The organism is Bacillus sp. AR4-2 (genome assembly GCF_008274865.1).
In the GTDB taxonomy this organism is placed as follows: domain Bacteria; phylum Bacillota; class Bacilli; order Bacillales; family Bacillaceae_G; genus Bacillus_A; species Bacillus_A cereus.
In genome coordinates, this window is the sequence record NZ_CP031062.1 from 4,588,833 (window position 1) to 4,642,500 (window position 53,668).

Genomic DNA, 53,668 nt, shown 5'->3' on the forward strand with positions numbered 1-53,668 from the left:
TTTTTGAGGAGGAATATACATATGTATAAAATTTTAATCGTTGAAGACGATCCAAATATTTCATCATTACTGCAATCTCACATTCAGAAGTACGGTTATGAGGCTGTGGTAGCGGAGAATTTCGATGATATTATGGAATCGTTTAACGCAGTGAAACCACATCTTGTTTTACTTGATGTAAACTTACCGAAATTCGATGGTTTCTACTGGTGCCGTCAAATTCGTCATGAATCTACTTGTCCAATTATTTTCATTTCAGCGCGTGCTGGTGAGATGGAACAAATTATGGCAATTGAAAGCGGTGCGGATGATTACATTACAAAACCATTCCACTACGACGTTGTAATGGCAAAAATTAAAGGACAATTACGCCGTATTTACGGTGATTATGCACCAAATATTTCTGAACGTATCGTTGAAGTAGAAGGTTTAAAACTATTCCCTGAACGTCCAGAAATTCATTTTGGATCTGAACAAGTTCTTTTAACGAAGAAAGAGGCAATTTTAGCAGAAATGTTATTATCTAAATTCCCTCGTACAGCGAGCCGTGAAGATTTATTAGCTGCGCTTTGGGATGACGAAAGTTTCGTTGAGGAAAATACATTAAACGTAAACATTACACGTCTTCGTAAAAAGTTTAATGAGCTTGGCATTGAGAACTCTATTGAAACAGTACGTGGACTTGGATATCGCTTTAACGCAACTTGGAGTGAATAAGCATGAAGCTATTTTTACGTGATCATTTTGCATTTTTTCTACTGTACGTATTAAACTTCGGTATCATTTTCGTTCTTTATGATGCAGTAGACGGATTTCAAAATAATAAATTTTACTTCGTCGTTTTAAGCCTATACTTATTTATTTGTTTCCTCGCTTATCGTTACGTTCGCAATCGTAGAATGTACCATAGATTAAGTGAGCAACCAGAAAAAATGGAAGATGCGTTTATTGAAAGAGCAACTGCTCCGATGCCTCACGGTGTCAATGAACTCGTACGTACGCAGTACCGTCTATTCCAAAAAGAACTACAATCGTATGAAGTAAAACAACAAGAACATCAATTATTCATTAACCATTGGGTACATCAAATGAAGACACCTGTTTCTGTTATGCAGCTTATGGTGCTAGAAATGGAAGACGAGCATTTAATTCCAAAGTTTAAAAAAGAATTAGAGCGTCTAAACCAAGGGCTTGATATGGCTTTATACATGGCTAGGTTAAATAACTTCCATGAAGATTTCCATGTCGAGACGATTTCATTAAAAGATACGGTAACAAAAAATATTAACGGATTAAAAGAACTATTCATTCGTAATGGTGTCTTCCCTGTTTTAGAAGTCCATTCTGATTTAAAAGTTGCTTCTGATGCGAAATGGCTAAAATTTATCATCTATCAGTTAATGACAAATGCTGTTCGTTACTCTGGGGAACGTGGAAAGAAAGTATTCTTATCTGCTTACCGAAACGGAAAAGATATTATTTTAGAAGTTCGCGATGAAGGTGTTGGTATTCCGCAAGAAGATATTCGAAGAGTATTTGAACCATTTTACACTGGAAAAAACGGTCGCGCATTCGGAGAATCTACTGGTATGGGACTTTATATTGTAAGTAAAATTTGTGATTATTTAGGTCACTCTGTCAAACTAGATTCTGAAGTTGGTAAAGGAACGACGATTAAAGTCATCTTCCACAACGCTGCAAATAATCAAGCAGAACATACAGAGAAGGTGACCGAAGCATGATCGTAACATATGCAAGCAAAATGTATGAGAACTCACTCTCATACATTTTTTGCAATACAACTACTTCTATATCTTCTAGCCGGAGGTATAATCTATGACATTTTGGCAATTTGCATTTAAAAACGTCACGCGCAACTCAAGAGCTTATTTTGCTTACTTTGTAAGTAGCTCCTTTTCCATTGCTGTGTTCTTTTCGTTTGCTGTTTACTTATTCCATCCGAAATTACAAAACTTTGACATGACCTCTGAAATTTCAGGATTAATGATATTTTCAGAAGTTATCATTGTCTTGTTCTCGTTCTTCTTTCTACTTTATTCAATCGGATCGTTTTTAAAAGTTCGGAAAAAGCAATTTGGTGTGTTAACCGTTTTAGGTATATCAAAAAAGCAATTACATCGGCTCATTTTCACTGAAAATATGTTAATTGGTATTTTATCTATCTTTTTCGGCATGCAGTTTGGACTTGTCTTCTCGCAGTTTTTCTTATTAGTAACAGCGAAAATTACACATCTACCAGGGATATATTTATATATCCCTACGAATGCTTTCATTTTAACAATGATTGTGTTTCTTGGTCTCTTTATCGTTGTATCTTCATTTACACCCATGCTAATTCGTACGAAAAAGACAGTAAACCTTTTAAAAACTAATGGTAGGAAACAAAAGGAAAGAAAACCATCCATATTTATCTCTCTATTTGGTGCTATCTGTTTATTAGGTGGTTATATTTTAGCTGGAAACCCTAAATATTTCTTCTCAATAAACTCGCAAGTAGGCGTTATATATATGGTTTCAAGTATTTTCGTCATTCCAACGCTCGTTACAATCGGAACATATTTTTTCTTTTCTCAAATTAGTTTCTTACTTATTTATATTTTAAAGAAAAGAAGAAAGTTTTATATGAAACGGATTAATATGCTGTGGATTTCGGATTTAGCAAGCCGCATCCGAACGAATATTAATATGCTGTTTATTGTAGCGATGCTATCTACAATTGCTTTCACAATGATTACGTTTCTATATGGAGTCGGAAAGTTTACAAAGCTAGAGGTTACGCGAAGTTCACCTTTTCCATTCTCTTATTTTTCTTATGACGCAAATCCTTTTGTGAATGATCATTTAAATTGGCTTGAACAACAATTACGAAAAGAGAATTTCTCTTATAAAAAAATAAAAGCTGATTTATATGAAACACCACTGAAAGAAGATGAAGGCATAACAGCTTATAATGACATATACGCAATAAAACAAAGTGACTATAATAAACTCGCAGCTTCCCTGCAAATGAAACAACTATTCATGAAAGATAATGAAGCATATGTCTTAACAGGTAGCGCTTATGTAACCTTATTCAGCGAGTTTGAGCCAAGCTACAATAGAAAGTCTATTACACTTTCTAGTACAAATACGCAATTACAAGTAAAGGGCTATGAACAAGTAGGGGCCATTCCATCTAACTTTTCATACCAAACTTTAATTTTACCTGACGCTGTTGTAAACAACTTACCAAATACAACAAAACACGTAACAGCGTACAATTATAACGTACAAAATTGGGAAAAGACTTATGAAATTGCTGATGATTTTATGAAAAAAATACAAAGAGATCGACAGAAATTCCAATACGAAGGCCCTCTTATTCGCTCCTATGAATCAGCAGGTTCATTATACAGAATCACATCTGGTAGTGCCGCGTACTTCCTAATCGGGACATTCTTAGGTGTCATTTTCTTTATTGGAGCAGGGAGCGTTCTTTACTTCCGAATGTATACAGATTTAACGAACGAACAAGAAAAGTATGTAGCAATTTCAAAAATTGGGGTAACAGGTGCAGAGATGAAAAGATCTGCAACCATTCAACTTAGCATTTTATTTTTCGTTCCGTACGTTATGGCGTCCATTCATACAATGTTCGCAACAAAAATGCTTCAAGACGTAATTGCCTTATCACTATTCAAAGAAATTTCAGCTGTTCTTATTATTTTTGGCGTAGTTGAAATCGTCTTTTTCTTATTCATTCGTTCCTTTTACATGCAAAAGTTATCAGAGTATACAAATGGTTAAATTTTATGAATGTATTTAGTAGGGGGAAAGGGTATTTCTTATATCCTTTTCCTCTTCATCCTACTAGGAGGCTAGGCAAATGACATTTTGGCAGTTTGCATTTAAAAACGTGACGCGGAACGCCAGAGCTTATTTCGCCTATTTTGTAAGCAGTGCGTTCTCCATTGCAATCTTTTTCTCATTTGCAGTTTATTTATTTCATCCGAAATTGCATATGACAGACGTTAATTATTATCTGAACATATTAATGACAATTTCAGAGGTTGTCATTGTGTTCTTTTCATTTTTCTTTTTACTGTATTCAATCGGGACGTTTTTAAAAGTACGAAAAAAACAGTTCGGGATTTTAACAGTACTTGGCATATCTCAAAAACAATTAAAACGACTCATATTTATAGAAAATATGTTAATTGGTGTTCTTTCTATATTTTTTGGCATTCAACTTGGAGTTGTCTTTTCACAGTTCTTTTTGTTAGTTACCGCCAAAATTACACACGTACCTGGTTTATATTTATATGGGCCTACAAGTGCTATCGTTTTAACTATCATCATCTTTCTTGGGCTCTTCATTCTCGTATCATCTTTTACACCTATGCTCATTCGTACGAGAAAAGCCGTACGTCTTTTAAAAGAAGGAAAGCAACAAAAAGAAAGAAAAGCATCCGTTCTCATCTCTCTATTTGGTGCGATGTGTTTAATATGTGGATATGCGTTAGCCGCAAATCCGCTGTATTTTATGTCGCTAGGTGACATCATTGGGCTTTTATACGCCGTCTCTAGTATATTTGTCATCCCATCGCTTATTGCAGCTGGAACATACTTTTTCTTTTCACAAATTAGTTTTTTACTTATTCGTATTTTAAAAACGCGAAGAAAGTTTTATATGAAACGAATTAATATGCTTTGGATTTCCGATTTAGCATCACGTATTCGGACAAACATCAACATGCTCTTTATTGTAGCGATGCTATCGACGCTCGCTTTTACAATGATTACATTCTTATATGGATTCGGGAAGTTTACAAAGTTTGATGCGATTAGACAAAACCCTTTCCCGTTTACGTATTTATCGCATACTGAAAATACGTTAGCTGATGAACATTTAAACTGGTTAGAGCAGAAATTTAATGAAGAACACTTTACTTACACAAAATTTAAAACGGATATATATGAAGTATCTTCGGCTGAAGATAACACGCAGCTCTATTATGCCATTAAACAAAGTGACTATAATGTACTTGCTAAGGCTTTAAATTGGGAAACGCTCACAGTAAATAAGAATGAATCTTATATTCTTATGAAAGACTTAGATGATCAAGTTATTGGAACACTTCATAATAAAGAACAGAAAAATACTCTTACACTTACTCAAAACAATTTACAACTACAAGTGAAAGAATATAAAAGTTATAGCCCATTCCCAAACAGCTTAATATACAAATTACTCATACTATCTGATGAAAATGTAGAAGCCTTATCCACCGTTTCCAAACAAATGAGTGTATATAACTTCAAAGTTACGGATTGGGAAAAAGCACATAATATCGGTTCATCGTTTATAACAAAAATCGATAACGATAATGCAGCAATTCAAGCAGAGCACCCACCTTTCCATGCAAGTGAAGCGAGCGATTCTCTATATAAGAAAAAACTAAATGTTGCCTCATTCTTCTTAATTGGTACTTTCTTAGGTGTTATTTTCTTTATCGGTGCTGGTAGTGTTCTTTACTTCCGAATGTATACAGATTTAACAAATGAGCAAGAAAAATATATAACGATTACGAAAATTGGCTTAACTGAGACTGAAATGAAACGTTCAGCGACAATTCAGCTTGCGATTCTTTTCTTCGTGCCTTACATTATGGCATCAATCCATACGATGTTTGCGACAAAGATGCTACAAGAAATATTACATCTCTCGTTCTTCGCTGAAATTACAGTCGTACTTATGATTTTTGGAACAGTTGAAATTTTATTTTTCCTTTTAATTCGTTCCTTTTATATGCAAAAATTATCACAACACATTAAGTTTTAAAAAGTAGAAAGGTGATTACTATGGAAGAAGTATTACACATAAAAAACGTCTCAAAAGTATATGAGGGAAAAGTCCCTCATACTGCTTTAAAAAATATAAATTTACACGTGGATAAAGGTGAATTCGTTGCCATTATGGGACCATCTGGTAGCGGGAAATCTACATTTTTAAACGTTATCTCTACAATCGATTCTCCGACTTCTGGTGATGTCGTGATTAACGGAAAAAAACCGCACACATTTCGTAGAGAGAAGTTAGCTATTTTCCGCCGCCAAGAGTTAGGATTTGTTTTCCAAAACTTTAACCTACTAGATACACTAACAATCGGTGAAAATATCGTACTACCTTTAACATTAGATAATGTTCCATTAAAAGAAATGGATGAAAAGCTTGATAACATTTCAAAAAAGCTTGGAATTGATCATATTTTGGACAAGCGTATTTTTGAAGTTTCCGGAGGACAAGCACAGCGTACCGCAGTAGCACGTGCTGTTATTCATCATCCTTCACTTCTACTTGCCGATGAACCGACAGGAAACTTAGATTCAAAAGCGGCAATTGACGTAATGGAGCTATTTACGAAATTAAATAAAGAAGAAGATGCAACGATTTTAATGGTTACGCACGATCCGTTTGCAGCAAGTTATTGTAACCGTGTTATTTTCATTAAAGATGGAGAGCTTTACAATGAACTACACCGCGGATTGTATCGCGAGAAATTTTATCAAGAAATATTAGATGTTTTAGCATTATTAGGAGGAAGACGTGGATGACATTTTGGCAATTCGCATTTAAAAATGTCTCACGTAATTCGAAAGCATATTTCGCCTACTTTGTAAGTAGTGCGTTTTCTATCATGGTTTTCTTTTCATTTACTGTATACGCGTATCACCCGCGCTTACAGAGTGTACAAAGCTTTCAAGATCGGGATCCTCTAATGAATTTAGCTAGTACAGCGCAGCTTGTGATTGTTATGTTCTCGTTCTTCTTTCTCTTATATTCAATTGGAACATTTTTAAATGTACGGAAGCAGCAATTCGGGATACTCACCATTCTCGGTATCTCACAGAGACAATTAAAGAGACTGTTATTTACTGAAAATATGATAATCGGGATATTATCTATCTTTATCGGCATTCAAGGTGGACTTGTATTTTCTAACTTTTTCTTATTAGTCACTTCGAAATTAACAAGTGCGAAAGGTCTCTATTTATATTGGCCAACAGAAGCGATTATCGTTACAACCGTAACGTTTATCATTTTATTTTTAATCGTTTCTACGTTTACACCAATGTTTATTCGTACTCGAAAAACAACGAAGCTTATTAAGGGCGTTAACAAAGAAAAGAGCGAAAAGAAACCATCTATACTCATTTCACTATTTGCTTTAACTTGTTTAGGACTATGTTATTATATTGCCGGTTATCCGCAAGGCTATATAACGGAAAAAAATGCACAAAATGGATCTGTATTCTTAATTATGCTATCTATTTTACCGCTTGTAGTGATTGGGACGTATTTATTTTTTTCACAAACATTTCTTCTCTTTATCTATATTTTAAAGAAACGAAGAAAGTTTTATTTAAAACAAATAAATATGTTATGGATTTCAGATTTAGTTTCTCGTACACGCAGTAATATTAATGTGCTATTTATTGTTTCTATGCTATCTGCACTTGCATTTACAATTATTATCGGGTTATTTGCTGCAAACAATAATACGAAAGCCCCTATACTAGAACGATATCCAATACCATTCACCTATACATCAGAAGGTGTTAATGCATTTGAACAAAAGCATATTACTACGATTGAAACTGAACTTACAAATGCCAATTTTCAATATGACAAATATAAGTTTACCGTTTTAAAAGATACAGCTTCAAAAGAATCAATTGCCATTATGAAAATGAGTGATTATAACGCAATAGCACAGCAATTAAACAGACCAGAAATCACTCTCGATTCTTCACAAGTTTATAATATTTCTCGCTATTCACCAGTGTTATTAAATCTCGTGTCTAACCCATTTGCGAAGCAGAACACGATTACACTTGGCTCTAATAAAAAGGAATTTCAAATTAAAGGTTTTATTAATAGAGGAATTGAGCCTCCCTTTGCATTACCTCACTTAATTGTGATGCAAGATGAAGTAATTGAAAATATGATTCCTCATATTGAAACAATTACAGTCTATAACTACTTCGTGGAAAATTGGGAAAATGCAATTGTCCCAACAAAAAATATATTAAAAAGCTTAAATCATGATGCAGAAACCTTGTATGAAGCACATAAAAATGAAGAAGATTTCATTAAACCATTTTATATTTATACAGCTACGGATGAACTCGTTCATAGTAAAGGAAATGCAGTCGCTCAATTCTTTATTTGGGCATTTCTCGGCTTTATTTTCTTTATCGGAGCAGCTAGTGTTTTATATTTCCGTATGTATAATGACTTAACAACTGAAAGACAAAAGTATATTACGATTACAAAGCTTGGCTTAACTGAATCAGAAATGTTTCGCTCTGCAACGATTCAATTAGGAATTTTATTTTTCGTTCCTTATATCGTTGCTGGTGTTCACACATTATTTGCGGTTAAGTTTTTACAAAGCATGTTTTCTTTCTCCTTATTAAAAGAGACATGTATCGTACTCACCTTTTTCGGGATTATCGAGATCATTTTCTTCTTCTTAATCCGTTCTCTGTACATTAATAAATTATCACAGCATATAAAAATATGAATAAAATGGCCTTGTGCGTATTGCACAAGGCCATTTTCAATAGTTTTTAATAATTAGCAGCAATATCCGCCGTAGCCGCCAGCATAACCGCCATAACCACCATAGCCACAACCGCCGCCTCCGCCGAAGCAGCTAGCACCGATGATAATTAATAAAATAAACAATACGATTAGAAGCGCAAAACCGCCTCCGCAACCATGTCTGCGGTTACAATCATCATGTCTGTGTTCACACTTTTCGCTCATTACCCTATTCCTCCTTTAGTATCATTCATAACAAGTTCACCTTGCTCTAAATGAGGGGATTCCATTTATATTATGTTTTCAGGGCGAATAGGAAGCTTGGCTTACCTAAAAACGGGCTTGTTTCAGAAAATGAGCCTTATCAAGATGTAGGTATAAAACATTTGACATACTAATAATTTCTTACTAATATTTAATTGAACGATCAATCAATTTTTTGATTATACATTCAAATTATATAAATCAGGAGTTGAATAGCGTGACTGATTCTTTTATTGCAGAGGCTAGACGTGAACAAATTATTCTTGCATGTATTGATACATTAGAAGAGGTTGGATATAACAACTTGAGCTTAACGAAGGTGGCAAAAAAGGCTAAGATTAGTACCGGACTTATTTCTTATCATTTTAATGATAAGCTTTACCTTATGAATCGCACATTACAATTTTTAGTTGCCAAGCAACATGAATTTATTAGTAATCGAGTGCTATTAGCTCAATCTGAAATAAATAAACTAGAGGCTTTTATTGAAGCGCATTTGGCTTATCAAGAAACTCATTACAAAAATAATATTGCCTTAATTGAGATTGTCTTTAATGCAAGAAATGAAGAGAACGTTCCTTATTACAGAATCGAAGACGACGAAGAGGAGGATGCTCTTAGAACGATGTTATTAGATATTTTGAAGACTGGTCAACAAAATGGCGTGTTTTCCGATTCTTTCCAAACCGACACATTAGCTTCATTTATTTTAGGAGCAATCGAAGAAAGAATGCTGAAGGCAAATTCATCTATATCCATAGAAAATTACTCAGATGAGCTCATAAAAATGGTGAAGAAACTCACTGTTTAAAACATGCCTTGATTAAAAAAATATATATGAAAGGATGAACTACACATGAAAAAGGCATCTGTCATCGGATTAGGTTTTTTAGAAAAATTACTTGCTATAGTAAGTCCAATCCTTTTAGGCGTTATTGGATATTTTTCACCTAAATTAATAGAGATTATAAAAAGGATTCCTCTCTTTTCTGATTCAAAAATTATAGAACTTTTAAATTTTATTAATCCCTTCTGGCTTCCTATTATCCTCATGCTAATTGGTGTTATTGCAGGAATTTTATTTTCTTTAATTATTTATAGTGAAGCTTTAAAAATGAACATTACTTCGGAAAGCATTCACGTGAATAAGGACGATCAAAAGAAACAAATCACCAGATCAAATGTAAAAGCCGTTTTTGTAGATAAGCGTCAAGTGGTTATCATTGATCAAGAAGACCGAGAATGGTTACGTGAAACATCTGACATTACCCCAAGCAAAATTAAAGATACTTTCTTAATGCACGGCTTCCCCTGGGTGGAACAAGATCCTTATAAACATGAGTATAGCTTATGGAAATTAGAGGATGAGCGATTTAATAAAAGCATAAATACTATTTTGTATGAAAGACGCAATGCCCTTCGAGAAGGAAACTCGAAAAAAAAGAAGCATTTACGCAAAGATTTGAATGAGCTAGGAGTCTTTGTCAAAGACGATGGAGAAGATCAGTATGTCCGTTCTATTAACTAATAGGACAATAGAAAAAAGATATAAAAAGCACCTTGCCCTGTATATTTGTAAGTAACTACGATCAAAAAATAGCAAAGCCCACAGAGAAATTGAATTTCTCCTGTGGGTTTTATTAATTAAAATGGGCTTTTCTCCCTAAAGAAACATATTCAACACAAGCGCAAAACCAAATGCAATAAATGATAACAATGTCTCGAGTACCGTCCACGTTTTAAAAGTTTCCTTCACCGTCAAACCTAAATACTCTTTTACAAGCCAGAACCCTGCATCATTTACGTGAGAAAACATTAATGATCCTGCACCGGTTGCAATAACAAGCAACTCTAAATTCACACCAGACATGTGCTGAATAACTGGTGAAACAATCCCTGCTGCTGTCGTTAATGCTACTGTCGCTGAACCTGTTGCAATTCGAATTAATCCAGCTACCATGAAAGCTAATACAATTGGTGATAACGATATATGTTCTGCCATTTGCGCAATGGCCGTTCCAACGCCACTTTCAATTAATATTTGTTTAAATCCACCGCCTGCACCGATAATTAAAATAATGGAACCGACCGGTAATAAACTTTCGTCTGTTAATTTTTTAATCATCTTTTTATTAATTCCTTGTTTGATACCAAGTAAATAAAATGCTGCGAAACATGAAATAAGTAAGGCGATTACTGGACTTCCTATGAAAACAAAAAATTCAGTCAACTTTTTCGATAATGAAATATATGGTGCAACGACCGATAAAATCATCAATACAACTGGTAATAAAATAATAAAGAATGAAACTTTACGACTCGGTAAATCAGTTGATACAGTCGTAACTCGAATAAGCTCTGGTTCATTTTCAGGTATAACCCTTTTATGTACCCACTTTGCAAATATCGGTCCTGCGATAATGGCTGTTGGTAACGCGATAATTAATGAATATAAAAGTACCTTTCCTAAGTTCGCGTTATAAATACCGATTGCTGTCATCGCCCCTGGATGTGGTGGCACGAGCCCGTGAACAATAGATAATCCTGCAATGACAGGTAACGCAATTAATAATATATTTTGCTTCGTCGTTTTTCGAATGGAAATTACAAGTGGTAATAAAATAACGATCCCCACTTCAAAAAATACTGGAATCCCTATAACAAATCCTGCAAATAACATAGCCCACGGTAGTTTCTTTACACCGAAAAATCGAATAAAGAAATCTGCCACTTGCATGCCGGCCCCTGAATCGGACATCATTTTCCCTAAAATTGTTCCGAGAGCTAAAATACCAACTAAATGCCCTAGTACACTACCAACACCAGTTTCATAGGCAGTCACTATTTTCGTTACATTCAGTCCAGACATGATAGCTAAAAACAAACTCGCAACTGTTAAACTAATAAATGCATGCCATTTCCACCATGATACCCCTAAAATAACAATCGCAATTGCAAGTAACGTGACGATTAATAAGTATATATCCATCTCTCATTCCCCTTACTTTATAAAAAAAGAGGGAAAATCCCCTCTTTTTTATACGTCATAATTCACTACATAATGCTGCATTTCTGTATTGTAGTAGCCTTCGCTATATTCAATTACTTCGCCAACTTCATCGTAAGAATAACGCATGCGTTTTAATAGCGCTGTCCCCTCTTTTTCACCTAGCGCTTCTGCAACGAAACTAGTCGCCAGTCCAACAGCGAATTCATCTCTGAAGTTTTCTAAATGAATACCTCGGTCTTCAACTAAATCATAAAGCGATTGCAAGTCAAAATCCGATAAATCTGAACTTGCCATTCCTGCTGAGAAATAGTGCGTATAATGAATGTACGGTGCATCATTTAACGTATATAAACGTTCAATACGAAAACTCTCCTTACCGAATAATCGAAATGGCACTGTTCCTTCTTCATTCTGCACAATTTCTGCTTTTAGCAATTTCTTCTGTACTTTATATCCTTCTTCCACTAACACTTCAGTAAATTTCTTACCCTTTGACAGTTTTGTCGCAGAAGTATTGCGGATGACTTTCGTTCCTTTACCGCTTTTCTTTTCCAAATATCCTTCTTGAGCGAGTTCTTTAATCGCATTTCGCACTGTAATTTTACTCACTTTGAACTCTTCTTCTAACTGCGGTTCGGAAGGAATATTCGTATGAATCGCATATACACCATGCAATATTCGATCACGAATAATATTTTTTATTTGCAAATATAATGGTCCTTTTTTTCTCGTTACGTTCACCGTTACACCCACTACCTTTCTACATCACCTACTGATGCCGTCATTGCCCGAAGTATATCCTTCTCTGATGACATTGGCGTATCACCGACGATTGTATGTGCTAGCATTCCAGCTGCTGACGCAAATGAAACAGCTTTCTCTGGTGCGAACTCCTTTATCTCGCCATGAATAATTCCGCTCGTATAAGCATCTCCAGCACCTATTCTATCATATACAGAAAACGTAAGTGTTTTTGCAAAAGTGAACGTTCCATCTTTACATATAAACCCGCGAAGCGAATGTGTATTATCACTGTTAATAGAGCGATGAGTACCAGCGATTGTAGCGATATGATACGTTTCAGCTACCCTTGGAATAAGATCAACAAGTTGCGCCTCTCGCTCCGTTTCTTCGGTTTTTATTCCTAAAACAAACATTGCATCTTTTTCGTTCATCATAACGATATCAGCAAGTCCCAGCATTTCTTCATAATGCGGTTTTGCCTGTTCATATCCGTCTTCTCCCCAAAGTGATGGACGATAATTACAATCAAAAACGACGGTTCCTCCGTTTTCTTTAACTGCTCTCGCTAAAGACTTCATATGATGGCGTACCGTATCATTCATCGCAAGTGTAATACCGCAAAAATGAACGATATCAATTTCCTTAGCAATTTCTTCAAATTGGTACATCTCTTCAGACGCCGTATTGAAGCTACTTTCTATTCGATTCGAATACGTAACGCGGCTTGCACGTGCACCGAATCCATTTTCTAAAAAATACATACCTACATATTTACCGCCTCTTGAAACAAGAGAAGTTTGAATCCCTAACTTTTGAATGTAAGATACAGCTGCATCTCCAACCGAATTTTCCGGTAAAGTTGAAATAAGAAGCCCTTCATGCCCTAAGTGAGAAAGTGCCGCTGCAACATTCACACCTGTACCTGAAAATGAGTAATTTAACGTGTTAGCTTGCGACAACAATTCATATCCAGGTACTTGCAGGCGCATCATTACTTCTCCAAACGCTGCAATTTTCTTACGCATATTGATCAACTAGCTTCTTCACGACTGCTAATAATTCGCGAACATCTTCTACTTTCGTATTACCAGTTTCTTTATCAATAATAGAAGAGTACACGTGCGGGATAACTTGCTCTACGTTTGCTTCAAGCGCAATACGTACAATTGTTTCGAAGTTTTCTTTATCAATTCCGCCTGTTGGCTCTAATGCGAATCCTTCTTCCGCACAAGCTTTCGCAACTGCACGATATTCTTCTTCATGAGCTAGCCCTTTCATCGGGAAGTACTTCAATGAATTTCCGCCCATATCACGTACAAGTGCGATCGCTGTTTTAATTGGAACGATTGCTTTTTCTTCTCCAGCCGCACTAATTGGTCCAGTAGAAATATTTACGTAACCTACTTTTCCTGTTGGCGATACTAAACTATTAATCCAGCTATCTTTTTCGCCAAGATTTGCACGTGTCGCTCCAACTGAAGGGAACACTTGGTTAATATGACTGCCAGGATAATGCTTCGCAATTTCAGCGACAACTGCCGCTTGGCGATTATCTCCTGCACCTAGTCCGATTGATACAGCGTCATCAATTTCTTTTCCGTATGCTTTCATCGCTGTAACAGCTTCTTCTACAGTTGCATAATCTTTTGATAAAACACCTACTACTACATATCCTTCTGCTGCTTCAAAAATATCTTTCGCATTTTCTATATTGTTTGCCAATACATTTAATGCTACGCGGCCTTTATAAAAACGTTTTTGAATGTTTGTCATTTTAGTTTCCCCCTACAATTTCTCTCAATTTTTCTTCAATCACATGTATGTCATCACCTTGAAGTGGACGTGGATCAATATCAAAGAATCCTTGTCTTACTCCGTAATCACGTGTATAAATGGCAATTTCCCCTTCGCGTAATGCAGTCACAACATCTTTTGCTGATTTATTTAATTCTTTCTCGTTAATATGAATACGAGCTCGAAAGATTGCTCTTCCAGCTTCATCCTGAACGATCGTTACATTTACACCATTTAATTCTTTTAGCGGCATAAGTACTTGTAGCAATTCTTTTTCTTGCTCGCTCTTATCTTCTTTTACTCCGTACTCATCAAGTGCTTGAAGTAAACCAAAAGTTGTTTCTTTCCCAACTTTCATGCTTCTTCCGATACAATGTAATTGCACTTTCAGCCATTCAATATACTTTCTTTTACCGCCCACAATACCAGAAGTAGGTCCTTCAATTGCCTTTGAACCGCTATAAATAGCAAGATCTGAATACTTCACATATTTTTGAATGTCTTCTTCAGCTGCTGCATCCACGATAAGCGGTACTTTATTTCGCTGCGCAACTTCCCATGCTTCTTCAACAGAAATCATATTTTTTTGCACTGCATGATGTGATTTCACATACAGAATCGCTGCTGTATTTTCACCAATTGCATCTTCAATATGCTCTGCTTTCCCTTCATTTGCATAGCCAACTTCTACAAGTTTACCGCCGCCTAAGTAAATCATCGTTTCAACAGGAGCACCGTATTGAACGTTATGACCTTTTAACATAATCACTTCGTTTTTCGCGATTACTTCTTGATGAAGTCTTTCACTTTTACGGCGATTTCCTTCTGTAACGATACCAGCGATAGAAAGCGCAATTCCGCTCGATGCTGAATTCACAACGACCGCTGCCTCTGAATCTAGAATTCTCGCAATATGGTCTCCTGCTTTATCTACTAAATCAGCAATTTCCACATAATTTTGTCCACCATGTTTCATCGCATCCATTACTGTATCTGTAGGAGCAGATACACCTAAAATACTCATTCTACCGCTCGCATTAATTACTCTTTTTAATCCGTACTTAGCATTCAATGAATGACCCATTAATTACAACCCCTTTCGTATCAATCCTTCTTTCAGCAATGCGCTGATCCCCTTCTGAATCAATTAACGTAACCTTCTCATCTTTAACCGTAAATAAAGTTAAGTTTGCAATATCTCCTTCTTGAATACGGCCAAGCTCTGGTTTCTTAAGCCACTCTGCCGCATTTTTCGTAACCGCATCAATCACTTCTTCTAGCGGATAACCTAAGTAAAGGAATTTCGAAAGAACGTGAGCCATACTATACACTGGACCGTGTATACGGTTCTTTCGGTAAATATCTGTACTAATTGTATGAAAGGCAATACCGTGACGCTTCGCTGCTTCTGCTACTTTAAAAGAAAAACTAGCATTACCGTGACCAACATCTAAATGTACGCCGCGATTCACTGCATCTAGTAACACAGGTAGCGGTTTGCCTTCTTTATCAAATAAATTATTTTCTTTCCCGTTTAAGTAATGTGTAATAACATCATCTTTTTCTAAAAGAGGTACAACTTCCTCAATGCGAGGAGGCGCTGAACCGATATGTACCATAATCGGTAATGATGTTTCACGGGATAAAGAGCGCGCTACATGCAGCGGTTCAATTCCACTATCACAAACGACGCTTTTACTCATTCTCGCCTTTAACCCAACGATTACATCTTTATACTTTTCTACTGCTTCTATCACTTTCTCTTTATCTATCCATTCCATATTGGATAATTCATCAATTCGTTTCAAACCGATGCGAGAAATATTTAAAAAGGCAAATAAATTTGTCTTTGCCTGCTCTCTACTTTGTACTAAATCTGCAATGCGATCAGCACCGCAACTACCCGCATCAACAATTGTCGTTACCCCTTGCTTAACGCCAATTTCATCCACCTCATCGCCATACGGATCAAACTCTGGAAAAGCATGAACGTGTAAATCAATCCAACCACTCGATACGTAAGTACCAGAGTAATCAAGAACCTTTCCACCCTCGCCAGCACCAGCTTTCGTCACCTGTGCGATTTTATTATTTTCAATTACAATGTCAATCTCTTCCCCGTTCACACGTTTCACATTACGTAGTACGAATCGTTCTGTCATTGTATTTCCACCCTTTTCTATAAGAAGCCATAAGAATACGCTTACATTAAAGTTTCATTTTATATCTCTTTCACACGTTTAGCGTAACACAAAAAAAGGGAGAAGTAAATATAACGTTATAATGTTTAAAAGCAAATAAAAAGATGCTCCTACAAAATGCTAATAGTATAGGAAATTATATCAACGATTTTTTGAATATATCTATCATAACTTACAATATATCAACGATTTTTCAATTATATCTATCATAACTTATAATATATTAACGATTCGACAAGGAATATCGATTTACCGACAAAAAACGTCACTTCCTTTCTTATATCAGAAAAGGCTGTCCCAAATGACACAGCCTTTTTCTCTATTCCTGAACCGTCACAATAACCCCATCCATATTGTTCCCGGAAATTTCATACTGCTTGTTTGCTGGAACGTTCACTTTCATATTCTCAGAAACTTTATAATAAGAAACAGTATATTTCTTACCTTCTACTTCAGTTGAAATCTCTTTTTCCTCTTTTAAAAACTCTAAATATTCCTCTAGTGTGAAATTCTTTTTTTGCATAATTGCGCTATGAGGTAAGCCTACATAACGTATATGCCATGGCTCATATTGAATGCCAGTAATGTTACTTTTATTTTTCGGATAACGTAATACAAAGCCATGCTTCCATACGTTCTCTTCAATCCATTTTCCTTCAGGCGCTTTCTCCATTTTCTTTTGAGTAGACCCAATGTCCAGTGATAATCCTAAATTATGTTCACTGTATCCTGCTGGAAGTGCATAATCAGATCCCATTTTTTCATATAGCTGTTTTTGCTCTTGGAAATCTCTATAACCACTACTAATCAAAAAATGGTTAACACTTTCTTTTCCAGCCGCATCGACAACGTTCAAAAACTTTTTCACAACATCCTTTGATAAACGAAGATTTCTATCAAATATTACATAGCCTCTTACTAATTCACTATTATGATTTACATTTATAATATCAGACCTAATACTATCTTTTTTTACTGGATAATCCCTGTTAACTAATAATAAATCGCCCTTATAAATTTGTTCCTTCGTAATCTCTCTCCCCTCGGTGTTTGCCGCCTTTACTAGCTCATCTTTCCCGACAATTTTAACATCGATTTCCTTTTGAAATAACGGTGATATATAAACGCCTACACATACTGTGCATGCTATAAAAAAAGAAATAAATACCCACTTTTTCATTTCTAGTTCCTCCTTAACGTAACTTACGTATAGAATAGAAAAAACTATTAAAATAAAAAGTGGGGTAAAGTTTAAATTTTTATTAAATTGTTACATTCTCGTCTTTTGGCAATCGTACTTCAAATAGCGTTCTAACTACATTGCTCTCAGCAGAAATCGTACCGTTATGTTGCTCGACAATATTTTTCGCAATAAATAGTCCAAGGCCTGTCCCGCCACGGTTCTCTGTTCTCGCTTTATCACCTGTATAAAACATATCAAAAAGATAAGGTAAATCTTCTTCTGGAATGCTATCTCCGTAATTCATAATTTGTACGACAACTTCTCCATTATCAACATACCCATTCATATCAACAAATTGTCCATCATAGCCGTAACGAACGGCATTTGTTAACAAGTTTTCAAATACTCTAGCTAACAATTTTCCATCACCGTGCATCGGTAAATGAGGAGCCACATTCAATCTAGCTTCTAAATGATGTTTTTCTAATAACGGATACAATTCCTCCTCTAACTGTATAAGCAACTCACTTATATCAATCGGCTTTTTATCCAGCTTTAGCATGCCATAATTCATACGTGTAATTTCAAATAGCTCATCAATTAAACTTTCCAGTCTTTGCGATTTCGTATATGCAATTGTGGAGAAATGTTTAATTTGTGCTTTTGTTAAATTTTCATCTTTAAGAATTAAATCTAAATATCCTAACACGGATGTTAATGGTGTTCTTAAATCATGAGCTAAATTCACAACGAGCTGACTTTTACTACTTTCAGCAAAATCTCCTCTTTCAACAGCTTCTTTTAACTTTTCACTTGCAACATTTATTTCACGCGCGATATTTCCAAACTCATCATTTGATGAAACTTGAACTTTATTCGTAAAGTTACCGTTCGCAAGATGATGAATCCCATTAGAAATTTCATCAAAGTATTTTAAATACGGTTTTGTCAAAAAGAAGAAAAAGATAATAGATAACGGAATAAAGAAAATTAAAAAGAAATTAATGTCTCCAAATTCCCTTACCATTGACCTAAATTGTGCTAAAGGCTCTTCGTAGCGAACCATCGTTTTATAATACAGCTGCAATCCTTTATAAATTATATAAGTTACAGTTGCTGCAAGCACCATACTTAACGCAAATAAGGCAATCATTTTAAATCGAAAACTTTTCATCATATTAGCCATTAAAAGTATAACCTACTCCCCACACTGTTTTTATTAATTTATCCTTTCTTTTATCTTCTCCAAGTTTCTTCCGCAACGTACGAATATGTACCATTACTGTATTTCCACCTTCATAATAATCGTCTGCCCATACGTGCTGAAAAATATTTTCCACATTGTACACTTTCTTCGGATGACTCGCTAATAAATATAAAATATCAAACTCTTTCGGCGTTAATTCAATTTGCTCACCATATACATCAACCGTCCTACGCTCGGGATTAATTACGACTCCGCCTATTTCTAAAGCAGATTTACTCTCCGCTACTTTCGGTTGATTTAACGTAAAAAACCTACGCAGTTGTGCATTTACACGTGCAACTAATTCAATCGGTGTGAAAGGCTTCGTCATATAATCATCCGCGCCTAGTACAAGACCTGTCACCTTATCAAAGTCCGAAGTTTTCGCGCTTAAAAAAATAATCGGCATATGATGTTTCGTGCGAATTTGACGCGTCACCTCATACCCATCCATTTTCGGCATCATAATATCTAAAATTACCAAGTCGATTGGCTGCGTTTCAATAATATGAACCGCCTCTTCCCCATCCGCTGCCTTCACAACATGGTACCCTTCTTTTTCTAAATGTATCTCAATTAAATCAGCAATTTCTGCCTCGTCATCCGCTATTAAAATTGAAATGCGCTTCATTTTACTCCCCCTTTTTCATTCCATTTTTATACGCTCGATTGTAAACTAGTCTATCCAATTTGTACAATACAAAAAGGCTACTCGTTAGAGTAACCTTGGTAAATAAAATTATATCAGCGATTTTCTAATTATATCGAACACAACTTGAATTATATCAGCGATTTTCCAATTATATCGACCGTAACTCAAATTATATCAGTAATTATTGAAATATATCGACTTACCGACAATGAACGACAAAATCCTCTCGCTATTTGCGGGCATCCTAATGAAACTTCCATTTACCGCTCAAACACAATCCGCTGCTTCGTAATTTCTTCCAATCTTCCGCGATCTACTTCATACTCAGCATCAACGCTTTGCGGCACCATCACTTTCCCGCCCTCAAGCGTCACTTCCGGCCAAATAATATCCTGCTCCCAATGTCTACTAGAAGCAGATATATCTCCTGGAATCGTAAAGTTAGGCAATGACGCAAGAGCAACATTTTGCGCTCGTGAAATCCCCATTTCTACCATACCACCGCACCAAACGGGTACGTTATGCTCCATACAATAATTATGGATCTGAACCGATTCTGTTAATCCGCCCACTCGCCCTGGTTTAATGTTCACAATTTGGCAGCTACCAAGCGTAATCGCAACGCGTGCATCTTCTAAACTATGAATACTTTCATCTAAACAAATCGGCGTTTCAATTTTCTTTTGCAATTCCGCGTGATCAAGAAAATCGTAATCCGCTAACGGTTGTTCAATCATCATTAATTGGAATTCATCTAGTCGTTTCAGCCTCTCCGTATCCCCTAATGTATATGCTGAATTTGCATCAGCCATTAACGGGATATGCGGAAACTCTTTACGAATTTCTTTCAATAACTCATAATCATGCCCCGGTTTTATTTTTACTTTAAAACGCTCGTATCCTTCTTCCGCGTACTTCTCGATTTGTTTTAACATAACTGGAATCGTATTAAGGCCAATTACAACGCCGACTTCAATTTCAGACTTCGTTCCGCCAAGCAATGTCGCTAACGACTTCTTTTGACGCTTCGCATATAAATCCCAAACAGCCCCCTCTATTCCGGCTTTTGCCATTCGGTTTCTTTTTATATGTTGAAATAGACCCGGTACCTCATTCGGATGAGAAATTTCAGCCTTTAATAAATCAGGTATTAAAAAGTCTTGCAGTATATGCAGCGCTGTCTTCACCGTTTCTTCCGTATACCACGGTTCAGAGAATGCAACGACTTCCCCAAATCCAATGTACCCGTCCGTATCCTCTAATTCAATAACGATACTCTCACGCTTTTCGTAAGTCCCGTAGCTTGCAGCAAACGGGATTACGAGTGGCATTTCCGTTATATACAGTGTCGCTTTTTTTATTTCCACCTACATCTCCTCCACTAATTGTCTTAACTCTCGTCTTAACAATTTTTTCGAAGCGTTACGTGGTAATTCCTCTAAGAAACATGCTTTCTTCGGCACTTTATATTTCGCTAATTTCTCCTCGCAAAAATGAAGAATTTCTTCTTCTGTTACCGCCCCGCTTTTCACAACAAAAGCAGCTGGTACTTGTCCCCATTTATCGTCAGCCATGCCGACAACACCAGCTTCCGCTACTGCCGGATGAGAAAGCAACACTTCTTCAATTTGAGCTGGATATATGTTCTCTCCGCCAGAAATAATTAAATCACTGCGGCGATCTAATACGTATAAAAACCCTTCTTCGTCTAAATAACCGAGGTCGCCAGTATGAAGCCATCCGTTTTGAATAGTCTCTCGCGTCGCATCTTCACGATTAAAGTAACCGCCTGTTACGTTCGGCCCTTTTACTACAATCTCACCTTCCGCAAATGGTGGCACTACTACGCCATCTTTTTCAATACGAAGTTGGCACTGAAATAGTGGTTTTCCAGCTGATCCTACTTTCGTTAACATGTAATCTGCTGATAACGTGCAAATTTGCGAAGACGTTTCTGTCATACCGTACGTTTGATACACAGGGATTCCTTTTTCTACACATGTTTCTAATAACGGTTTCGGCGCTGGTCCTCCGCCAAGTAACATGCATCGTAAAGAAGCTGGGTATGTCCCTTCTCCAAGTCTCTCTAATAAATCTGTTAACATTTTGGATACAACAGAAATAATCGTAACACCTCTCGTTTGAAGTGCTTTATGAATAAAATCAGCATCATATTTCGGAACAAGTAAAATGCGCATGCCGTACATAATGTTTTTCATTAAAAGAGATAGCCCGCCAACATGGAACATCGGCATACAAGCTAACCAGCAATCATCATCACGAAGCCCTAAGTTAAGCGAAGAGCCAACCGCACTTGCCCAATGATTACCGTACGTTAAAATAACGCCTTTCGGTTTTCCTGTCGTCCCAGACGTATAAATGATTGTCATCGCTTCTTCTAAAGAAAACTCTTCTTGTATAGAGGCTTCCTCTTTTGGTCCATTCATCACTTCGGCGAATGAATAAACAGGAACATCTTTAGCATCAAAATCTTGATCCGTTACTAAACAAACAACTTCAGCATCATCCATTTGCCAAAGTAGCTCTTCTCTTGAAAGACGCGTATTTAAAAGCACAGCTACTGCACCTACATAAGATAGGGCGTGAATAACTGTAATCATCTCCATACCATTTTTCATCAGAACAGCCACCTTTTGCCCTCGCTCCACTCCAACATGCGTGAGGTGTTCACAAACAGATACTACTTTTTCATGCAGCTCCATAAAAGTAACTTTCTCTTCCTCTATTTCAATTGCAGTGCGATCTGGTGTTAAAAATGCACGTTGCATTAACCAATTTGGCATCGTCTCCATCATTCATTCTCCTTTCATGAAAGAAAGAGACTTGATATGATATCAAGTCTCTTAGTTGTTTTGTTTCCGGTTTGGTCTTATCCAGCTACAGCAGCTAGAATGCTCGGTGGCTTCACTTCTTCCTACGAGGCAAAAAGCGCCTCTACGTCAGAAGCTCCATCCCCCTCACATTCTGAACGAGCTGCTTTCGCTTTTGGTTTCATCCAGCTACAGCGGCTAGAACAGTCGGTCGTTTCACGCCTTCCTACGAGGCAAAAAGCGCCTCTACGTCAGGAGTTCCAACGCCCTCTTGTTCTAAGCAAGCCGCTTCCGCTTTTGGTTTGATCACGGGAAACGAGGGAATTGACCGAAGTCCGGACTGCGTTTTTCTTTGAATGCGTCGCGGCCTTCTTTTGCTTCGTCAGTTGTGTAGTACAATAACGTTGCATCTCCAGCTAGTTGTTGAATACCAGCTAGACCGTCTGTGTCTGCGTTGAATGCAGCTTTTAGGAAACGAAGTGCCATTGGGCTGTTTGCTAAAATTTCTTGTGCCCATTGTACTGTTTCTGCTTCAAGCTCTTCTAATGGTACTACAGTGTTTACTAAGCCCATATCAAGCGCTTCTTGAGCACTATATTGACGGCATAGGTACCAAATTTCGCGAGCTTTCTTGTGGCCTACCATACGAGCTAAGTAACCAGCTCCGTATCCACCGTCAAAGCTTCCTACTTTAGGACCTGTTTGTCCGAATACAGCGTTGTCTGCAGCGATTGTTAAGTCACATACGATATGAAGTACGTGTCCACCACCGATTGCATAACCTGCTACCATTGCGATAACTGGTTTAGGAATTGCGCGAATTAGACGTTGTAAGTCTAATACGTTTAAACGAGGGATTTGGTCGTCACCTACATATCCACCATGACCGCGAACTTTTTGGTCGCCGCCAGAACAGAATGCACGTCCACCTTCACCTGTTAAAATGATAACGCCAACATTTGCATCATCACGAGCTTGTGCAAAAGCGTCGATTAACTCCATTACCGTTTTAGGACGGAATGCGTTATGTACTTCAGGGCGGTTAATCGAAATCTTTGCGATACCATTGTATGTTGAATAAATAATATCTTCGTAATTGCCTTCTTTTACCCATTCAATAGCCATTACAACTACCTCCTTGTATATTTCTGATCTCCTCTATAAGTGTAACTTCATTCTTAACTGAAAAAAGCATCACTGCATAGTTTTTAGAAATCCCTTTACTATTGTATCAAACTTTTCCGGTTGTTCCACATGAATTGCATGGCCAGCACCATCAATTTTGACAAATTTCGCGTCAGAGATGCATTTTTCAATATTTTTTAATATACGAAAGAACTTTTCATCATACTCTCCGTTCATTAAAAGAACAGGTATTTTTAAGTTTTTCAGCTCATCCCACCATGAAGGCTGAGCCCCCGTTCCCATGCCGCGCAAGCTATTTGCAAGTCCTTTCGGATTGTTAGCAAGTCGTTCTTTTCGCACCGCTTCTTGTACGTTTTTTGCTAAACGTTTTTGCGTTGCAAAAAGCGGAATATTTTCCCACATCGATACAAAACTTTCTATGCCTTCTCGCTCAATTTTATCGGCAAGTCGATCATCTTTTTCACGACGTTCTTTTCTATGTGCTTCGTCTTCGAGCCCAGCTGTACAATTTTCTAATAAAAGAGAGTGTACATAATCTGGATATAGACATGCCATCGTAATCGCCAGTCTTCCTCCCATTGAGTAGCCAAGTATATGTACTTTTTCAATATGAAGGTAATCTAGTAGTTCTTTCATTTGCAATGCCACATTTCGGATATCATAATGCGCAACATCTTCAGGACTCTCCGTCTTTCCGTGTCCAACAAGATCCACTACAATAACTTGAAACTGCTCACTCCATGAAGAGATAAAAGAACGCCACGTTTCCATGCTTCCCGTAAAACCATGAAGAAGTAGAAGTGGTTCCCCGCTTCCGACTACTTCATATTCATACGATACACCTTGCAGCGTTACTTTCATTTTGATTCACCTTGTAAAGATGTAGTAATTACGTCCATCGTTTTTGCCCATAATGTACGGTGCAATGTTAAGTTTTCATCACGATTCGTACAAATTTCCACAACGTGTAAACCTTCTGTCGTCGTTCCTTTTCGAACTTCTTCTCGGAATTGCTCCCAACCATTTACACGGCTAAATGAACCGCCGTACATTTTGACAACATGCTCATAATCAAGTCCAATTGGTGTTCCAAATAATGATTCAAAATGTTCCTTTTTCTCATACTGTGGTAAGAATGAGAAAATACCCCCACCATCATTATTTACAACGACAATTGTTATGTTTAATTCATGTAATTTCGCTGCTAACAGCCCGTTTAAATCGTGATAAAATGATAAATCACCAATTACTAATACAAGTGGATCGCAAATAACGCTTGCTCCTAGAGCTGTCGAAATGATTCCATCAATACCATTTACACCACGGTTTGCCATCACATGGATGTTTTTATCCGATGTGAAGAAGAATGAGTCTGTATCACGAATTGGCATACTATTGCTCGCAAATAACGTTGCGTCTTCTGGTAATACGCGCACAATATCTGTAATAACCTTTCCTTCAAATGCAGTTTCATATGTTTCCATTTCACGAAGCGTTTCCTTCGTTTTTTCGTTTATATGTTGCCACATTAGGGACCAATCATTCTTTTTCATAACTGGCATTTTTTCTATTAATGCCTTGCAGAATTCAATGTCACTTGCTTGCACAACTTCTGTCGCAACAAGAGCTGGATCTCTCCATTGTCCTGATTCATCGACAACGATATGAACTGCTTTTGTTTGTTTTTTTATGAACTGCGTTAATGATTTAGAAACAGGCATACCACCAAAGCGAATTAAAACGTCCGGTTTCCATGTTTCTTTTAACTTTTCATTTCGTAAAAATGTATCATAACAGTCAATTACCATCGTTTTATCGTGGTGTCCGCTACGAATATTAGAAAGTGGGTCTGCTAATATAGGATAGCCAGTTTTTTCAGCTAGTTGCGTTGCAAATATTGCGATTTCTGCATGACTATCATCTCCACAAATAATAAGCCCCTTTTCCATATGTGAAAGGCGCCCTACAAGAGAATCTACATATTCACTCGGCATCACCGCGTTTCCTTGCTGAACTACTCCTGTATATTCACTACGTCCTTTATCCCATAAGCTTTCTAGTGAGAAATCAGGGATAAGTGGCTCGCGAACTGGAAAATTAAGATGAACAGGACCCTGCGGTGCTAAACAAGCATTTGCTACTATACGCTGCGTCGTCATACGAGCGTAATGATACATCGCTTCACTTGCTTCTGGCAGTGCCATCTCTGTAAATTGTTTCACAAAAGTACCGTATAAATTAAATTGATTCATTGCTTGTGGTGCACCCACATCTCTTAATTCATGCGGTCTATCCGCTGTTAAGACGATAAGTGGGACCCTTGAATGAAAAGCTTCACATACAGCTGGATAATAGTTCGCTGCTGCTGTTCCTGACGTACATAATAATGCTACTGGGCGTTTTTTTGCTTTCGCAATACCGAGCGCGAAAAATCCTGCTGATCTTTCATCCACATGTAAATATGTGTTCATTCCTTCGTGTTGTTCCATTAGTAAAGCAATCGGCGTTGACCGTGAGCCTGGACTAATGACAACATCACATACATCTAGACGCGTCAGTTCATCCACGAACGCGCCTAAATAATATGATAATGCTTCTATATGATTGTTCATTTCATTAATTCCTCCAAAGCACCAAGCATCGGTCTAAACTTCAAACTTGTTTCTTCATATTCAAGCTGCGGGATTGAATCAATTACAATACCACAACCGGCAAATAAGGATGCTTTCTCGCCGTTTAATAATCCGCAGCGCAGCGCAACCGCAAATTCACCATTTCCTTCATCATCTATCCAGCCAATCGGTGCACCATACAACCCTCTGTCTAACAATTCAACATCACGGATCAGTTTCATCGCTTCCAAACGAGGTGTCCCGCCAAGAGCTGGTGTTGGATGTAATTCTTCTACCATTGTTAAAAGACTCGCATCGCCTTTTGCTTCTACAGGCGTATATAAGTGAATTAAGTTTTTCGTTGTTAATAAACCTGGGCTTTCCGGAATATTAACGTATTCGCAATGTTCATTTAGTACCGAGCGGATCATGTTAACAACATACCCATGTTCAGCTAAATTCTTTTCATCATGAAGAAGCGCATTACTATTTCGCTTACTTTCTTCTATAGAATGACCATGACCGATTGAACCCGCAAGACACATCGATGTAAATTTCTCATCTTCTTTGCGAATTAATCTCTCAGGCGTCGCTCCTAAGAAGCATGCTCCTTTATAATCAAAAGAAAATACGTAACAATCCGGTTGACCAATGCGAAGTGCTTCTAAAACAAGAGCAGAATCAATCGAATGATTCATCTCTACTTTTAGTTCCCTCGCCAATACAACCTTCTGCACGTTACCCTGCTTCATCTCATCTTGTACTTTTTCAATTGCTTTCATCCAGCCTTTCGGATCCACTTCTACTTTAGAAATAACAGTCAATTTCGATCCGTTTAGCGCACATTTACTCTCTCTCAAAATTTTCTCTTCTAAAGAAATCATTTCGTTATAAAGATTTTCTGCACAATCTGTTGCTGAAACAAATGTATTCATCGTTAACCATGCTTTTTCATTTTTTACAGTTAATAAAAATGCTGGTAGTGAAAATGTCGTATCTTTAAACTCTTTCCATAGGTCCGTTTTCTCTTTTTCTGGATCAAAGGAAAAACCACCAAATAAAAGCGGACCCGTTCCAAATTCATATTCATCTCTTTGGACAAATGCATTCTCTTTTACTTTCTCCCACTCGTCGCGAGCGGTTTGAAAGCGCTTATGAGAAGAATTTGCTATAGTGAAAACAGAGCCAATTCCTGCAAATATTACATGCTGAGCCGGGTCTGCAAAATAACATCTATTTTCGAATGAAATCCTTTTTCCTGCTGCATAGAACAGAAGCGGATCCACCCAGTCTATTTGTTTTACAAAACTAACCAATGTTTTTTCGTTAGTTGCACGCTTGATAGCTGCAATAAGAACTTCTTGCAAGCCTTTTTGTTTCGTTTGAATCACAATTGTCTCCCCCCTATGGGCGAAAAATAGTCATAATTACGCTTGATTTTAAGATACACCTCAAACGAAAGGCCTGTCAACGTTTAGCATTTCTGAGAAATTCACCTTCTCTTCCTAGAAAATAAACGTTGACACTAAATGATGCTTTTTCTACACTTAGTTGTGTACAATATGTGACCAAAGGAGGATTCAACATGGAAATGAACGTCAAAACGAATTCCTCTCCTACGGCGCCAAAGCCAAGTAAGCAAACAGGCTGGCGCATCTGGTGGAGTTTACTACGTCCCCATACATTAACAGCCGCTTTCGTACCTGTTTTCATCGGAACAGCATATTCGATGCAGGTCGGAGGTATAAATCAAATACATCTTCCTCTTTTCCTTATGATGCTTCTTGCTTGTCTTCTCATTCAAGCAGCAACAAACATGTTTAATGAATACTTTGATTATAAAAGAGGACTCGATCACGAAGGTTCAGTTGGTATCGGCGGCGCTATCGTTCGCGATGGCATTCAGCCAAAAACAGTGCTTAACTTAGCATTTGGATTTTTCGGCATCGCAATACTACTAGGTGTTTATATTTGTATGAATTCTAGCTGGTGGCTTGCTGCAATCGGTCTTGTTTGTATGGCCGTTGCTTACCTTTATACAGGTGGCCCACTTCCAATTGCATATACACCATTTGGAGAGTTGACAGCCGGATTATTTATGGGTGTCATTATTATTGGGATTTCATTCTTTATTCAAACTGGAACTGTAACATCAGAAGTCATTTTACTATCTATCCCAAGCTCCATTTTAATTGGCGCCATTTTACTAGCTAATAATATTCGTGACTTGGATGGCGATAAAGAAAACGGTCGTAAAACGTTAGCAATTCTCGTTGGGCGCGAGCGAGCGGTTGGTGTACTTGCTTCGATGTTCATCGTTTCCTACATTTGGACAATTGCTTTAATTATCGTGGGCATCGTATCACCATGGATGCTTATCGTATTTTTAAGTGCACCGAAAGCATTTAAAGCGACGAAAGGCTTTATCGGCAAAAGCATTCCAATAGAAATGGTACCTGCGATGATTGCAACAGCAAAAACAAATACAATCTTCGGTTTCCTAATGGGAATCGGATTATTACTTGGATACTTTCTATAAAAGGAGCTGCTTATGCGGCTCCTTTTTCATATCTGAAATTCATCTCATAATTCCTACTCTCAACGCCCATACTATGTAAAGAAACTGAATTGTAGGAAGGTGGACGACTATGTTAACTCCACAACAAGTAGGTCAATTTAAATCCATTTTAGAAAAACAAAAACAAGAACTAGAGCAAACGATACAAACTCATGAAAATACAGATCGTGCTTCTGAACGTGATTCCGTTGGAGAATTATCTAGCTATGATAACCATCCAGCTGATATGGCTACAGAGCTATATGAACGGGAAAAAGACTTCGGACTTATTGAACTTTGGCATAAACAGCTTGAAGACACGAAACATGCCTTGCAAAAAATAGAAGCGGGTACGTACGGCATTTGCGAAGTGTCTGGCGAAGAAATTCCATTTGAAAGATTGGAAGCAATGCCAACCGCTACAACATGCATCCAGCACGCGACAAATAAGTTAAATATGAATACACGACCAGTTGAAGAAGAAGTGTTGTCTCCTTCTTTCCACAAGCATGATGAGGACCATTCTGTTGAGTACGATGCGGAAGATGCGTGGCAAGATGTCGCAAATTACGGAACATCTGAAACGCCGTCTGATTTAGAAAGACAAGATTCAAAAAACTATAATGGCATGTATGTAAATAGTGAAGAAAACGTAGGCTACGTGGAGGATTTTGAAAACTTTATCGGTACGGATATGTACGGGAAAAACCCACAAGTTTTCGCTACAGAAGAGCATGAAGAATATGAACAAATGCTTGATGATTTTGAAGAACGTACCTTCAAAGGTGAATTATCTTCAAATGAATCTAGTTCCAAAGAATAAAAAAAAGCATTCCGAAAATCGGAATGCTTTTTATCGCTAGCTAATTAGTTTTTTGTAACGTTAGCAGCTTGTGGTCCACGGTTACCTTCAACGATTTCGAAAGAAACTTCTTGACCTTCTTCTAAAGTTTTGAATCCGTCACCTTGGATAGCTGAGAAGTGAACGAATACATCGTCTCCACCTTCAACTTCGATGAAACCGAAACCTTTTTCGCTGTTGAACCATTTAACTTTACCTGTTTGCATGTCATGTACCTCCTAAATAAAAATGAAACTATGAATCCACATGAAAAGGTGGATATAAAGGACATGAATGTATAACAAGCTTACAGCCTTTAATTCAACGTGCTTTATTTCCGTACCACATTATGTAGCTCAATAGTGATTTCACTATATCACGCTATATCCAAAACGTCAAATGAGAACACTTTCATTCCACCATTTTTTTATAATTTTAATATAATGTTGAATTTCCATATTCATATATTATCCCGCCATTTGTGGACAGCTTGATTGGCGGGAGCTGATAATCAGTTTTGGCTGGTTCCACTTTATTTGAAAATTAACAAAACTAAAGTATTCTAATCCTATTAAATTCTGTACAATATAAGTATCTATTACATACGAGGTGAAAAAAATGAGAGCACACGAAATCGAGTATAAGTTATATGGCGATGATATGCAGTTTGTTGAAATTGAGTTAGATCCAGAAGAGAGCGTGATCGCAGAAGCTGGCGCAATGATGATGATGGAAGATTACATAGAAATGGAAACAATCTTCGGTGATGGTTCTGGCCCATCTGGAGGTTTATTCGGAAAATTAATGGGCGCTGGTAAACGTCTCGTTACAGGCGAAAGTATGTTTATGACTGTATTTACAAATACAGGTCACGGCAAGCGCCACGTCTCATTTGCTGCTCCTTATCCTGGTAAAATTATTCCTGTAGATTTAACAGAGTATCAAGGAAAAGTAGTTTGTCAAAAAGATGCCTTTCTTTGTGCCGCAAAAGGTGTTTCCATCGGAATTGAATTTACGAAAAAAATAGGAACTGGTTTCTTCGGTGGTGAAGGTTTCATCATGCAGAAACTTGAAGGTGATGGCCTTGCTTTCATGCACGCAGGTGGAACTGTATATAAACGTGAATTAAAACCTGGTGAGAAACTTCGTATTGATACAGGTTGTCTCGTTGCTATGACAAAAGACATTAACTATGATGTCGAGTTCGTTGGTAAAGTAAAAACAGCTCTATTTGGCGGCGAGGGTTTATTCTTCGCAACATTAGAAGGTCCTGGAACAGTTTGGATTCAGTCCTTAACACTTAGCCGCTTAGCAGCACGCCTTACAAGCCCAGCAGCGCAAAGTACTGGCGAAGGTAGTGTATTAGGTGGACTTGGTCGTTTATTAGATGGGAAAGAGTAAACTGTGCCCTTATGTAGGCATGGCCATCAACTAATAAAATAATAAAATTAAAACACCCTTGCTTGCAGTAATGTAGTGAAAGGGTGTTTTAATTTACGTCTACAAACGAGAAAAAGCAGTTAAAATAAAGTAATAAGGTTTACTTCAGGAAAATAAGGTATATTATATTTGTTGAATAGATTCTCTTTAGAGACAAGAAAAGTAGGTGAACAAAGTGGGAAAATATCAATTGGATTCCAAAAGTCAGGTAGCTGTGGCAAAGTTCCATGAAAAACAGAAACCTGCCAAATTTGATAAAAAGCAGCAACTTGAAAAATTGCGTACGGAATATTTGAAAAAGAAGCAAAAACAAACAGATAAATAATACGTTTTGTTTTTCAAATTTTTCTGTATATAGTGTAAACAAACACAAGAAAATAGGTAAGTTATTCATCGTTCAAATATATACAGGCTATTTTTTCAAACCTCTTACTTATGCAACTAACGCATGCGTCAGTTCATTAAGAATAACTAAAAAAGTCGATTCCTTGAGATGAAAAAGAGTAAACAGTGCCCTTATCAGGCACTGTTTTATTTTGACCTTATAATTTCCTCCACCGATTTAGATAAGCGATACAAGCTATTCCCCACCTCCAAAAGAATGAATCAAGTTCCTCACCGCATATATTAAACTATACCTTTTCTTAAGGAGGGCTACCTTAATGCGTACTCCTTTATCCTTTGATAAAGACACTGCCATACTGTTAGCTTCTTGTTGTGAGTTAACGTATGAACAATATAAACAAAATGGCATTTTCGAGATACCAGATGGTTTTCAATATGTACAAGGGTTTCAAGGAAAGGCCATTCAAACAACAGAATGGTTCGGATTTATATTAGAATCTGAGGATACAATTATTGTTGCCTTCAGAGGCACTCAAACAGACCCCGATTGGATTATTGATTCTCTCGTCAATCAAAAACCTTATCCTTATGCTTTAAATGGCGGAAATGTCCATAACGGTTTTCTCTCTATTTATGAGTCTTGTCGTGATTCTATTATGGATATGCTCGTATCATTGCCAGCACATAAAAAACTGCTAGCTACTGGGCATAGTCTAGGTGGCGCGCTTGCCACATTACACATATTAGATGCACGTATAAATACTGCCTTCGCACAGTATGGACTTTATACATTCGCTTCTCCAAAAGTAGGAGATATCGCTTTTCGAAATTATTATAAATTACAAGTAGCTAGTAGCTTTCGTTTCGTCAACTTGTTCGATGTCGTCCCACTTCTCCCTCCCCGAAACATAAATTTTAATGATCATGATTGGGAGTATGCACACGTCCATCACAACATGACATTTACAAAAAACACAAAATCCATTACAAATAATCATTCCATTACAACATACAAAACATGTCTGACTTCTCATTTTTAACCAGTAAACAATTGGAAATAAAATATTCGTATACTATAATAATGTATGAAGTTATTTTTGGATGAGGGGACCTTACATGTTAAAATTTATCTTCGCATTTTTTCTTATTGTAATTTTTACGGTTACAGGTTTCTTTACATTTTCATACTTTGCGACAGGAGAGTATGATGGGGCAGGTATCATATATACCACTGTTCCATTTCTTTCTTAAGCAAAATAAATAAAACGAGCTTAATTTTATTAAGCCCGTTTTATTTATTAATATCCATTTCGGTTGGTAAATCGATAATATATCTCCCAATATAGCAACCTCTTTAAAACTGTTTAACTGCATTACCAATACCCCAAATTTCATTACTGTACTGCAAAATCGTTCGATCGCTCGCAAAATGACCAGACTGTGCAATATTTAAAATCGACATTTCTAGCCACTTCGTTCGGTTCTCATAAGCTCTACCGACAGCCTCTTGTCTTTCAGCATATGGACCAAAATCTCGCAGAACGAAATATTCATCGTTTTGAATCACGAGAGAATCGTAAATCGCTTCAAATTCAGCTCCCGATTGTGCAAAGAAACCATTTGTTAATTGATCAACTACTTTTTTAATGTGTCTATTGTGGTGATAATAATCACTTGCACGATAGCCACCATTTTGATAGTAATGAAGAACCTCTTCGGCCGTTAAACCGAAAATAAAACAGTTATCATCACCGACCCGGTCTTTTATTTCAACGTTAGCACCGTCTAGCGTTCCGAGTGTAATCGCACCATTCATCATAAATTTCATATTACCTGTTCCCGATGCTTCTTTACTCGCCGTTGAAATTTGTTCACTTACATCCGCCGCTGGGAATATATCTTCCGCTAAAGAAACTCGATAGTTTTCTAGAAAGATAACTTTCATATATTGACTGACATACGGGTCATTATTTACTTTTCTTGCGAGTTCATTTATTAATTTAATAATTTTTTTCGCGTAATAATAGCCAGGTGATGCTTTCGCTCCAAAAATAAAAGTACGCGGATAAAATGTAAAACTAGCATCCTCTTTCAAACGGTTATATAAATATAAAATATGAAGAACATTTAATAATTGTCGTTTATAAGCATGTAATCTTTTCACTTGCACATCAAAAATAGAATTTGGATCAATGGTAATCCCCATTGTATTATGAATACGCTCTGCTAAAATCTCTTTACGCTCTTGTTTTACCTCTGCAAATTTCTCTTGGAAACTCGCATCATATTGAACTAATTGTAGCTCTTGAAGCTTAATCGGTTCTTTCTTCCACTCCGTTCCAATCGCCTCTGAAATGAGATTTGTTAACTGTGGATTTGCTTTCATAAGCCAGCGCCTATGAGCAATTCCATTCGTCTTATTATTAAACTTATCTGGATAAAATTCATAAAACAATCGCATTTCCCGCTGCTTTAATATTTCCGTATGAATTTTTGCTACACCGTTTACGCTATGGCTACCGACAATCGCTAAATGAGCCATTTTCACAAGGTCATGTGCAATAATCGCCATTGCTTCAATACGATCCCACTCATACGGATACTGTTCCCACAGTTCATGACAGAAACGTTCATTAATCTCTTCAATAATCATATAAATTCTCGGTAATAACGGTTTAAAAATGTGAATTGGCCACTTTTCGAGCGCTTCTGATAACGTCGTATGATTCGTATAAGAAATCGTCTGCGTCGTTATGTGCCAAGCTTCTTCCCATGCTAACTTTTCTTCGTCTAGTAAAATACGCATCAGTTCCGGAATTGCTAAAACCGGATGTGTATCGTTAATGTGGATCGCAATTTTTTCATGTAGTTGACGAAGGTCACCATATCTTTCTCTATGCATTCGAACGATATTTTGCAAACTTGCTGATACGAGGAAATACTGTTGTTTTAAACGAAGTATTTTTCCCTCATCATGCGTATCATCTGGATATAAAAACTCCGATACAGCCTCTGTTTCACGCTTATATTTCAAAATATCTTTGCAGTTTTGCGGGAAAGGAACTGGTTCAGCATTCCAAAGTCTAAGTGTATTTACAGTACTCGTCTCATAGCCAACTACCGGCACATCATATGGCACGGCCATAATGACTTCTGCATTTGTATGCCTAAACTCTAAACGTCCGTCAATTTCTAGCGGTTCAACACTGCCGAAATAACTTACTTCTACAGCTTGATCATACCTTCTTACTTCCCATACGTTTTCATGAAGAAGCCACTGTTCTGGAAATTCAACTTGATAACCATCAACAATTTTCTGATCAAACAAACCATGTTTATAACGAATTCCACAGCCGTGTCCTGGTAAGTTTAAAGATGCGAGTGAATCGAGAAAACAGGCTGCTAAGCGTCCAAGCCCACCATTACCAAGGCCTGCATCTGCTTCCACTTCTTCTAACTCTTGTAACGAAATTCCTAGTTCAGATAACCCCTGCTCGCATACATCTCGAATACCTAAATTCAAGATGTTACTTCCAAGCAAACGTCCAAGCAAAAACTCAATAGACAAGTAATACATTTGCTTTTGCTCTCCGGATCGATAACTCTCGTTCGTTGCAATCCATTGACTATTCATATACTCACGTACCATATGGCCGAGCGTATTATATTGATCACGAGTTGTAGAATCTTTAAAACTTTTACCATACATCGTCTCTAACTTTTCTAGAAAAGTTGATTTAAAACTTTCAACATGAGTAAACATTTTTTCACCACCTACATGTTATTCCATGAGACTTTTATACAATTCCTTATAAGCAAGAGCCGATTGCTCCCAGCTATAATCTTCATTCATCGCTTGTTTTACAAGCTGCTCCCACACTGGTTTATCGTGATAGAATTCAATTGCACGATGAATCGTATGTAGCATGTCATGTGCATTAAAATTCGTGAAACTGAAACCATTTCCTTCGCCTGTTTCTTCATCATAAGAATGTACCGTGTCGTTTAACCCACCTGTTTCTCTTACAATTGGAATTGTACCGTATGCTAATGCGATAAGTTGTCCAAGTCCACACGGTTCAAACAGCGATGGCATTAAAAACAAATCGCTTCCCGCATACACTTGGTGAGCTAATTCTTCATTAAATCCGATATAAACTTTTACCTTCTCCGGATACTCATATGCCATCCACTCAAAGAATTGCTCATATTCCGAATCACCTGAACCTAAAATAATACATTGTACATCTTCTTCCATTATTTCGCGGAATACAGTACGTACTAAATCAAGACCTTTTTGCTTCGTTAATCTCGTTACCATTGAAATAATTGGTGTATCCTCTTTTTCTGGCAAACCAAAATAACGCTGCAAGGCGCGTTTATTTTCACTCTTTTCATATAATGACTCTGCATCATACTGGGCCTTAATATACGAATCCGTTTCTGGATTATATACGCTCGTATCAATACCATTTACAATGCCGCTAAGCTTATCATTATATTTTCGCAGTAATCCATCTAACTTCTCACCGAAAAATTTATATTGAATTTCTTCTTTATACGTCGGGCTCACCGCTGTAATTTGATCCGAAGCAATAATACCGCCTTTCATAAAGTTTACGTTTCCATAAAACTCTAGCTGCTCACTATGAAAATATTCATCACCAAGCTCTAACAAGTCGTACATCACTTCAGGAGGAAATACACCTTGGAACTGCAAGTTATGAATCGTATATACCGTTTTAATACGCTCATATAACGGGTTATCTTGATACTTTTCACGAAGTAAGAAATTAACCATAGCCGTATGCCAATCATGGCTATGAAGAACATCCACTTCAAAATCAAGGTGCGGAATACACTCTAACACTGCTTTTGAGAAATAAGAAAAACGCTCTCCGTCATCGTAATGCCCATACAGAGAATCTCTCTTAAAATAATATTCATTATCTATTAAGTAATACGTAATTCCGTCTTGCTCACCTTTTAAAATTCCACAATATTGATTTCTCCACCCAAGAGGGACGTTAATTACTTTATGTAACGTACATCCATCTCTTAACTTTTGCGGAATAAGACTATAATTCGGAAGTATAATACGAACGTCCACTCCTAATTTTTTTAGCTCTTTTGGGAGTGCACCCGCTACATCAGCTAATCCTCCCGATTTCACAAACGGTACACATTCTGATACTGCAAATAAAATATTCACTTGTTGTCCCACTGCGCGAAAAGTTTTTATTACTCCTCTTGCAGCTTCCTCCCTTCGAGTTTTCATTTAAATTAAAACTTTAATCAGTGGAGGAAAAAGCCCCCACTGATTCTTTAGGAATAACTATTAATCGTACTGTTTTGTACGCTTCCTTTTTCTACAACATACGGCTCATCGGCGCTTCCTTTTAATACGACACCGTCGCCAATTTTCACGTCTTTATCAATAATAACACCGTCTATTATACAGTTATCTCCAATTTGGCTCTTTTGCATAATAATACTGTTACGAATACTTGAACCTTTTCCAATTTTAACTGAACGGGAAACAACACTGTTTTCGACTTCCCCTTCAATAATACTGCCATTTGCAATCATTGTATTTTTCACGACTGCACCCTTTAAATAACGAGTTGGTGGCTCATCTTTTACTTTCGTAAAGATCGGTGCTTCTTTCTTAAATAATTGCTTCCAAATAGCAGGTTGCAAAATTTCTAAGCTATGTTTATAGTAACTTTCAATCGAGTCAATAATTGCTACATATCCAGTATGTTCATATGTAGCAATGTGTAATGATTTCCCGCGCTTTTCTCTCACTACATCAAATAAACTGTATTGTTCCACACCTTTATATGACTCAAATAAGTCTAACAATAATTGTTTCTTTAACACGTATGTTTGAAGCGAAACCCCTTCATGGCAAACTTCTGTAATATCAGCTGCCGTATGTATATGTCGCTCTAACACCGCTTGAAAATTTAATGCTGTTACGAGATGGCTATTCGTAATAACAACGTACTCTTCTCTGCTTCTTAGAAAATAATCAATATGTCTTCTAAAGTGTGCAAAAGACCCAAATTCATCTTGGTCACATTGGCAGTTTGGCGGGAATAAAAATAGTCCGTCTCGTTTTCTATCTAAATCCCACTGTTTTCCTGAACCAACATGGTCCATTAACGAACGATTTTTATGGCTTGTAAAAACTGCCACACTATGAATACTAGAATTCACCATATTTGAAAGCATGAAATCAATGAGTCGATAACGGCCCCCAAACGGTAACGCCGCTAGTGAACGATGCCCTGTTACTTTCTTTAAGGAAGGAAAACTTCCCGTTGCATTAATAATTCCTAACATTTTTTCTCCCATTCATTTCATCCCCCTTTTCTATTTCCCTTCAGCAATTAATACTACATCGTCAACATTCTTTTCTGGACGAATGACTGTTCCATCTTCAATAACCATTTCTGATCCAACAATCGCTCTTTCAATCACAACATTTTTACCAATCTTAGCCCCTGGCATAACGACAGAATCAATCACCATACTTCCTTCTTCCACCGTCACTCCTTGGAATAAAACAGAATGCTTCACGTCCCCTTCAATGACGCACCCTTCGTTAATAAGCGATTCTTCTACTTTCGCCTTTTCAGCAATATATTGAGGCGGTTCGTTTGGATTGACAGAGTAAATACGCCAATTACGATCGTTTAAATTCAGTGATGTTTCATCGCGAAGCAAATCCATATTCGCTTCCCATAAGCTCTTCACCGTTCCAACATCTTTCCAATATCCTTCAAACGGATACGCCATTAACTTCTTCCCTTCATCCAATAAAAGCGGAAGTACGTCTTTTCCGAAATCGTTACTAGATTCAGGGTTTCTTGCATCCATCTCTAAATACTCTTTCAAAATTGACCAATTAAAAATATAGATTCCCATTGATGCAAGATTACTTCTTGGAAATTGTGGTTTCTCTTCAAACTCAACAATCTCCATCTCTTCATTCGTATTCATAATGCCAAAGCGACTCGCTTCATCCCAAGGTACTTCAATAACAGAAATGGATACATCCGATTCTTTCTCAATATGGTAATCTAGCATCTTACTGTAATCCATTTTATAAATATGGTCGCCTGATAAAATAAGAACATACTCTGGTTCATATTGACTTAAATAGTTTAAGTTTTGATAAATGGCACTTGCCGTACCTGTATACCACTTAACCCCTGAAGACTCCGCATAAGGAGGTAATACTGTGACTCCACCGTTTACTCGGTCTAAATCCCACGCATTTCCGATTCCGATATAATTATGAAGTTCGAGTGGTTGATATTGCGTTAAAATCCCAACCGTTTCAATACCAGAATTCGCACAGTTACTTAGCGTAAAATCAATAATGCGATATTTACCACCAAATGGAACAGCTGGCTTGGCTAAATTTTTTGTTAATGCACTTAAACGACTACCTTTTCCCCCTGCTAGTAACATTGCTACGCACTTTTGTTTTTGAGCCATCTTGTTTTTTGCTCCCCTTTCTCGTCTTCACTGGTCGTAATATGGATACGCCAAATGGTGGAATTGTAATCTCTACATGTGCTGCTTGATTATGGTACGGTTCTAGAAACGTCTTAAGACGTTTCTTATTCACTTGCCCCGAACCGCCATATTGCTGTGCATCACTGTTTAAAATCTCGTTATAATACTCGAAATCTGGTACACCTACTTTATAGTTTTCATATGTAGCTTTCGTAAAATTACATACGATAACTAACGCATCCTCTTGTTTATCCCCTTGACGGATAAACGAGAAAATACTTTGCTCGTTATTATTAGCATCAATCCACTGAAAACCTTCAGGCGAATGATCAAGCTGCCAAAGTGGTTTTGAGCGCTTATACAATGCTATGAGCTCTTTAAAGTAATCATGCATATAACGATGCATTTCAAAATCATGTAAATTCCAATCTAAATCTTCAAGGTCTTTCCACTCATCAAACTGTCCGAATTCCCCTCCCATGAAAAGTAATTTCTTTCCTGGGTGAGTAAAGAAATATCCATATAATAAACGAAGCTGAGCAAACTTATCCCAGTAATCACCTGGCATTTTATTTAATAACGATTTTTTCCCATGAACGACTTCATCATGAGAAAGCGGTAATATGAAGTTTTCAGAGTACGCATATAGCAAAGAAAACGTCATTTTCTCATGAATGTGTTTCCTATATTCAGGCGCACACTCCATATATTTCAGCACGTCATTCATCCAGCCCATATTCCATTTGTAATTGAATCCAAGCCCACCTTCATACGTTGGAGTTGTTACAAGTGGCCAAGCTGTTGAATCTTCTGCCGTCATAAGAAAATCTTCATCCTCTGCAAACACTGCTTCATTTAACTCTCTTAAAAATGAAACAGCATGCTCATTACTTTGCTCTTGTCCTTCTTTATTCCAGTACAACATGTTCGCAACTGCATCAACTCTGAAACCATCAATATGGAAATATCTCATCCAAAATAACGCATTTGAAATTAAGAAATTACGTACCTCTCTCTTTCCTAAATCAAAATTGACAGTTCCCCATACTGGATTTTCTTGTACATCTTTATCTTTATATTCATAGGTCGGTGTACCATCAAACAAATATAAACCGTGAGCATCTTTACAAAAATGCCCCGGCACCCAATCTAAAATGACACCGATTCCATATTTATGACATTCGTCGACAAAATACATTAAATCATGCGGTGTACCAAATCTACTCGTCGCTGCATAATATCCCGTTCCTTGATATCCCCAAGAACGATCATATGGATGCTCAACAAGCGGCATAATTTCAATATGTGTAAATTGATGTTCCACCACATACGAAATGAGTTCTTCTGCCATTTCCCTGTAAGAGTACAGCGTTCCATCTTCTTTCTTTTTCCAAGAACCAAAATGTAATTCATAAACTGTCATCGCTTCTTTATAAATCGATTTTTTCTTTTTCTTACGAATCCAGTTTTTATCATTCCATTCATATCCCTTTATATCAAAAACTACAGATGCCGTATTCGGTCTTACTTCTGCATATACAGCATACGGATCTGCCTTTAAAATGACGTCACCAGCCAACGTTTCAATCGCATATTTATATATTTCTCCTTCTTCAATATGCGGTATAAACAAGGACCAAATGCCTTCTTCTGTCACTTGTAGCATTTTATGTTGCTCATAATCCCACTCATTAAAATCTCCAACAACACTCATTGCTTTCGCATGAGGAGCCCACACTGTAAATCGTACTCCTTGAATCTCATCTTCCGTCACAACATGTGCGCCAAAGATATTATAACTTTCATAGTACTTTTCTGTATGAAACTCATCTCGTTTCACTTCTTCACAATTTATTACACTCAATATGCTCACCTCACTTAGATGACAGAATTTTTTATACTTTAACTATTTCTGCGAAAAACTGCAATATCCTTGTTAATTTATAAAAAACATTCGTTTTTTTCTTAAAAATGTTAGTTTTCCTTCACATTTCCGTGTAAAATATCGAATTTTGACGAATATTCATTGAAAACGCTTTATTATTCTTCTATATTTTTACCAATTATTTTTTCTCAACCTTTATTTTATTATGTTTATCCTATTTTTCATGCTATTTTTCACTTAAAATCAAAACAAAATAATCTGTCATAAAAAAATGTTTCTCAATATTTTTTGTCACAATTTTATTGAAATGCGAAATTTATAAGCATATACTTGTTCTCAATGAAGAACATCGATCTTTCGTAACCACAATTCATAGCGGACTACTATGTTTACTCGTTTATCCTTGTTGCGAACGGTTGCTATACAAATTTAACTAGGAGGCTTTCTTATGTCATTAAAACAAAAAGTAGGAATGGGAGTTATCACCGCTTCACTTGGCTTATCCCTTACATTCGGCGGTGTATTCGCCTATTTCAGTGATTCAGAAACATCAAGTAACTCATTTCAAGCTGGAACACTAGATCTTTCTATTAATCCAAGTGTAATCGTTAATGTGAAAGATTTAAAACCAGGTGATTTTATTGAAAGGAACTTCAAGCTTGAAAATAAAGGTACATTGGATATCGCAAAAGTAGCACTTGAAACATCATATGAAGTTACAGATGCAAAGCAAAATAATGACGGTGAAGATTTAGGTGATCACATTATCGTCAAGTTTCTAGTAAATGATGGACAGCCATCTAATCCAAACGATGATCATGAGATTTTGTGGGAAACAAAACTATCACAATTAAAAACTATGAAACCTGAAAATGTCGCTACGTCTCTAGAACGTCATAACTTAATAGATGGTATTAAATCTGGTGAAACAGATTACTTACACGTCCTCTTCTCATTTGAAGATAACAACCAAGATCAAAATAAATTTCAAGGTGATTCCCTGCAGCTAAACTGGACATTCCATGCTGAGCAAACACCAGGCGTGGAGAAATAATTTTTAAAATATAAATTATCGGAGGCTTATACATGAAAAAGAAAAATCGTTTTGTTACCGGAATTGTAACGGCTGGCTTTCTGTTTTCAACTGCCCTTCCGTTCAATGTACTTGCTGAAAATCCTATTAACCAAATTGACTCTTCAAACGCCCAGTCTTTACTATCAAAACTTTCTAAAGAACAGCGTCAGGCATTACAAACGTTAGATGCCAATCCTGGCTTTACGATTTCGCCAGATATTAATACAAGTAGTTCTGAACCAGTAAATATCATTGTAGAATTTCAAACTGCGCCAGTAAAAATTAATGAATTAAAACAAAAAGAAAAAGGATTACAGTCTGCTCCTGAAAATATAAAAGCACGTATTGATCAAGAACATGAAGAATTCGAAAAAGGACTAAAACGTCTTTATCAATTCAGCCCATCAGTAAAATCTGGAAACTTCCAGTCTGTACAAATTAAACGTTCTTATAAGCATGCGATAAATGGTGTTGCGCTGACGTTACCGGCAAATACAGTGGAAGAATTGTTACGAATTGGCGTTGTAAAACGCATTTGGAAAGATTACGAAGTGAAATTAAATTTACCAAAACAAGCAGAGCAAAAAGCACCTCAAAAACTAACCGATAGTATTCCACAAATTGGGGTCGATAAGTTACATAGTGAAGGCATTACCGGAAAAGGAATTAAAGTTGGTGTATTAGATACGGGTATTGATTACAATCACCCTGACTTAAAAGACGTATATAAAGGCTATCGCGCAAAACCTGGTGAGGACTCTAGCAAAGTAGACCCAAACTCAGTAAAGGGTTGGGACTTTATTAATAACGATGCAGATCCAATGGAAACTACTTATTCAGAATGGCAACAATCTGGTGCTCCTGAATTTGATAGCCGTGGTTCTTCCTTCTACACCGCCCACGGTACTCACGTAGCAGGTATCGTTTCTGCTCAAAAGAAAAATACATCAGATTCCGCAGTAAAAGGCGTTGCACCTGGCATTGAACTGTATAACTATCGTGTACTCGGTCCATACGGAAGCGGAGATAGTTCTGGTATTATTGCTGCAATCGATAAATCTATTTCTGACGGTATGAATGTTATTAACTTATCGTTAGGTGACGATAGCAACAATCCACTCGATCCAACATCTATCGCTGTTAATAATGCAATGCTTTCAGGCGTTGTTACAGTCGTTGCTGCTGGTAACTCTGGACCAAATCCATCAACACTCGGATCACCAGGTGCTTCTCCATTTGCTATTACGGTTGGAGCAAGTGATAGCTCTATTTCCTTGCCAAAACTATCAGGTCATGCGGGACAATTACAATTTCCTAACTTAATTTTATTCGGCAAAAATTTCACTGATAAAATAGAGGATTTCAAAGGACAATCTCTATCTATTGAATCTGTAGGAATTGGTACGCCTGACGAGTTTAGTAAAAAAGATGTAAAAGGAAAAATCGCTCTCATTGCACGTGGTACACTGTCATTTGATGAAAAAATTGCTAACGCAAAACAAGCTGGCGCAAAGGCCGTTATTATTTATAACAATGTGGACGGAGAAATTCCTTTCTACGTTGGCGAAAGCACAAAATACATTCCAGCATTCCGCCTAACGAAAGAAGACGGTGAAAAACTAAAAGCTCAAATCGAACAAGGTAATACATCCTTTACTTTTGACGAACTTAGTTATATTCAAACAGAAGGCGATCATCTTGCAGACTTTAGCTCACGCGGTCCTGTTACATCAAATGATGATATTAAACCAGATATTACAGCGCCTGGTGTTGCTGTACTTTCAACAGTACCTGAATATATTAATGACCCACAAGAGGGCGAAAACTATGACGTTTCCTATGAGCGTATGCAAGGAACATCTATGGCTTCTCCTCATATCGCGGGCGTTGCTGCTCTTATTTTACAAGAACACCCAGAATACTCTCCATTCGATGTAAAGGCGTCTCTTATGAACACAGCTGATGATTTAAAAGAAAAGTATTCCGTATATGAAGTTGGAGCTGGACGAGTAGATGCATACAACTCCGTTCATACGGAAACAAGTTTTAAAGTGCTAGATACAACAAAAACAGTTGTAAATGATGAAGTAATTGAAGTACCAGAAGAAACCGGATCCATTGCATTCGGGAAGTTCTATCAAAAAGAAGGTGAAGCTCTTGAACAAAAACGAAATATAAAAGTAGCTAATCATAATAAACAAGAGAAGAAAGAATTTAAAACAGAAATTTCTTATACACCAGCTTCTCCTTCCATTAACGACGCTACCGCAAATGGTGTAAAAGTTTCTATTGCAGAAACAATTACTGTTGATGCTGGAAAATCAGATGAGGTTGAAGCAAAAATTAATATTCCAGCTGGCGTGAAGCAAGGCCGATATGAAGGATATATTCATATTACAAATACGAAAAATAAAGAAGAAACGTATCAAATACCATTCTCTATTCGTGTATCAGAGCCTGGTATTGAAAATGCTTTTTTATCAAGAAAAGCCATTTCAACTGATACATCTAAATTCAATCCATATCGTGAATCGTATTTACACGGAGCATTCCAATTAAATAGCGACCTTGAGACGTTAGATCTTATCGTGAAGGATTCAAAAACAAATAAAGCGCTTGGCTTCATTGGAACATTAAACACAAGCGGACTAAAAACGGATGTGTATTACTACTTAGATTCATTCTTTAACGGCAGAGTATATCCTTTCACAAATGATCCTGCAAAACCAATTGGTGATGAGAAAATCGACTTACCAGAAGGCGATTACACAATTGAATTTGTTGGCTATGATAAAGATGGTAAAGCACGTGTGAAAGGTGATTATGTCGTAATTGATAATACACCGCCAGAAGTAAAATTAACTGGATTAAAACCTGGTATTTATGAATTAAATGAAGAAAACTATACAGTAGAAGACGGTAAAAAGGCATTATGGATTAAAGGAAATGTGTATGATTCGAATGTTGACTACTTAAAAGGAAAAGGATTAAACATTACGCAAGAAGCAAACGGAGTGATGTATTATGACTATTCTCCATACTTGCATAAGTTTTTACCTATTAATGCAAACGGTGACTTTAAAGTTGGCATTACTCCTGAATCCTTTAAAGTGGAAGGTCCAATGAACACAGGGGTATATATTTTCGATTATGCAACTGCAGGAGCTGACTATCCAAGCGGTGTAAATAACTATTGGTTTATCCCGCAAGGAGCTCAATATGCGAAAACTAGCTATGATAAAAAAGAAGTATATAAAGGTGATGAATTCACTGTGACGCTAAACGCCAAACATGTGAAACAATTTGTTGCTGGGGAATTTAACGTAAAATTCCTAGAAAAGAACTTCAAATTTGCAAATGCGAAATTGAATCCTGCTTTTGAAAAACTCCTTTCTGAAAAAAGGGTAACAGCAAAAGTAAATGAACCGAAGCTAGAAGCAGGCTCTGTTACAGTTGGCGGTGCTATCGATGACAAAAACTTCGCTGGACTAGATGGTGATTTCCCGTTCATTGATGTAACGTTCAAAGTAGAAAACGATGAGTTTTATGAAGCAAATGCTCAATTAGAGTTACCAGTGTTTGTATACTGGAAACCAGGAGAAACAGAGCCAAATAGAATGCGTGTCCTTCAAGATCAATCATTCTCAGTAATGTCCTTAAACTCACTAGTAGAAGGAAATATTAAGCCTGGTGCATTCTTAAATGAACGTGGATATTTAGATGAAAAGTTCGATTATACAAAGCTTGGCGTAAAAGTATATGCGACTGATTCTTATCGTCATAAGTTTGAAGGCTCACTAGATAAATACGGATACTTCAAACTAAATGGACTTCCAGTTAATAAACGCGACTATAACTTATATGTAGAGGTGCCAGGACATTTAACAAGCCGCCTAACAACGAAACTTGGTACTGAAAAAGACGGTAAGCTGCTTGGCCAATATTATTATGCAAGACCTGACGAAAACCTTGCCGGCGATGTAAATGCTGATAAAGTAATCGATATTAGAGATGCTGAAATTATCGCTAGCAACTATGGTAAAAAAGGACTAACTGTAAAAGACGGAGACCTTAATAAAGATGGGATTGTCGATGAAAAAGATATTCGCTTCGTCGAAAAGAACTTCTTGAAAAAAGGTCCAGATGCATCTAAATCACAAACACCTGTAGAAAAATCCAAAAGCGGTACACTGGCAGATATTTTAAAGAAATTAGGATTAACGCCTAAAAAATGATAAAGTGAAACTTTAATCAGTGTGGGGTGTTCATCCCCCACTGATTATTAGTTGAACCAATCGGGCTTTTACGGGCAGTTGATCACCAAACTAACTTCTTTGCTTTCGCTGCATTTTGAGGTGGGGATCTTACTGCCCGTTAATGCGGGATAATAAAGAGCACTCTACTTAAAGTAGAGTGCTTTTTTCTATAAACGACCCTGATCCAGCAAAAGGGGTATATTGGGGATATACAAGGGAAACCGGAAAAGGAATTTATATTAAATTATATGAATTTAGAGGTAGGAAGCAGTGTCCCGCCCCTGAATGATTTAGCAATTATTATAGTACTGGTGCCATTGTTTCTTTTAATACTTTTACAGAATGAGCGAACTTCGCTTTTTCTTCTTCATTTAACTCAAGCTCTACGATTTCACGTACACCTTCGCGGTTAATTACAGCTGGAACACCTACGTAAGCATCTTTCTCACCGTATTGGCCTTCAAGGTATGCAGATACAGTTAATACGCTGTTCTCGTTGTTTAAGATTGCTTTAGTTACACGAAGTAGTGACATACCGATTCCGTAGTAAGTTGCACCTTTACGCTCGATGATATGGTAAGCTGCATCACGTACATTTTCGAAGATTTTATCTAAGTCTTCTTGTTTGTACTGTTCATTGTTAGCTAAGATTGTTTCTAGTTTTTGTACACCGATAGTAGCGTGGCTCCATACTGGAAGTTCAGTATCACCGTGTTCACCAACGATGTAAGCATGAACGTTGCGTGGATCTACATCTAAGTAGTCACCTAACATGTAACGGAAACGAGCAGAGTCTAAAGTAGTACCAGAACCGATTACGCGCTCTTTCGGTAAACCAGATTCTTTCCAAGTTACGTAAGTTAAAATATCAACTGGGTTAGTTGCGATTAAGAAGATTCCATCGAATCCGCTATCCATAATGCCACGAACGATTTGTTTAAAGATCTTTGTATTTTTCTCAACTAAGTCTAAACGAGTTTCACCTGGCTTTTGTGGTAACCCAGCAGTGATAACAACTAAATCTGCATCTTTACAATCTGCATAGCTACCGCTCCAAACTTTTGTTGGTGATGGAGAGAATGGTACCGCATGGCTTAAGTCCATTGCTTCCCCTTCTGCTTTTGCTTCATTAACATCTACTAATACGAATTCTTCAGCTACACCTTGGTTGATCATTGAGTAAGCGTAACTACAACCTACAGCTCCTGTTCCTACTAATACTACACGATTGATACCTTTTTTCATGGTAATTTCCCCTCTCTATTGTTCACATATATTTTTTATGATTGTTTAAGTAATTAATTAAAATACTAATTTAATGTTGTTTAACTTCTTTACATTCATATTGTAGCACGTATTATTGTGAAAAAGTTCACAAATTATGACCTATTTGTGAACTTTTTCACATAGAGTGTAAAGTTATTAAATCAAGTATGAAATCAATCTCAATGGAGGCGTTTTCTTTAGATTGTGAATAAAAATAATGTGATTTGATTCTTCCCTGCAACTAAATTTACTTTCTATAATCAAAATCCTAATATTCACAAAAAATGTAATCACATTATCACCTCCCTTTTAACCATTACCGTATATTAATAAAAAAATATTAGCTAAAATCATGCATTCTTTTCTAATAATAAACCATTCAATATAAGTGATAGGCTATGCAAAGCTTTAGACAACTGTGCCTCTGCATCTTCAGAATTTGCGATCCAACAAGCGAGATCCACTAGTCCACCATTTATGAACCTTGCTAAAGCTTCACAGTCCGTCTTTTCAATAATACAATTATTCATTAGTTGCTGAAGCATCTCCGCCATCGTCACTAAACATTGTGACTGTGATGATTGATAATAACTAGTTCCTAATACTGCTGGTGCATCACGAAGTACGATTCGCTGAATTTCTGGATTAAGTGCCATCGTTAAATAAGCACGACAGCGCCCAACAAATCCTTCCCATTCCCCTTCCGCCTCATCCGATACTTTCCCTAATTTATTATCCATTTCCATGTCAATTTCTTTTACAACCGCTTCTAACAATCCTTTTTTATCACCAAAATGATGATAAATTGCACCACGGGTTAAACCGACAGATGCTGTAAAATCATCCATAGATGTGTTTACATATCCAATTGTTCCAAAAGCCTCTCTTGCTGCACTCAGCAATTTAGCACGTGTTTCAATAATCATTTCTGCTCTTGTTTTTCTAACCATCTTTTCCTCCTACATCTATTTATTCCCTTTATTCAAAATGAATCCCATTATAGTATCGTTCTCTATGTAAAAGAAGAAATCCTTTGAACGTCAGCCCTCTATCCAGAGATAAAACATTTCAATTGACATACGCACCGTATGTCAATGTTTTCTATCTCACAAGATAATATAACTTCTTACTCATATCCTACATTGACTCACTGCCCCCTTTTTATAGAAGTATTAATGAAACAGAGGAGGAGTTAAAAGAATGAAGAATGTATATGTAAACGTCAAATACTTTGGTGATTATTATGTTTAATTCCTATCGTGAGATTTTCAGTGCTCCTGGTACAAAAGGATTCTCATTAGCAGGATTTATAGCTCGTATGCCCATATCAATGATGGGCATTGGTATTGTTACAATGTTATCTCAATTACGTGGTGACTATTGGCTTGCTGGAGCCGTTGCAGCCACCTTTACATTATCATCAGCTTTACTAGCTCCTCATATCTCTCGTATGGCCGATCATTTAGGGCAATCTCGCATCCTTCTTCCGACTACAGGTATCAGTGTTTTCTTTACGATTCTCTTACTCCTATGTACAAAATATGAAGCGCCTTATTGGACGTTATTTCTATCTGCCTTATGTGCAGGTTGTATGCCAAACATGTCGGCCATGGTACGTGCACGGTGGACTAAACTATACCGTGGATCCCATAAATTGCATACAGCATTCTCATTTGAATCGGTCGTCGACGAAATTTGCTTCATAATTGGTCCTGTGTTATCCGTCAGTTTAAGTGTTATGTTCTTCCCAGAAGCAGGGCCACTTTTATCATCTGTTTTTCTTACAATCGGAGTATGCCTGTTTACCATTCAAAAAAGTACAGAACCGCCCGTACATCCCCACGACATTACAGATAAAGGAACAGTATTTAAAATTGGTTCATTACGAGTACTAGTATTTACACTCATCGCTATAGGTACTATATTTGGCACAATAGATGTAGTTAGTGTAGCTTTTGCTGAGCATCAAGGAAACGCAGTAGCTGCTAGCTTTGTGCTTTCCGTCTATGCAATCGGTTCATGCCTGGCAGGTCTTATTTTCGGTACCCTTAAACTCCGTACTCCACCCTATAATCAATTTTTAATAGCAGTCACACTATCCATGATAACAATGCTGCCACTAGTTTTCGTAAACACTATCGCTTGGCTAATAGTTATTGTTTTCTTTGCAGGGCTATCTGTCGCTCCTACTATGATTATTACTATGGGACTAGTGGAAAAAATCGTACCTGAATCAAAAATAACCGAAGGAATGACTTGGGCAATTACAGGACTTGGTATTGGAGTCTCTCTAGGATCAGCAGTAGCTGGTTTAGTTATTGATACATTTGGAGCTCGTGCAGGGTTTAGTTTGGCTATTATAGCAGGAGGTCTTGCCTTAACTATTGCACTTTTAGGATACAAAACTCTTTACCGCATATAGTCATGCTGTTATGAAACCGGATGGGCATTCAGCAGAGAGTTAAAACATATTCAAAAATAGGATTACCTCTTCTTCTGTATAAGAAAAGGTAATCCTATTTAAATTAATATAACTTTTTTAATTTATTATTTATAATCTGGCATAGCTTTTTCTATATTTATAAACAACAAAAAAGAGATAGCAGATTATGCTATCTCTTTTAGTATGACCCGTACGGGATTCGAACCCGTGTTACCGCCGTGAAAGGGCGGTGTCTTAACCACTTGACCAACGGGCCAGTTCTGGCAGAGAAGAAGGGATTCGAACCCTCGCACCGCGTTCGCGATCTACTCCCTTAGCAGGGGAGCCCCTTGAGCCACTTGGGTACTTCTCTATAAATATGGCTCCGCAGGTAGGACTCGAACCTACGACCGATCGGTTAACAGCCGATAGCTCTACCACTGAGCTACTGCGGAACAATTATGGTGGGCCTAAATGGACTCGAACCATCGACCTCACGCTTATCAGGCGTGCGCTCTAACCAGCTGAGCTATAGGCCCATAATTGAAAAGCGGGTGAAGAGAATCGAACTCTCGACCAGAGCTTGGAAGGCTCTTGTTTTACCACTAAACTACACCCGCATTAAATTGTAAATGGTGAGCCATGAAGGACTCGAACCTTCGACCCTCTGATTAAAAGTCAGATGCTCTACCAACTGAGCTAATGGCTCATTTTGAAAGTGGTGCCGACTAGAGGACTTGAACCCCCAACCTACTGATTACAAGTCAGTTGCTCTACCAATTGAGCTAAGTCGGCTTGCGACTTCAAAATGGTGGCTCGGGACGGAATCGAACCGCCGACACGAGGATTTTCAGTCCTCTGCTCTACCGACTGAGCTACCGAGCCTTTATGTAAAATGGCGGTCCCGACCGGGGTCGAACCGGCGATCTCCTGCGTGACAGGCAGGCATGTTAACCACTACACCACGGGACCATTTGGTTGCGGGGACAGGATTTGAACCTGCGACCTTCGGGTTATGAGCCCGACGAGCTACCGTGCTGCTCCACCCCGCGATGATAAAATATTTACTTTAGAAAAAATGGAGGAGGTAGAGGGATTCGAACCCCCGCGCGACTCTCGCCGCCTGTCGGTTTTCAAGACCGATCCCTTCAGCCGAACTTGGGTATACCTCCGAGATATATACGTCTAATGGTGGACCTTGTAGGACTCGAACCTACGACCGGACGGTTATGAGCCGTCTGCTCTAACCAGCTGAGCTAAAGGTCCTTTATGGTAGCGGCGGAGGGGATCGAACCCCCGACCTCACGGGTATGAACCGTACGCTCTAGCCAGCTGAGCTACACCGCCATAAATGATATTAATATAAATGGAGCCTAGCGGGATCGAACCGCTGACCTCCTGCGTGCAAGGCAGGCGCTCTCCCAGCTGAGCTAAGGCCCCATGTTTTTTAGGAATATCGGGAAGACAGGATTTGAACCTGCGACCCCCTGGTCCCAAACCAGGTGCTCTACCAAGCTGAGCCACTTCCCGTTAATAAAAGCGCGCCCGAGAGGAGTCGAACCCCTAACCTCTTGATCCGTAGTCAAACGCTCTATCCAATTGAGCTACGGGCGCATATGGTGCCGAGGGCGGGGGTCGAACCCGCACGGTGGTCACCCACCGCAGGATTTTAAGTCCTGTGCGTCTGCCTGTTCCGCCACCCCGGCATGTCATATTGAAAATTGGAGCGGAAGACGGGATTCGAACCCGCGACCCCAACCTTGGCAAGGTTGTATTCTACCACTGAACTACTTCCGCAAGACATGTATGAGTTATTTAATTAAAAGTGCGGGTGAAGGGAGTCGAACCCCCACGCCAAAGGCGCCAGATCCTAAGTCTGGTGCGTCTGCCAATTCCGCCACACCCGCATATTAATTTATTTAAGAAAAATGGGGCGACTGATGGGAATCGAACCCACGAATGCCGGAGCCACAATCCGGTGCGTTAACCACTTCGCCACAACCGCCATGATTTCTGGTGCCGACTAGAGGACTTGAACCCCCAACCTACTGATTACAAGTCAGTTGCTCTACCAATTGAGCTAAGTCGGCTAAATGGTGGAGGATGACGGGATCGAACCGCCGACCCCCTGCTTGTAAGGCAGGTGCTCTCCCAGCTGAGCTAATCCTCCATTTGCCTGGCAACGTCCTACTCTCACAGGGACAAGGTCCCAACTACCATCGGCGCTAGAGAGCTTAACTTCCGTGTTCGGTATGGGAACGGGTGTGACCTCTCTGCCATCATTACCAGACTGTATTCATTTAAGACAAGAATTATTGTAACTCATTTACTTTTGAAAGTCAACAAGTTTTTTATATTCTTTCAAAACTAGATAACATTGCTTCATATTATATGGTTAAGTCCTCGATCTATTAGTATTCGTCAGCTCCACATGTCACCATGCTTCCACCTCGAACCTATCAACCTGATCATCTTTCAGGGATCTTACTAGCTTACGCTATGGGAAATCTCATCTTGAGGGGGGCTTCATGCTTAGATGCTTTCAGCACTTATCCCTTCCGCACATAGCTACCCAGCTATGCCCTTGGCAGAACAACTGGTACACCAGCGGTGCGTCCATCCCGGTCCTCTCGTACTAAGGACAGCTCCTCTCAAATTTCCTACGCCCACGACGGATAGGGACCGAACTGTCTCACGACGTTCTGAACCCAGCTCGCGTACCGCTTTAATGGGCGAACAGCCCAACCCTTGGGACCGACTACAGCCCCAGGATGCGATGAGCCGACATCGAGGTGCCAAACCTCCCCGTCGATGTGGACTCTTGGGGGAGATAAGCCTGTTATCCCCGGGGTAGCTTTTATCCGTTGAGCGATGGCCCTTCCATGCGGAACCACCGGATCACTAAGCCCGACTTTCGTCCCTGCTCGACTTGTAGGTCTCGCAGTCAAGCTCCCTTATGCCTTTGCACTCTACGAATGATTTCCAACCATTCTGAGGGAACCTTTGGGCGCCTCCGTTACACTTTAGGAGGCGACCGCCCCAGTCAAACTGCCCACCTGACACTGTCTCCCGGGTCGATAAGACCCGTAGGTTAGAATTTCAATACAGTCAGGGCGGTATCCCACCAGCGCCTCCACCGAAGCTAGCGCTCCGGTTTCAATGGCTCCCGCCTATCCTGTACAAACTGTACCAAAATTCAATATCAGGCTACAGTAAAGCTCCACGGGGTCTTTCCGTCCTGTCGCGGGTAACCTGCATCTTCACAGGTACTATAATTTCACCGAGTCTCTGGTTGAGACAGTGCCCAAATCGTTACACCTTTCGTGCGGGTCGGAACTTACCCGACAAGGAATTTCGCTACCTTAGGACCGTTATAGTTACGGCCGCCGTTTACTGGGGCTTCAGTTCAGAGCTTCGCTTACGCTAACCCCTCTCCTTAACCTTCCAGCACCGGGCAGGTGTCACCCCCTATACTTCGCCTTACGGCTTCGCAGAGAGCTGTGTTTTTGCTAAACAGTCGCTTGGGCCTATTCACTGCGGCTTTCCGTTAAGAAAGCACCCCTTCTCCCGAAGTTACGGGGTCATTTTGCCGAGTTCCTTAACCAGAGTTCTCTCGCACACCTTAGGATTCTCTCCTCGCCTACCTGTGTCGGTTTGCGGTACAGGCACCTTTTATCTCGCTAGAAGCTTTTCTTGGCAGCGGGGAATCAAAGACTTCGCTCCATAAGGAGCTTCCCCATCACAGCTCAGCCTTCACGAT

Annotated in this window: 40 protein-coding genes, 22 tRNA genes, 2 rRNA genes and 1 pseudogene (1 of these 65 running past the window's edge); 17 read left to right on the top strand and 48 right to left on the bottom strand. The window is 38.0% G+C overall.

Annotated features, from left to right (window positions below; all coding sequences use genetic code 11):
• Positions 1–21 precede the first annotated feature (21 nt).
• The 6 genes from DN399_RS23790 to DN399_RS23815 all read left to right on the top strand — a co-directional run bounded on the left by DN399_RS23790 (position 22) and on the right by DN399_RS23815 (position 8,588).
• Positions 22–717, top strand: coding sequence for a response regulator transcription factor (locus DN399_RS23790; RefSeq protein ID WP_000276738.1), 696 nt, complete (start codon positions 22–24; stop codon positions 715–717).
• Positions 718–719: 2 nt separating this feature from the next.
• The gene (locus tag DN399_RS23795) at positions 720–1,742 is read left to right on the top strand and encodes a sensor histidine kinase (RefSeq protein WP_149149976.1); all 1,023 of its coding nucleotides are present in this window, start codon (positions 720–722) and stop codon (positions 1,740–1,742) included.
• A gap of 94 nt (positions 1,743–1,836) precedes the next feature.
• Positions 1,837–3,807 carry an FtsX-like permease family protein gene (locus DN399_RS23800; RefSeq protein WP_000145047.1) on the top strand — a complete coding sequence of 657 codons (1,971 nt, stop codon included), beginning with the start codon at positions 1,837–1,839 and terminating at the stop codon, positions 3,805–3,807.
• 79 nt (positions 3,808–3,886) lie between these two features.
• Positions 3,887–5,842 carry an ABC transporter permease gene (locus DN399_RS23805; RefSeq protein WP_149149977.1) on the top strand — a complete coding sequence of 652 codons (1,956 nt, stop codon included), beginning with the start codon at positions 3,887–3,889 and terminating at the stop codon, positions 5,840–5,842.
• Positions 5,843–5,862: 20 nt separating this feature from the next.
• A complete protein-coding gene (locus DN399_RS23810; RefSeq protein WP_000393250.1) occupies positions 5,863–6,615 on the top strand; it encodes an ABC transporter ATP-binding protein in 753 nt (250 codons plus the stop codon).
• Complete coding sequence (locus DN399_RS23815; RefSeq protein WP_149149978.1) at positions 6,612–8,588, top strand: FtsX-like permease family protein; 1,977 nt, start codon at positions 6,612–6,614, stop codon at positions 8,586–8,588. Before DN399_RS23810 ends, DN399_RS23815 begins: the two co-directional genes overlap by 4 nt.
• A 53-nt stretch (positions 8,589–8,641) precedes the next feature.
• On the opposite strand, the gene DN399_RS23820 is transcribed toward DN399_RS23815, so the two are convergent.
• The gene (locus DN399_RS23820; RefSeq protein WP_001290392.1) at positions 8,642–8,833 is read right to left on the bottom strand and encodes a YjcZ family sporulation protein; all 192 of its coding nucleotides are present in this window, start codon (positions 8,831–8,833) and stop codon (positions 8,642–8,644) included.
• Between the two features lie 256 nt (positions 8,834–9,089).
• Between DN399_RS23820 and DN399_RS23825 the strand changes: the two genes are divergently transcribed.
• On the top strand, positions 9,090–9,683 hold the full coding sequence (locus tag DN399_RS23825) for a TetR/AcrR family transcriptional regulator (RefSeq protein WP_000132248.1): 594 nt from the start codon (positions 9,090–9,092) through the stop codon (positions 9,681–9,683).
• 45 nt (positions 9,684–9,728) lie between these two features.
• On the top strand, positions 9,729–10,400 hold the full coding sequence (locus DN399_RS23830; RefSeq protein WP_149149979.1) for a YqeB family protein: 672 nt from the start codon (positions 9,729–9,731) through the stop codon (positions 10,398–10,400).
• 135 nt (positions 10,401–10,535) lie between these two features.
• Here DN399_RS23830 and gntP read toward each other — a convergent pair whose 3' ends face one another.
• From gntP to DN399_RS23905, 15 genes are all read right to left on the bottom strand, one after another.
• The gene (gntP, locus tag DN399_RS23835) at positions 10,536–11,861 is read right to left on the bottom strand and encodes a gluconate permease GntP (protein ID WP_149149980.1); all 1,326 of its coding nucleotides are present in this window, start codon (positions 11,859–11,861) and stop codon (positions 10,536–10,538) included.
• 48 nt (positions 11,862–11,909) lie between these two features.
• A complete protein-coding gene (locus DN399_RS23840; RefSeq protein ID WP_086389581.1) occupies positions 11,910–12,635 on the bottom strand; it encodes a GntR family transcriptional regulator in 726 nt (241 codons plus the stop codon).
• Positions 12,635–13,651: a sugar kinase gene (locus DN399_RS23845; RefSeq protein WP_149149981.1), complete on the bottom strand. Its 1,017-nt coding sequence runs from the start codon at positions 13,649–13,651 to the stop codon at positions 12,635–12,637. The genes DN399_RS23840 and DN399_RS23845 overlap by 1 nt, the downstream gene beginning before the upstream one ends.
• Complete coding sequence (dagF, locus tag DN399_RS23850; protein WP_149149982.1) at positions 13,644–14,399, bottom strand: 2-dehydro-3-deoxy-phosphogluconate aldolase; 756 nt, start codon at positions 14,397–14,399, stop codon at positions 13,644–13,646. Before dagF ends, DN399_RS23845 begins: the two co-directional genes overlap by 8 nt.
• Before the next feature lies 1 nt (position 14,400).
• Complete coding sequence (locus DN399_RS23855) at positions 14,401–15,504, bottom strand: DgaE family pyridoxal phosphate-dependent ammonia lyase (protein ID WP_149149983.1); 1,104 nt, start codon at positions 15,502–15,504, stop codon at positions 14,401–14,403.
• Entirely contained in the window at positions 15,482–16,582 is a 1,101-nt protein-coding gene (locus DN399_RS23860) for an amidohydrolase/deacetylase family metallohydrolase (protein WP_149149984.1), read from the bottom strand. The genes DN399_RS23855 and DN399_RS23860 overlap by 23 nt, the downstream gene beginning before the upstream one ends.
• Positions 16,583–16,940: 358 nt before the next feature.
• The gene (locus DN399_RS23865) at positions 16,941–17,801 is read right to left on the bottom strand and encodes a M15 family metallopeptidase (RefSeq protein WP_149149985.1); all 861 of its coding nucleotides are present in this window, start codon (positions 17,799–17,801) and stop codon (positions 16,941–16,943) included.
• Between the two features lie 82 nt (positions 17,802–17,883).
• A complete protein-coding gene (locus tag DN399_RS23870) occupies positions 17,884–18,990 on the bottom strand; it encodes a sensor histidine kinase (RefSeq protein WP_006915665.1) in 1,107 nt (368 codons plus the stop codon).
• The gene (locus tag DN399_RS23875) at positions 18,983–19,681 is read right to left on the bottom strand and encodes a response regulator transcription factor (protein WP_000822509.1); all 699 of its coding nucleotides are present in this window, start codon (positions 19,679–19,681) and stop codon (positions 18,983–18,985) included. The genes DN399_RS23870 and DN399_RS23875 overlap by 8 nt, the downstream gene beginning before the upstream one ends.
• Before the next feature lie 281 nt (positions 19,682–19,962).
• Positions 19,963–21,069, bottom strand: a complete 1,107-nt coding sequence (menC, locus tag DN399_RS23880) for an o-succinylbenzoate synthase (protein WP_025709982.1) — start codon at positions 21,067–21,069, stop codon at positions 19,963–19,965.
• A complete protein-coding gene (locus DN399_RS23885; protein WP_000449568.1) occupies positions 21,070–22,515 on the bottom strand; it encodes an o-succinylbenzoate--CoA ligase in 1,446 nt (481 codons plus the stop codon). It abuts the gene before it with no gap.
• A 324-nt stretch (positions 22,516–22,839) separates the two neighbouring features.
• Positions 22,840–23,658: a 1,4-dihydroxy-2-naphthoyl-CoA synthase gene (gene menB / locus DN399_RS23890; RefSeq protein WP_000963885.1), complete on the bottom strand. Its 819-nt coding sequence runs from the start codon at positions 23,656–23,658 to the stop codon at positions 22,840–22,842.
• A 69-nt stretch (positions 23,659–23,727) separates the two neighbouring features.
• Positions 23,728–24,540: a 2-succinyl-6-hydroxy-2,4-cyclohexadiene-1-carboxylate synthase gene (gene menH, locus DN399_RS23895; RefSeq protein WP_149149986.1), complete on the bottom strand. Its 813-nt coding sequence runs from the start codon at positions 24,538–24,540 to the stop codon at positions 23,728–23,730.
• Entirely contained in the window at positions 24,537–26,291 is a 1,755-nt protein-coding gene (gene menD / locus DN399_RS23900; protein WP_149149987.1) for a 2-succinyl-5-enolpyruvyl-6-hydroxy-3-cyclohexene-1-carboxylic-acid synthase, read from the bottom strand. Before menD ends, menH begins: the two co-directional genes overlap by 4 nt.
• Positions 26,288–27,682 (bottom strand): isochorismate synthase, encoded by a 1,395-nt coding sequence (locus DN399_RS23905; protein WP_016123513.1) that lies wholly within the window; start codon positions 27,680–27,682, stop codon positions 26,288–26,290. The genes menD and DN399_RS23905 overlap by 4 nt, the downstream gene beginning before the upstream one ends.
• Positions 27,683–27,876: 194 nt before the next feature.
• On the opposite strand from DN399_RS23905, the gene DN399_RS23910 reads away from it, so the two are divergent.
• Together DN399_RS23910 and DN399_RS23915 are read left to right on the top strand one after the other, a co-directional pair.
• Complete coding sequence (locus DN399_RS23910; RefSeq protein ID WP_000425769.1) at positions 27,877–28,830, top strand: 1,4-dihydroxy-2-naphthoate polyprenyltransferase; 954 nt, start codon at positions 27,877–27,879, stop codon at positions 28,828–28,830.
• A gap of 109 nt (positions 28,831–28,939) precedes the next feature.
• Positions 28,940–29,671 carry a yteA family sporulation protein gene (locus tag DN399_RS23915; RefSeq protein ID WP_000957393.1) on the top strand — a complete coding sequence of 244 codons (732 nt, stop codon included), beginning with the start codon at positions 28,940–28,942 and terminating at the stop codon, positions 29,669–29,671.
• A 44-nt stretch (positions 29,672–29,715) separates the two neighbouring features.
• Here DN399_RS23915 and cspD read toward each other — a convergent pair whose 3' ends face one another.
• On the bottom strand, positions 29,716–29,916 hold the full coding sequence (gene cspD / locus DN399_RS23920) for a cold-shock protein CspD (protein WP_001193054.1): 201 nt from the start codon (positions 29,914–29,916) through the stop codon (positions 29,716–29,718).
• A 391-nt stretch (positions 29,917–30,307) separates the two neighbouring features.
• Here cspD and DN399_RS23925 point away from each other — a divergent pair, with 391 nt between their 5' ends.
• The 4 genes from DN399_RS23925 (at position 30,308) to DN399_RS28490 (ending at position 32,725) form a co-directional block, all read left to right on the top strand.
• Positions 30,308–31,090 carry a TIGR00266 family protein gene (locus tag DN399_RS23925; protein WP_001201257.1) on the top strand — a complete coding sequence of 261 codons (783 nt, stop codon included), beginning with the start codon at positions 30,308–30,310 and terminating at the stop codon, positions 31,088–31,090.
• A gap of 214 nt (positions 31,091–31,304) precedes the next feature.
• Positions 31,305–31,454, top strand: a complete 150-nt coding sequence (locus DN399_RS28185) for a hypothetical protein (RefSeq protein ID WP_000521639.1) — start codon at positions 31,305–31,307, stop codon at positions 31,452–31,454.
• A gap of 337 nt (positions 31,455–31,791) precedes the next feature.
• On the top strand, positions 31,792–32,514 hold the full coding sequence (locus DN399_RS23930) for a lipase family protein (protein WP_001260111.1): 723 nt from the start codon (positions 31,792–31,794) through the stop codon (positions 32,512–32,514).
• A gap of 76 nt (positions 32,515–32,590) precedes the next feature.
• Positions 32,591–32,725 (top strand): hypothetical protein, encoded by a 135-nt coding sequence (locus DN399_RS28490; protein WP_000911065.1) that lies wholly within the window; start codon positions 32,591–32,593, stop codon positions 32,723–32,725.
• A 103-nt stretch (positions 32,726–32,828) separates the two neighbouring features.
• On the opposite strand, the gene glgP is transcribed toward DN399_RS28490, so the two are convergent.
• The 5 genes from glgP to glgB all read right to left on the bottom strand — a co-directional run bounded on the left by glgP (position 32,829) and on the right by glgB (position 40,868).
• A complete protein-coding gene (gene glgP / locus DN399_RS23935) occupies positions 32,829–35,237 on the bottom strand; it encodes a glycogen phosphorylase (RefSeq protein ID WP_000494108.1) in 2,409 nt (802 codons plus the stop codon).
• Between the two features lie 18 nt (positions 35,238–35,255).
• The gene (glgA, locus tag DN399_RS23940) at positions 35,256–36,686 is read right to left on the bottom strand and encodes a glycogen synthase GlgA (protein WP_033691681.1); all 1,431 of its coding nucleotides are present in this window, start codon (positions 36,684–36,686) and stop codon (positions 35,256–35,258) included.
• Between the two features lie 113 nt (positions 36,687–36,799).
• The gene (gene glgD, locus DN399_RS23945) at positions 36,800–37,834 is read right to left on the bottom strand and encodes a glucose-1-phosphate adenylyltransferase subunit GlgD (RefSeq protein WP_006915634.1); all 1,035 of its coding nucleotides are present in this window, start codon (positions 37,832–37,834) and stop codon (positions 36,800–36,802) included.
• An 18-nt stretch (positions 37,835–37,852) separates the two neighbouring features.
• Positions 37,853–38,983 carry a glucose-1-phosphate adenylyltransferase gene (glgC, locus tag DN399_RS23950; protein WP_016123516.1) on the bottom strand — a complete coding sequence of 377 codons (1,131 nt, stop codon included), beginning with the start codon at positions 38,981–38,983 and terminating at the stop codon, positions 37,853–37,855.
• Complete coding sequence (glgB, locus tag DN399_RS23955) at positions 38,931–40,868, bottom strand: 1,4-alpha-glucan branching protein GlgB (RefSeq protein WP_149149988.1); 1,938 nt, start codon at positions 40,866–40,868, stop codon at positions 38,931–38,933. The genes glgC and glgB overlap by 53 nt, the downstream gene beginning before the upstream one ends.
• A gap of 469 nt (positions 40,869–41,337) precedes the next feature.
• Here glgB and DN399_RS23960 point away from each other — a divergent pair, with 469 nt between their 5' ends.
• Positions 41,338–41,943: a CalY family protein gene (locus tag DN399_RS23960; protein ID WP_149149989.1), complete on the top strand. Its 606-nt coding sequence runs from the start codon at positions 41,338–41,340 to the stop codon at positions 41,941–41,943.
• Between the two features lie 32 nt (positions 41,944–41,975).
• A complete protein-coding gene (locus tag DN399_RS23965) occupies positions 41,976–46,199 on the top strand; it encodes a S8 family serine peptidase (RefSeq protein WP_149149990.1) in 4,224 nt (1,407 codons plus the stop codon).
• A gap of 321 nt (positions 46,200–46,520) precedes the next feature.
• On the opposite strand, the gene DN399_RS23975 is transcribed toward DN399_RS23965, so the two are convergent.
• Entirely contained in the window at positions 46,521–47,465 is a 945-nt protein-coding gene (locus DN399_RS23975; RefSeq protein WP_000715339.1) for an L-lactate dehydrogenase, read from the bottom strand.
• A gap of 371 nt (positions 47,466–47,836) precedes the next feature.
• Positions 47,837–48,436 (bottom strand): TetR/AcrR family transcriptional regulator, encoded by a 600-nt coding sequence (locus DN399_RS23980; RefSeq protein WP_149149991.1) that lies wholly within the window; start codon positions 48,434–48,436, stop codon positions 47,837–47,839.
• A 293-nt stretch (positions 48,437–48,729) separates the two neighbouring features.
• Between DN399_RS23980 and DN399_RS23985 the strand changes: the two are divergent.
• Positions 48,730–49,951, top strand: a pseudogene (locus tag DN399_RS23985) (MFS transporter).
• A gap of 162 nt (positions 49,952–50,113) precedes the next feature.
• Here DN399_RS23985 and DN399_RS23990 read toward each other — a convergent pair.
• The 24 genes from DN399_RS23990 to DN399_RS24105 all read right to left on the bottom strand — a co-directional run.
• A tRNA-Glu gene (locus tag DN399_RS23990) sits at positions 50,114–50,185 on the bottom strand.
• Positions 50,186–50,190: 5 nt separating this feature from the next.
• Positions 50,191–50,281, bottom strand: a tRNA-Ser gene (locus tag DN399_RS23995).
• Positions 50,282–50,288: 7 nt separating this feature from the next.
• Positions 50,289–50,363: transfer RNA gene (locus DN399_RS24000), tRNA-Asn, on the bottom strand.
• A gap of 7 nt (positions 50,364–50,370) precedes the next feature.
• A tRNA-Ile gene (locus tag DN399_RS24005) sits at positions 50,371–50,447 on the bottom strand.
• Between the two features lie 10 nt (positions 50,448–50,457).
• Positions 50,458–50,528 (bottom strand) — tRNA-Gly (locus DN399_RS24010).
• A gap of 13 nt (positions 50,529–50,541) precedes the next feature.
• Positions 50,542–50,617 (bottom strand) — tRNA-Lys (locus tag DN399_RS24015).
• Between the two features lie 10 nt (positions 50,618–50,627).
• Positions 50,628–50,703: transfer RNA gene (locus tag DN399_RS24020), tRNA-Thr, on the bottom strand.
• Between the two features lie 14 nt (positions 50,704–50,717).
• Positions 50,718–50,793, bottom strand: a tRNA-Phe gene (locus DN399_RS24025).
• A gap of 11 nt (positions 50,794–50,804) precedes the next feature.
• A tRNA-Asp gene (locus DN399_RS24030) sits at positions 50,805–50,880 on the bottom strand.
• A 3-nt stretch (positions 50,881–50,883) separates the two neighbouring features.
• Positions 50,884–50,960: transfer RNA gene (locus tag DN399_RS24035), tRNA-Met, on the bottom strand.
• A 27-nt stretch (positions 50,961–50,987) separates the two neighbouring features.
• A tRNA-Ser gene (locus tag DN399_RS24040) sits at positions 50,988–51,080 on the bottom strand.
• 17 nt (positions 51,081–51,097) lie between these two features.
• Positions 51,098–51,174, bottom strand: a tRNA-Ile gene (locus DN399_RS24045).
• A 4-nt stretch (positions 51,175–51,178) separates the two neighbouring features.
• Positions 51,179–51,255: transfer RNA gene (locus tag DN399_RS24050), tRNA-Met, on the bottom strand.
• A gap of 20 nt (positions 51,256–51,275) precedes the next feature.
• Positions 51,276–51,348 (bottom strand) — tRNA-Ala (locus tag DN399_RS24055).
• A gap of 16 nt (positions 51,349–51,364) precedes the next feature.
• Positions 51,365–51,438 (bottom strand) — tRNA-Pro (locus DN399_RS24060).
• Positions 51,439–51,448: 10 nt separating this feature from the next.
• Positions 51,449–51,522 (bottom strand) — tRNA-Arg (locus DN399_RS24065).
• A 3-nt stretch (positions 51,523–51,525) separates the two neighbouring features.
• Positions 51,526–51,614, bottom strand: a tRNA-Leu gene (locus DN399_RS24070).
• Between the two features lie 16 nt (positions 51,615–51,630).
• A tRNA-Gly gene (locus DN399_RS24075) sits at positions 51,631–51,705 on the bottom strand.
• Positions 51,706–51,734: 29 nt separating this feature from the next.
• Positions 51,735–51,815, bottom strand: a tRNA-Leu gene (locus tag DN399_RS24080).
• Between the two features lie 22 nt (positions 51,816–51,837).
• Positions 51,838–51,913, bottom strand: a tRNA-His gene (locus DN399_RS24085).
• A gap of 9 nt (positions 51,914–51,922) precedes the next feature.
• A tRNA-Thr gene (locus DN399_RS24090) sits at positions 51,923–51,998 on the bottom strand.
• A 4-nt stretch (positions 51,999–52,002) separates the two neighbouring features.
• Positions 52,003–52,078 (bottom strand) — tRNA-Val (locus DN399_RS24095).
• A 4-nt stretch (positions 52,079–52,082) separates the two neighbouring features.
• Positions 52,083–52,198, bottom strand: a 5S ribosomal RNA gene (rrf, locus tag DN399_RS24100).
• 101 nt (positions 52,199–52,299) lie between these two features.
• Positions 52,300–53,668: ribosomal RNA gene (locus tag DN399_RS24105) — 23S ribosomal RNA — on the bottom strand (it continues 1,553 nt past the right edge of the window).

Bases quoted from the DNA above. Each gene is read 5' to 3' on its own strand.
- DN399_RS23790 (WP_000276738.1), top strand. From the start codon at position 22: ATGTATAAAATTTTAATCGTTGAAGACGATCCAAATATTTCATCATTA.
- DN399_RS23795 (WP_149149976.1), top strand. From the start codon at position 720: ATGAAGCTATTTTTACGTGATCATTTTGCATTTTTTCTACTGTACGTA.
- DN399_RS23800 (WP_000145047.1), top strand. From the start codon at position 1,837: ATGACATTTTGGCAATTTGCATTTAAAAACGTCACGCGCAACTCAAGA.
- DN399_RS23805 (WP_149149977.1), top strand. From the start codon at position 3,887: ATGACATTTTGGCAGTTTGCATTTAAAAACGTGACGCGGAACGCCAGA.
- DN399_RS23810 (WP_000393250.1), top strand. From the start codon at position 5,863: ATGGAAGAAGTATTACACATAAAAAACGTCTCAAAAGTATATGAGGGA.
- DN399_RS23815 (WP_149149978.1), top strand. From the start codon at position 6,612: ATGACATTTTGGCAATTCGCATTTAAAAATGTCTCACGTAATTCGAAA.
- DN399_RS23820 (WP_001290392.1), bottom strand. From the start codon at position 8,833: ATGAGCGAAAAGTGTGAACACAGACATGATGATTGTAACCGCAGACAT.
- DN399_RS23830 (WP_149149979.1), top strand. From the start codon at position 9,729: ATGAAAAAGGCATCTGTCATCGGATTAGGTTTTTTAGAAAAATTACTT.
- gntP (WP_149149980.1), bottom strand. From the start codon at position 11,861: ATGGATATATACTTATTAATCGTCACGTTACTTGCAATTGCGATTGTT.
- DN399_RS23845 (WP_149149981.1), bottom strand. From the start codon at position 13,651: ATGCGTAAGAAAATTGCAGCGTTTGGAGAAGTAATGATGCGCCTGCAA.
- dagF (WP_149149982.1), bottom strand. From the start codon at position 14,399: ATGACAAACATTCAAAAACGTTTTTATAAAGGCCGCGTAGCATTAAAT.
- DN399_RS23855 (WP_149149983.1), bottom strand. From the start codon at position 15,504: ATGGGTCATTCATTGAATGCTAAGTACGGATTAAAAAGAGTAATTAAT.
- DN399_RS23860 (WP_149149984.1), bottom strand. From the start codon at position 16,582: ATGACAGAACGATTCGTACTACGTAATGTGAAACGTGTGAACGGGGAA.
- DN399_RS23865 (WP_149149985.1), bottom strand. From the start codon at position 17,801: ATGAAAAAGTGGGTATTTATTTCTTTTTTTATAGCATGCACAGTATGT.
- DN399_RS23870 (WP_006915665.1), bottom strand. From the start codon at position 18,990: ATGGCTAATATGATGAAAAGTTTTCGATTTAAAATGATTGCCTTATTT.
- DN399_RS23875 (WP_000822509.1), bottom strand. From the start codon at position 19,681: ATGAAGCGCATTTCAATTTTAATAGCGGATGACGAGGCAGAAATTGCT.
- DN399_RS23885 (WP_000449568.1), bottom strand. From the start codon at position 22,515: ATGGAGACGATGCCAAATTGGTTAATGCAACGTGCATTTTTAACACCA.
- menB (WP_000963885.1), bottom strand. From the start codon at position 23,658: ATGGCTATTGAATGGGTAAAAGAAGGCAATTACGAAGATATTATTTAT.
- menH (WP_149149986.1), bottom strand. From the start codon at position 24,540: ATGAAAGTAACGCTGCAAGGTGTATCGTATGAATATGAAGTAGTCGGA.
- menD (WP_149149987.1), bottom strand. From the start codon at position 26,291: ATGAACAATCATATAGAAGCATTATCATATTATTTAGGCGCGTTCGTG.
- DN399_RS23910 (WP_000425769.1), top strand. From the start codon at position 27,877: ATGGAAATGAACGTCAAAACGAATTCCTCTCCTACGGCGCCAAAGCCA.
- DN399_RS23915 (WP_000957393.1), top strand. From the start codon at position 28,940: ATGTTAACTCCACAACAAGTAGGTCAATTTAAATCCATTTTAGAAAAA.
- cspD (WP_001193054.1), bottom strand. From the start codon at position 29,916: ATGCAAACAGGTAAAGTTAAATGGTTCAACAGCGAAAAAGGTTTCGGT.
- DN399_RS23925 (WP_001201257.1), top strand. From the start codon at position 30,308: ATGAGAGCACACGAAATCGAGTATAAGTTATATGGCGATGATATGCAG.
- DN399_RS23930 (WP_001260111.1), top strand. From the start codon at position 31,792: ATGCGTACTCCTTTATCCTTTGATAAAGACACTGCCATACTGTTAGCT.
- DN399_RS28490 (WP_000911065.1), top strand. From the start codon at position 32,591: ATGTTAAAATTTATCTTCGCATTTTTTCTTATTGTAATTTTTACGGTT.
- glgP (WP_000494108.1), bottom strand. From the start codon at position 35,237: ATGTTTACTCATGTTGAAAGTTTTAAATCAACTTTTCTAGAAAAGTTA.
- glgD (WP_006915634.1), bottom strand. From the start codon at position 37,834: ATGGGAGAAAAAATGTTAGGAATTATTAATGCAACGGGAAGTTTTCCT.
- glgC (WP_016123516.1), bottom strand. From the start codon at position 38,983: ATGGCTCAAAAACAAAAGTGCGTAGCAATGTTACTAGCAGGGGGAAAA.
- DN399_RS23960 (WP_149149989.1), top strand. From the start codon at position 41,338: ATGTCATTAAAACAAAAAGTAGGAATGGGAGTTATCACCGCTTCACTT.
- DN399_RS23965 (WP_149149990.1), top strand. From the start codon at position 41,976: ATGAAAAAGAAAAATCGTTTTGTTACCGGAATTGTAACGGCTGGCTTT.
- DN399_RS23975 (WP_000715339.1), bottom strand. From the start codon at position 47,465: ATGAAAAAAGGTATCAATCGTGTAGTATTAGTAGGAACAGGAGCTGTA.
- DN399_RS23980 (WP_149149991.1), bottom strand. From the start codon at position 48,436: ATGGTTAGAAAAACAAGAGCAGAAATGATTATTGAAACACGTGCTAAA.